This window comes from Bradyrhizobium iriomotense (assembly GCF_018130765.1).
Taxonomy (GTDB): Bacteria; Pseudomonadota; Alphaproteobacteria; order Rhizobiales; family Xanthobacteraceae; genus Bradyrhizobium; species Bradyrhizobium iriomotense_A.
Map to the genome: position 1 here is coordinate 170882 of NZ_JAFCJZ010000006.1, position 55455 is coordinate 226336.

The 55455-nt window shown below is 64.6% G+C and carries 55 protein-coding genes (1 of these 55 running past the window's edge); 34 read left to right on the forward strand and 21 right to left on the reverse strand.

What is annotated here, in order from left to right:
- Positions 1-29 precede the first annotated feature (29 nt).
- Together JQ635_RS13565 and JQ635_RS13570 are read left to right on the forward strand one after the other, a co-directional pair.
- Positions 30-218, forward strand: a complete 189-nt coding sequence (locus JQ635_RS13565; protein WP_211410368.1) for a hypothetical protein — start codon at positions 30-32, stop codon at positions 216-218.
- A 17-nt stretch (positions 219-235) separates the two neighbouring features.
- Positions 236-997 carry a hypothetical protein gene (locus JQ635_RS13570; RefSeq protein ID WP_211410369.1) on the forward strand — a complete coding sequence of 254 codons (762 nt, stop codon included), beginning with the start codon at positions 236-238 and terminating at the stop codon, positions 995-997.
- On the opposite strand, the gene JQ635_RS13575 is transcribed toward JQ635_RS13570, so the two are convergent.
- Positions 951-1853, reverse strand: a complete 903-nt coding sequence (locus tag JQ635_RS13575; protein WP_211410370.1) for a LysR family transcriptional regulator — start codon at positions 1851-1853, stop codon at positions 951-953. The genes JQ635_RS13570 and JQ635_RS13575 overlap by 47 nt on opposite strands.
- Positions 1854-1947: 94 nt before the next feature.
- On the opposite strand from JQ635_RS13575, the gene JQ635_RS13580 reads away from it, so the two are divergent.
- Positions 1948-2775: an MBL fold metallo-hydrolase gene (locus tag JQ635_RS13580; protein ID WP_211410371.1), complete on the forward strand. Its 828-nt coding sequence runs from the start codon at positions 1948-1950 to the stop codon at positions 2773-2775.
- Between the two features lie 13 nt (positions 2776-2788).
- On the opposite strand, the gene JQ635_RS13585 is transcribed toward JQ635_RS13580, so the two are convergent.
- The 3 genes from JQ635_RS13585 to JQ635_RS13595 all read right to left on the reverse strand — a co-directional run bounded on the left by JQ635_RS13585 (position 2789) and on the right by JQ635_RS13595 (position 5035).
- Positions 2789-3367, reverse strand: coding sequence for an amino acid synthesis family protein (locus JQ635_RS13585; protein WP_211410372.1), 579 nt, complete (start codon positions 3365-3367; stop codon positions 2789-2791).
- Positions 3368-3374: 7 nt separating this feature from the next.
- The gene (locus tag JQ635_RS13590) at positions 3375-4238 is read right to left on the reverse strand and encodes a fumarylacetoacetate hydrolase family protein (RefSeq protein ID WP_211410373.1); all 864 of its coding nucleotides are present in this window, start codon (positions 4236-4238) and stop codon (positions 3375-3377) included.
- 95 nt (positions 4239-4333) lie between these two features.
- The gene (locus tag JQ635_RS13595) at positions 4334-5035 is read right to left on the reverse strand and encodes an FCD domain-containing protein (RefSeq protein ID WP_211410374.1); all 702 of its coding nucleotides are present in this window, start codon (positions 5033-5035) and stop codon (positions 4334-4336) included.
- Between the two features lie 120 nt (positions 5036-5155).
- Between JQ635_RS13595 and JQ635_RS13600 the strand changes: the two genes are divergently transcribed.
- The 3 genes from JQ635_RS13600 (at position 5156) to JQ635_RS13610 (ending at position 8174) form a co-directional block, all read left to right on the forward strand.
- Complete coding sequence (locus tag JQ635_RS13600; RefSeq protein WP_211410375.1) at positions 5156-6148, forward strand: zinc-dependent alcohol dehydrogenase family protein; 993 nt, start codon at positions 5156-5158, stop codon at positions 6146-6148.
- A gap of 15 nt (positions 6149-6163) precedes the next feature.
- Entirely contained in the window at positions 6164-7066 is a 903-nt protein-coding gene (locus JQ635_RS13605) for a VOC family protein (RefSeq protein ID WP_211410376.1), read from the forward strand.
- A 130-nt stretch (positions 7067-7196) separates the two neighbouring features.
- Positions 7197-8174: a tripartite tricarboxylate transporter substrate binding protein gene (locus JQ635_RS13610; protein ID WP_211410377.1), complete on the forward strand. Its 978-nt coding sequence runs from the start codon at positions 7197-7199 to the stop codon at positions 8172-8174.
- A gap of 26 nt (positions 8175-8200) precedes the next feature.
- On the opposite strand, the gene JQ635_RS13615 is transcribed toward JQ635_RS13610, so the two are convergent.
- On the reverse strand, positions 8201-9280 hold the full coding sequence (locus JQ635_RS13615) for a Cj0069 family protein (RefSeq protein ID WP_211410378.1): 1080 nt from the start codon (positions 9278-9280) through the stop codon (positions 8201-8203).
- 414 nt (positions 9281-9694) lie between these two features.
- On the opposite strand from JQ635_RS13615, the gene JQ635_RS13620 reads away from it, so the two are divergent.
- On the forward strand, positions 9695-9928 hold the full coding sequence (locus tag JQ635_RS13620) for a hypothetical protein (RefSeq protein WP_211410379.1): 234 nt from the start codon (positions 9695-9697) through the stop codon (positions 9926-9928).
- A 42-nt stretch (positions 9929-9970) separates the two neighbouring features.
- On the forward strand, positions 9971-10858 hold the full coding sequence (locus tag JQ635_RS13625) for a DUF1259 domain-containing protein (protein WP_211410380.1): 888 nt from the start codon (positions 9971-9973) through the stop codon (positions 10856-10858).
- 36 nt (positions 10859-10894) lie between these two features.
- On the opposite strand, the gene JQ635_RS13630 is transcribed toward JQ635_RS13625, so the two are convergent.
- Complete coding sequence (locus JQ635_RS13630) at positions 10895-11686, reverse strand: IclR family transcriptional regulator (RefSeq protein ID WP_211410381.1); 792 nt, start codon at positions 11684-11686, stop codon at positions 10895-10897.
- A gap of 174 nt (positions 11687-11860) precedes the next feature.
- On the opposite strand from JQ635_RS13630, the gene JQ635_RS13635 reads away from it, so the two are divergent.
- From JQ635_RS13635 to JQ635_RS13655, 5 genes are read left to right on the forward strand one after another with little or no spacing between them, the layout of a single operon-like run.
- Complete coding sequence (locus JQ635_RS13635) at positions 11861-13021, forward strand: aminotransferase class V-fold PLP-dependent enzyme (protein ID WP_211410382.1); 1161 nt, start codon at positions 11861-11863, stop codon at positions 13019-13021.
- Positions 13022-13038: 17 nt separating this feature from the next.
- Positions 13039-13947: an amino acid ABC transporter substrate-binding protein gene (locus tag JQ635_RS13640; RefSeq protein WP_211410383.1), complete on the forward strand. Its 909-nt coding sequence runs from the start codon at positions 13039-13041 to the stop codon at positions 13945-13947.
- Positions 13948-13996: 49 nt separating this feature from the next.
- Positions 13997-14791, forward strand: coding sequence for an amino acid ABC transporter permease (locus JQ635_RS13645; RefSeq protein ID WP_211410384.1), 795 nt, complete (start codon positions 13997-13999; stop codon positions 14789-14791).
- A complete protein-coding gene (locus JQ635_RS13650; RefSeq protein ID WP_211410385.1) occupies positions 14788-15477 on the forward strand; it encodes an amino acid ABC transporter permease in 690 nt (229 codons plus the stop codon). Before JQ635_RS13645 ends, JQ635_RS13650 begins: the two co-directional genes overlap by 4 nt.
- A gap of 28 nt (positions 15478-15505) precedes the next feature.
- The gene (locus tag JQ635_RS13655; protein WP_246583514.1) at positions 15506-16264 is read left to right on the forward strand and encodes an amino acid ABC transporter ATP-binding protein; all 759 of its coding nucleotides are present in this window, start codon (positions 15506-15508) and stop codon (positions 16262-16264) included.
- Positions 16265-16312: 48 nt separating this feature from the next.
- Here JQ635_RS13655 and arsC read toward each other — a convergent pair whose 3' ends face one another.
- Genes arsC through JQ635_RS13675 form a run of 4 tightly spaced genes read right to left on the reverse strand, consistent with a single transcriptional unit; the run spans position 16313 to position 18703 of the window.
- Entirely contained in the window at positions 16313-16714 is a 402-nt protein-coding gene (gene arsC, locus JQ635_RS13660; RefSeq protein WP_211410386.1) for an arsenate reductase (glutaredoxin), read from the reverse strand.
- Positions 16715-16761: 47 nt separating this feature from the next.
- Complete coding sequence (arsB, locus tag JQ635_RS13665) at positions 16762-17817, reverse strand: ACR3 family arsenite efflux transporter (RefSeq protein ID WP_211410387.1); 1056 nt, start codon at positions 17815-17817, stop codon at positions 16762-16764.
- Between the two features lie 3 nt (positions 17818-17820).
- Positions 17821-18348 (reverse strand): arsenate reductase ArsC, encoded by a 528-nt coding sequence (locus tag JQ635_RS13670; protein WP_211410388.1) that lies wholly within the window; start codon positions 18346-18348, stop codon positions 17821-17823.
- Positions 18341-18703, reverse strand: coding sequence for an ArsR/SmtB family transcription factor (locus JQ635_RS13675; protein ID WP_211410389.1), 363 nt, complete (start codon positions 18701-18703; stop codon positions 18341-18343). The genes JQ635_RS13670 and JQ635_RS13675 overlap by 8 nt, the downstream gene beginning before the upstream one ends.
- Before the next feature lie 245 nt (positions 18704-18948).
- Here JQ635_RS13675 and JQ635_RS38965 point away from each other — a divergent pair, with 245 nt between their 5' ends.
- The 10 genes from JQ635_RS38965 (at position 18949) to JQ635_RS13720 (ending at position 27709) form a co-directional block, all read left to right on the forward strand.
- Complete coding sequence (locus JQ635_RS38965) at positions 18949-19149, forward strand: GDCCVxC domain-containing (seleno)protein (RefSeq protein WP_246583515.1); 201 nt, start codon at positions 18949-18951, stop codon at positions 19147-19149.
- 89 nt (positions 19150-19238) lie between these two features.
- Positions 19239-19556, forward strand: coding sequence for an ArsR/SmtB family transcription factor (locus JQ635_RS13680; protein WP_211410390.1), 318 nt, complete (start codon positions 19239-19241; stop codon positions 19554-19556).
- A 49-nt stretch (positions 19557-19605) separates the two neighbouring features.
- Positions 19606-20970 (forward strand): NAD(P)-binding domain-containing protein, encoded by a 1365-nt coding sequence (locus JQ635_RS13685; RefSeq protein WP_211410494.1) that lies wholly within the window; start codon positions 19606-19608, stop codon positions 20968-20970.
- On the forward strand, positions 20967-22187 hold the full coding sequence (locus JQ635_RS13690; protein ID WP_211410391.1) for an MFS transporter: 1221 nt from the start codon (positions 20967-20969) through the stop codon (positions 22185-22187). Before JQ635_RS13685 ends, JQ635_RS13690 begins: the two co-directional genes overlap by 4 nt.
- Before the next feature lie 28 nt (positions 22188-22215).
- Positions 22216-23388: an MFS transporter gene (locus JQ635_RS13695; RefSeq protein ID WP_211410392.1), complete on the forward strand. Its 1173-nt coding sequence runs from the start codon at positions 22216-22218 to the stop codon at positions 23386-23388.
- A gap of 18 nt (positions 23389-23406) precedes the next feature.
- On the forward strand, positions 23407-24027 hold the full coding sequence (locus JQ635_RS13700) for a DUF2147 domain-containing protein (RefSeq protein ID WP_246583516.1): 621 nt from the start codon (positions 23407-23409) through the stop codon (positions 24025-24027).
- A 186-nt stretch (positions 24028-24213) separates the two neighbouring features.
- Positions 24214-25044, forward strand: a complete 831-nt coding sequence (locus JQ635_RS13705) for an oxidoreductase (protein WP_211410393.1) — start codon at positions 24214-24216, stop codon at positions 25042-25044.
- A 9-nt stretch (positions 25045-25053) separates the two neighbouring features.
- Positions 25054-26070, forward strand: a complete 1017-nt coding sequence (locus JQ635_RS13710) for an AraC family transcriptional regulator (RefSeq protein WP_211410394.1) — start codon at positions 25054-25056, stop codon at positions 26068-26070.
- 122 nt (positions 26071-26192) lie between these two features.
- Positions 26193-27041 carry an SDR family NAD(P)-dependent oxidoreductase gene (locus JQ635_RS13715; RefSeq protein WP_211410395.1) on the forward strand — a complete coding sequence of 283 codons (849 nt, stop codon included), beginning with the start codon at positions 26193-26195 and terminating at the stop codon, positions 27039-27041.
- Positions 27042-27103: 62 nt separating this feature from the next.
- On the forward strand, positions 27104-27709 hold the full coding sequence (locus JQ635_RS13720; RefSeq protein ID WP_211410396.1) for a class I SAM-dependent methyltransferase: 606 nt from the start codon (positions 27104-27106) through the stop codon (positions 27707-27709).
- 83 nt (positions 27710-27792) lie between these two features.
- On the opposite strand, the gene JQ635_RS13725 is transcribed toward JQ635_RS13720, so the two are convergent.
- The 3 genes from JQ635_RS13725 to JQ635_RS13735 are packed head-to-tail and all read right to left on the reverse strand — an operon-like array spanning position 27793 to position 32509.
- A complete protein-coding gene (locus JQ635_RS13725) occupies positions 27793-31041 on the reverse strand; it encodes an efflux RND transporter permease subunit (RefSeq protein WP_211410397.1) in 3249 nt (1082 codons plus the stop codon).
- A gap of 3 nt (positions 31042-31044) precedes the next feature.
- Positions 31045-32217 carry an efflux RND transporter periplasmic adaptor subunit gene (locus JQ635_RS13730; protein ID WP_211410398.1) on the reverse strand — a complete coding sequence of 391 codons (1173 nt, stop codon included), beginning with the start codon at positions 32215-32217 and terminating at the stop codon, positions 31045-31047.
- Between the two features lie 13 nt (positions 32218-32230).
- Positions 32231-32509, reverse strand: a complete 279-nt coding sequence (locus JQ635_RS13735; RefSeq protein ID WP_211410399.1) for a metal-sensing transcriptional repressor — start codon at positions 32507-32509, stop codon at positions 32231-32233.
- 581 nt (positions 32510-33090) lie between these two features.
- Here JQ635_RS13735 and JQ635_RS13740 point away from each other — a divergent pair.
- The 4 genes from JQ635_RS13740 to JQ635_RS13755 all read left to right on the forward strand — a co-directional run bounded on the left by JQ635_RS13740 (position 33091) and on the right by JQ635_RS13755 (position 37462).
- Positions 33091-33471 (forward strand): hypothetical protein, encoded by a 381-nt coding sequence (locus JQ635_RS13740; RefSeq protein ID WP_211410400.1) that lies wholly within the window; start codon positions 33091-33093, stop codon positions 33469-33471.
- A 222-nt stretch (positions 33472-33693) separates the two neighbouring features.
- On the forward strand, positions 33694-34287 hold the full coding sequence (locus JQ635_RS13745; RefSeq protein WP_246583517.1) for a hypothetical protein: 594 nt from the start codon (positions 33694-33696) through the stop codon (positions 34285-34287).
- Between the two features lie 29 nt (positions 34288-34316).
- The gene (locus JQ635_RS13750) at positions 34317-34817 is read left to right on the forward strand and encodes a GlcG/HbpS family heme-binding protein (protein ID WP_211410402.1); all 501 of its coding nucleotides are present in this window, start codon (positions 34317-34319) and stop codon (positions 34815-34817) included.
- Between the two features lie 236 nt (positions 34818-35053).
- Positions 35054-37462 carry a family 16 glycoside hydrolase gene (locus JQ635_RS13755; RefSeq protein ID WP_211410403.1) on the forward strand — a complete coding sequence of 803 codons (2409 nt, stop codon included), beginning with the start codon at positions 35054-35056 and terminating at the stop codon, positions 37460-37462.
- A 293-nt stretch (positions 37463-37755) separates the two neighbouring features.
- Here JQ635_RS13755 and JQ635_RS13760 read toward each other — a convergent pair whose 3' ends face one another.
- From JQ635_RS13760 to JQ635_RS13770, 3 genes are read right to left on the reverse strand one after another with little or no spacing between them, the layout of a single operon-like run.
- A complete protein-coding gene (locus tag JQ635_RS13760; RefSeq protein WP_211410404.1) occupies positions 37756-38340 on the reverse strand; it encodes a DUF1254 domain-containing protein in 585 nt (194 codons plus the stop codon).
- The gene (locus tag JQ635_RS13765; protein ID WP_211410405.1) at positions 38337-38915 is read right to left on the reverse strand and encodes a DUF1214 domain-containing protein; all 579 of its coding nucleotides are present in this window, start codon (positions 38913-38915) and stop codon (positions 38337-38339) included. Before JQ635_RS13765 ends, JQ635_RS13760 begins: the two co-directional genes overlap by 4 nt.
- Before the next feature lie 9 nt (positions 38916-38924).
- Positions 38925-41216 carry a transglycosylase domain-containing protein gene (locus JQ635_RS13770; protein ID WP_211410406.1) on the reverse strand — a complete coding sequence of 764 codons (2292 nt, stop codon included), beginning with the start codon at positions 41214-41216 and terminating at the stop codon, positions 38925-38927.
- Between the two features lie 295 nt (positions 41217-41511).
- Here JQ635_RS13770 and JQ635_RS13775 point away from each other — a divergent pair, with 295 nt between their 5' ends.
- Complete coding sequence (locus JQ635_RS13775) at positions 41512-42027, forward strand: YcgN family cysteine cluster protein (protein WP_211410407.1); 516 nt, start codon at positions 41512-41514, stop codon at positions 42025-42027.
- A 154-nt stretch (positions 42028-42181) separates the two neighbouring features.
- Positions 42182-43768, forward strand: a complete 1587-nt coding sequence (locus JQ635_RS13780) for an MDR family MFS transporter (protein WP_211410496.1) — start codon at positions 42182-42184, stop codon at positions 43766-43768.
- A gap of 3 nt (positions 43769-43771) precedes the next feature.
- On the opposite strand, the gene JQ635_RS13785 is transcribed toward JQ635_RS13780, so the two are convergent.
- From JQ635_RS13785 to JQ635_RS13795, 3 genes are all read right to left on the reverse strand, one after another.
- Positions 43772-45472 carry an alpha/beta hydrolase gene (locus JQ635_RS13785; RefSeq protein WP_211410408.1) on the reverse strand — a complete coding sequence of 567 codons (1701 nt, stop codon included), beginning with the start codon at positions 45470-45472 and terminating at the stop codon, positions 43772-43774.
- 21 nt (positions 45473-45493) lie between these two features.
- Positions 45494-48037, reverse strand: coding sequence for a GAF domain-containing sensor histidine kinase (locus JQ635_RS13790; protein WP_211410409.1), 2544 nt, complete (start codon positions 48035-48037; stop codon positions 45494-45496).
- A 104-nt stretch (positions 48038-48141) separates the two neighbouring features.
- Positions 48142-49797 carry a thiamine pyrophosphate-requiring protein gene (locus JQ635_RS13795; protein ID WP_283826809.1) on the reverse strand — a complete coding sequence of 552 codons (1656 nt, stop codon included), beginning with the start codon at positions 49795-49797 and terminating at the stop codon, positions 48142-48144.
- Between the two features lie 353 nt (positions 49798-50150).
- On the opposite strand from JQ635_RS13795, the gene JQ635_RS13800 reads away from it, so the two are divergent.
- From JQ635_RS13800 to JQ635_RS13820, 5 genes are all read left to right on the forward strand, one after another.
- On the forward strand, positions 50151-50615 hold the full coding sequence (locus tag JQ635_RS13800) for a (2Fe-2S)-binding protein (RefSeq protein WP_211410411.1): 465 nt from the start codon (positions 50151-50153) through the stop codon (positions 50613-50615).
- Between the two features lies 1 nt (position 50616).
- Positions 50617-52872 carry a xanthine dehydrogenase family protein molybdopterin-binding subunit gene (locus JQ635_RS13805; RefSeq protein WP_211410412.1) on the forward strand — a complete coding sequence of 752 codons (2256 nt, stop codon included), beginning with the start codon at positions 50617-50619 and terminating at the stop codon, positions 52870-52872.
- Positions 52873-52878: 6 nt separating this feature from the next.
- Positions 52879-53514, forward strand: a complete 636-nt coding sequence (locus tag JQ635_RS13810) for a hypothetical protein (protein ID WP_246583519.1) — start codon at positions 52879-52881, stop codon at positions 53512-53514.
- A 58-nt stretch (positions 53515-53572) separates the two neighbouring features.
- Positions 53573-54244 carry a type 1 glutamine amidotransferase domain-containing protein gene (locus tag JQ635_RS13815; protein ID WP_211410413.1) on the forward strand — a complete coding sequence of 224 codons (672 nt, stop codon included), beginning with the start codon at positions 53573-53575 and terminating at the stop codon, positions 54242-54244.
- 92 nt (positions 54245-54336) lie between these two features.
- Complete coding sequence (locus JQ635_RS13820; protein ID WP_211410414.1) at positions 54337-54642, forward strand: putative quinol monooxygenase; 306 nt, start codon at positions 54337-54339, stop codon at positions 54640-54642.
- 126 nt (positions 54643-54768) lie between these two features.
- Here JQ635_RS13820 and JQ635_RS38970 read toward each other — a convergent pair whose 3' ends face one another.
- Together JQ635_RS38970 and JQ635_RS13825 are read right to left on the reverse strand one after the other, a co-directional pair.
- Positions 54769-55185, reverse strand: a complete 417-nt coding sequence (locus tag JQ635_RS38970) for a hypothetical protein (protein ID WP_246583520.1) — start codon at positions 55183-55185, stop codon at positions 54769-54771.
- 195 nt (positions 55186-55380) lie between these two features.
- Positions 55381-55455, reverse strand: partial view of a beta strand repeat-containing protein gene (locus tag JQ635_RS13825; RefSeq protein ID WP_211410415.1) — the final stretch only. Its footprint extends 2679 nt past the window's final position; the window shows 75 of its 2754 coding nt (coding positions 2680-2754); the start codon falls outside the window, past its right edge; its stop codon occupies positions 55381-55383.

A 55455-nucleotide genomic window follows, 5' to 3' on the forward strand; every position in this document is an offset into this window, starting at 1 on the left:
TTGATCGCGCGGCAATTGAGAGAGCTGACATGGGGACCATCATCGAATTTCCGGCCGGTCGCCGGGTAGGCTCGTCGGGGGACGTCACACCGCAGGCGGACATGGGGACGATTCTGATCCTCCCGGTGATCCGCATCGAGCGCGAGAGCGACGAAACCAGCGGCGATCGCGGGCCGGAGCAGGGCACAGCGCCGGGGCGCCGTCGTCGCCGTCGCTAGGTCCGGCCTTTTTTGCAATGCCGGACCTCATCCGCCATATCCGGCCTTTCGTATCGGCCGTCCTGCTCGCGCTGCTCGGCGCGACGTTGGGCGCCTGCAGCGGCGGCGATTTCGGCCGCACCCGCGCCGACATGCGCAGCGACGACATGCATCGCTGGCTGGGCGCCGAGGCTACCGGCAGCGTCGGCCTGAAGCCTTCGCAATTCCAGCTCACCGACGAGGAGCGCCAGCTTCGCGACCTCGCCTATCCCATGATCGAGCCGCCGCTGTCGCGCCCGGCCTGGAAGAGCGTGTTCGGCGACTACAAGGCATTGCCGTCACCCTGGCGGCAGAAGATCGTGTTCGACCGCACCATGTACGGCCGCACGCTGATCGACGAGCCGCACCGCTCGCACTCCTCGCGCTATGCGCAGCTGATCGAGGACGTCCGCAACGACATCACCCGTTTCGAGCCGTTCTTCGCCAGCGCGATCCGCGTCATCGATCTCGACAGGAAGCGCGATGCCAGCATGGCGCGCGTCTCCGCGCTCTCGCCGCGGGAGAGGGACGATGCGGTCGCGCGCATGCAGGAGAACTCGCTGATCGTGCAGTGGGTGCAGCAGTGCCTGGAGCAGCGCGTCTCCTCCTACCGCTGGGCGCTGGAGCGCCTGGTGATCCAGGCGCCCGACGGCATGGCCGCCGATGCCGACCGCCTGATCGGCGAGCTCGCCGCCCAGACCGCCAACCCGCCGGTCATAAGCCAGCCGCCTTACGGCCGCGCGGTCGTCTCGAAGGGCTGAGCGCTTTGCGCGCAACGCGCCGGCCTGAAGTCCGATCGACTTTTCGCTGCTTCTGAAGCTTCGTGACAAAATCCTTCAACGCATCGGTTAACGGCACTGATGCGCGATAGGCCAGCCCCACCTCGCGCTTGACCTTGACCTCGATCTCGCGCACCGCGACATCAGGGTTGCCGCGTGCCACGCCTTCCGGGACGATGGCGATGCCGACGCCTGCGGCCACGAGCGCCATCGCCCAGTCTTCCGATTGCGCGATCGCCGCAGTCTGGCGCCGCTGCGCATTGCGGCCGAAGAATGCGCTCTGTTCGCAATGGCAGCGGTCGATCAGGGGCACGTCGGCGAGATCGGCGGTGCGGAGCTTCTCCTTCAGCGTCAGCGGGTGTGACGGCGGCAGCGCCGCGACATAGCGCTCACTCCACAGCGCGACGAAATGTTCGTCATCGCGCAGCATGGTCTTGGCGATGATCCGCGCATCGGCGCGCTCGTCGCTGCCGACGAGGCGGAGCGCAACGTCGCTGCGCGCCGTCAGCGGCTTGAGCAGCGCGATCGTCCGCGGCACGTCGAGCGTGCGCATCAGGCCCAGCGTCACCGTAGTTTTTGTCGCCGGCTTCCTGAACAGGCTGCGCGCGGCATCGGCCTCGTCGATGATGCGGCGGGCGAGGGTGTGAAACTGCTCGGCCGAGGCCGTGGGCGCAACGCCCTTCTTGTGCCGGATGAACAGCGTGGTGCCGAGCTCGGCCTCCAGATTGGTGATCGCGGTCGAGATCGACGGCTGCGACACGAAGCAGGCGCGCGCCGCGGCAGTCAGATTGCGCTCGCGGTAGACGGCGGCGAAGTAGCGAAGCTCGCGGATGTCCATAGGATATACCTAGAGATAATATCAATATTCGATATTTTACCTATGGATTACGTGGTGGCAAGAACCCGCCTGTCACAACAGGCGAGGGTCATCCATGAAAATCCACCATCTCAACACCGGCACGATGTGCCCGGTCGGACGCCGCCTGGTGAACGGCACCGGCAGCCTGTTCCAGCGCGCCCGCATGGTCTGTCATTGCCTGCTGGTCGAGACCAATGACGGGCTCGCCTTGGTCGACACCGGCATCGGCCTCGGAGATATCGCAACGCCAGAGCGGCTGGGACGGCGATGGGTACGCCAGACCGCGCCAACGCTCGATCCTGCGGAGACGGCGGTGCAGCAGGTCGAGGCACTTGGTTATTCACCCAAGGACGTGCGTCACGTGCTGCTGACGCATCTCGATCGCGATCACGCCGGCGGCGTGCCCGACTTTCCCGACGCCACGATCCACGTCCACCGCGCCGAACACGACATGGCGGTGCTGCGCAAGCCGGCGCCACCCGAGGGGCGCTACGTCACCGGGCAGTGGAGCCACGGACCGCGCTGGCAATTCTACGGCGAATCCGGCGAGGACTGGTTCGGCTTCAAGGGCGTGCGCGCGCTCGGCGACAAGGAAGCGGATGTGCTGATGATCCCGCTAGCCGGCCACACGCTCGGCCATTGCGGCATCGCGGTGCGCTCGGGCGATACATGGCTGCTGCACGCCGGCGACAGCTATTTCCACCACGCCCAGCTCGACGCGTCGCCGCGCGTGCCTCTGGTGCTCGGCTATTTCCAGCGCCGCGGCGACATGGATCGCAAGATGCGGATCGCGAACCAGGCGCGGCTGCGCGCGTTGAAGCTGAACCATGGCGACCGCGTGAGGATCGTCAACAGCCACGATCCCGCCGATTACGAGCGCTGCCGCTGCGGCGCGCATTGAGCGCGCCGGCGCGTCACCGCTGCCCGTCGTGCACGGAGATCTCCGACGCCTTGAGGCCGCCGATGCGCGCATGCGGCCTACCGCCGGTCGCCATCACGAGGCCGAAGGCGATCTCGTCACGCCGTGGCGCATCCCACAGCGTCATCTCCGCGGTGCCGAAATGGCTGCGGACGTAGGACGCGTGGATGTGACCGAGCGGCACCATCAGGCGCGTGCCGGGCCCGCCGATGGTCTTCGCGGCAGGCACGATCGCCTTAGGTTGACCAAGCACCTCGCGCATGCCGTGGCCGCCGGCCTCGTGCCAGACGGCGCCGTGCTCGAGCTCGCCGTCCTCGCCGACGATGATGCCCTTGCCATAGGCTTCGATCCGCGATGCGCCGCCGAGCTGCGCGATCAGCCCGGTTGCAAGCTCGCGTCCGAGCTCACGCAAGGAGGCCTGGAACGGCATCAGATCTGGCTCATAGCGGCCGGCGAAGGGATTGCGGATCACTGCGACCGCGGTCCCCACCAGAAGCGGCTGCTCCAGCCGCGGGCCGCGCTCGTGCCAGACGGTCTCGACGCTGAGCGCGGTCTTGCGAATGTCGTAGGACATGCGGGTCTTACGCCTCGTCCACGACGGGATTGCGGAGCACGCCGATATTCTCGATCTCGACCTCGACCACGTCGCCGGCTTTAAGGAAGATCGGCGGCTTGCGGGTGAAGCCGACGCCGGCCGGCGTGCCGGTGGCGATGACGTCGCCGGGCACGAGGTCGAAGATGGTCGAGCAATATTCGATCAGCCGCGGGATCGAGAAGATCAGCATCGAGGTGTCGGAGGACTGCACGGTCGCGCCGTTGACACGCGTCTCCAGCTTCAGCCTGGTGGGATCGCCGATCTCGTCAGGCGTGACCAGCCACGGTCCGAACGGGCCGGTGCCGACGAAGTTCTTGCCGGAGGCGATCTGCTGCGCATGCCGCTGCCAGTCGCGCACGCTGACGTCGTTGTAGATCGAGTAGCCCGCGACGTGATTCCAGGCGTCGGCCTGGCTGATGTGGCGGCCGCCCTTGCCGATGACGACGGCGAGCTCGCCCTCCCAGTCGAAATTGTCGGAGACCTTTGGCCGGATCACCGGCGCGTTGTGCGCGACTTGCGAACGCCAGACCCGCAGGAAGATCGGCGGAAACTCCGTGATCTCGCGCTTCATGCCGAACGCCACCGCCTCGTTGTGGTGGTCGAGATAGTTGCGCACCGCGCAGACGATCTTCTCCGGGCGCGGGATCACCGGCAGATATTTGACGTCGCTCAGCGCCAGCGTGGGCTTGTGCGCGGCGACGATGGCCGCACGGCGCGCAAAATCGTCGCTGCCGAGAAAGTCCGCCAGCGTCGGATACTGGGGCAGGGCGCGGCCGAGATCCACCACGCCGTTTTCGACAACGGCGCCCCAGCTTTCCCGATTTCCGTCCAAGAACGACAGCAGCTTCATGGTTTCGCCCCAAGGGTTTCAATTTTCGATCTTCTGTATTATTTTCGAAAATGAGGCAGCGCGCAAGTCCGCCGTGCGTGAAATTGCCGGCGTGCCTATTCGGCGTCGAGCAGATGGCCGGCGTATGTCGCGACGTTGTCGGAGGTCGAGCGGATGTGCGCCTCGATCAGTTGCACGGCGAGATCGGCATTGCGCGAGATCGCGGCCTGCATGATCGCCTGGTGCTCGCCGGCCTTGTCGCGCGGACGCGGCCGGAAATTGGCGGAGAGGTGCCGGTAGCGCTCGGCGCGGTCGAACAGCTCGGCGCGAATGGCGAGCAGCGTTGCCGAGCCGCAGGCGGACACCAGCGCCTGGTGGAATTGGCGATGGGCAATCTTCCATTCGGGATCGCGCAGGGGATGCTCGGGATGGCGCTGCTCGATCCGCTTCAGGCGGTGCAGCGTCGAGATCACGGCGATTTCCCAGTCATCGTCGCCCCGCTCGATCGAGCGGCGGATCAATTCCACCTCGATCAGCACCCGGGCGTCGGTGACCTCCACCAGATCCTGGCGGCTGACCGGCGCCACGCGAAATCCGCGCTGCTCCTGGGCGTCGACGAGACCTTCGGCGGCAAGCGCGGTCAGCGCCTCGCGCAGCGTCGTAAAGCTCGCGCCAAAGCGTTCGCGCAGCACGTCGAAGCGCAGCGGCTCGCCGGGCGCAAGGCTGCAGGCGATGATCTCCTCGCGCAGCCGATGGGTGATGTCGGCGGCGATGGTCTTGCCGAATTCCTTGCGGGGACGAATGGCGCTTTCGGACATGGCTCAGCCAATGAATCGATGCCTCAACATGCCGCGGCAACGACCATCTTGCAATAATTTTCGTAAACGGTATGATTTTCGAAAATATGGTCTCTGAAGGCGTCTGGGGAGCATGAACAGATGAGGGCAGTGCTGGTGCGTCAGCCGGGCGGGCCGGAGGCACTTGAGGTGGTCGAGCTTCCGGTGCCCGTACCGGGTGCTGGGCAGGTGCAGATCCGGGCCGAGGCGTTCGGGGTCGGGCAGCCTGACGCGCTGATCCGGCGCGGCGTTTACAAATGGATGCCGCCGCTGCCGGCCAATCCCGGCAACGACGTCGCCGGCCGCATCTCCGCCATCGGGCCCGGTGTCGAGGGTTTTGCCGTCGGCCAGAAGGTGCTGCTGAGCGCGCGCGATCTGTCCCAGCGCGGCGGCTGCTACGCCGACTATGTGGTCGCACCTGCCGATGCCGTTCACGCGCTGCCCGACCATGTCGATCTGCAAGCGGCCGTGTGCCTGTCGAACTACCAGGTGGCCCAGGCGCTGCTGCAGGAGTGCGGCCATCCGCGCGCGCCCAGGAGCGTTCTGGTGATCGGCGCTGCCGGCGGCGTCGGCACCGCGCTGGTGCAGCTGGCCAAGCTCGCCGGGATGACCGTGATCGGCACGGTCTCGACCGAGGAGAAAGCCGCGTTCGCGAAGGCCAACGGTGCCGATCACATCATCTTCTACCGAAGCGAGGATGTCGTGGCACGGACGCGCGAGCTGACCAAGGGCGAAGGCGTCGGCCTCGTGCTCGATCATGTCTGCGGGCCGGAGTTCACCGCCTATCTCGGCGCGCTCGGCAAATGGGGCACGCTGCTGTCGTACAACGCCTTCGCCGGATTGCCGGAAGAGAATCTGATGGCGGCGATGCGCAATCATCTCGACATCTGTCCGGCCGTGCGCTGCTTCTCCTTCCACATCTACGACCACGATCGGGACGGCCGCCGCGCCCTGATGCGCAGCGTGATCGAGGCGCTGAGCCGCAATGCGATCAAGCCGGCGATTTCGGCGGTCTTGAGGCTCGACGAGGTCAGGAAAGCGCATACGCTGCTGGAGCAGGGCTCCGCGCTCGGCAAGATCATCATGACGCCATGAGGGGGGGATCGCACGATGACACAAGCACCCATTGCACGCTTCACCCGGCTGCGGCACGCGACCTTCACCTCGCCCGATCCCGAGCGGCTGCTCGACTACTATCGCGGCGTGATCGGTCTTGGCCTCGTCGGCCGCGACGGAGACCGCCTGTTTCTCGCCAACGATTCCGAGCAGCTCTCGCTGGTGATCGAGCCCGGTGACGCCGCGCTGAAGAGCATTGCCTTCGAGATATCGCCCGATGTGCAGATCGAGGCGCTGGGCGCCGCGCTGAAGCAGGCTGACTTACGGCCCGAGCTTCACAGCGATTCCCTGCCGGGCGTGTCCCGGCTGCTGTCCTTCAGCGATCCTGAAGGCACGCGCTTCGAATTGATCCAGGGCTGGACGCCGACGCCCGCGCAGGAGCGGATCAGTGGGCTCGCGGTCGCCAAGCTCGGCCACGTCGCGCTGCGCACGCCCGATCCGAAAGCCGCTTCGGAGTTCTACGCGAACCTGATGGGCCTGCGGGTCTCCGACTGGATCGAGGACCGCTTCGTCTTCATGCGCAGCGGCTTCGAGCATCACACGCTCAACTTCGCCCGCGCGTCCGTCCGCAGTCTTCATCACTTTGCCTTCGAGCTGCGGGGCCCCGACCACATGCACCAAGCTTGCGATCATCTCGCACGGCACAAGCTGCCCGTGCTCTGGGGACCGGTTCGTCACGGCCCCGGCCACAACACCGCGATCTATCACCGCAATCCCGACGGCCATCTGGTCGAGCTGTTTTGCGATCTCGACCGCATGACCGACGAGGCGCTCGGCTATTTCGAGCCGCGGCCATGGCACCGCGATCGTCCGCAGCGGCCAAAGGTCTGGGTCGGCCTGCCGCGCGACGTCTGGGGCATGCCGCCATCGCCTGAATGCACGGAGTTCGCGCGTTAGAGCATGATCCGGAAAAGTGTGAAGCGGTTTTCCGAATAGATCATGCTCACACTTTAACGGCTTCGATCGCGACTTGAAGACGCCGCACGCGCTGCGGCCAACGATAGAACAATCAAAGGGAGAAGCATCCATGCTCTGGATGAAGCGGCTTGCTGCGGCCATTTTTCTGCTGGGCAATTGTCTCGCGACGACGCCGGTATCGGCGGACACTTATCCATCGCGCCCGATCCGGCTGCTGCACGGATTTGCCGCGGGCGGTGCGGCCGACACGCTGTCGCGCATCATCGCCGACGGGCTCTCGAAGAAGCTCGGGCAGCCGATCATCGTCGAGGCCAAGCCCGGCGCGGGCGGCAACATCGCGGCGGATGCCATCGCGAAAGCCGCGCCCGACGGCTACACGCTCGGTCTCGTCACCGGGGCGCATGCGATTTCGGCTGCGACCTACAAGAGCCTTGCCTACCAGCCGGCCGAGAGTTTCGACATGATCTCGACGCTGGTCTATTACGCGCTCGTCATTGCCGTGCGCAACGATCACCCCGCGAAGTCGCTTGGCGATCTCATCACGATCGCGAAGGAGAAGCCGGGCGCGCTCAGTTTCGGATCGGTCGGCTTCGGCAGCACGCATCATCTTGCCGGAGAGCTGCTGAACGCGGCGGCCGGCGTCGAGATCGTGCACGTGCCGTATCGCGGCGATGCGCAGTCCGTCACCGCGCTGCTCGGCGGCGAAGTCCCCATCATTGTCGGCACGCCCGTGCTGCTGGCTCCGCAGATCCAGGGCGGCGCGATCCGCGGCCTCGCGGTGACCTCGCCGACGCGCACGGCCTTGTTGCCTGATGTTCCGACCGTTCAGGAAGCCGGCATCAAGGGCTACGACGTGCGCACCTGGGCAGGGCTCCTGGCTCCGAAGGGCACGCCGCCCGCGATCATGGCGACGCTCAATGCTGCGACCCTCGAGGTGCTCAAGGACCCCGACATCAAGCAGCGCCTGGAGACCGCCGTTGGCGGCGAGGTCCGCGGCAGCTCGCCGGCGGAGATGAAGGCGCTGATCGAGACCGAGATCGTCAAATGGACCGGCGTGGTGGAGCGGGCGAAGCTCCCGAAGATCTGAGCTGGGGGAGCTCGCCCGCTGTCTCGTTATGCGCCGGAACGCACGCCCATTGTCCGGAGCATGCGTTGCCTCACCGTTCGCGCGATCGCCGCCGGTGCCTCATCGGGGATCGCAAAGCACGAGCTCGCGTTGATCTCGCACAGCACGTAGGTGTCGGCGCCGGCCGCATCGCGTGGCCCGTACAGAAAGTCCGCGTCCCAGATCACCGGCAATGACGGCTCATCGATGCCGAGCGTCGCCATCATCTGCGGCGTCCACTGCTCCTCCATCGCTCTGCGTAGCGCCTGGAATTGCGGTGCGTCAGGGCCGTGCATGTTGCGCGGACCGGGCTGAGCATCGGGGGAATCCGGCCCCTCCGGCGGCGGCGGGATCAGGGCCTTGATCCTCTGGTGTCCAAAGCCCGCCACCTTGGCGCCGCTCATATAGCAGCGGATCATGCCGTCGGGCAGGCGCGGTTGAAACGCCTGGTCGATGATGCAGCCGCCCCAGCCGAAATACGGCTCGCATCGCGCGAGCAGAGCGTCGATCGGCATGTCCTCGGGCATGCTGCCGCGCTGCGCATGCAGCACGCGCACCATGTCTTGAGCGTCGGGCAGTGCCTCCACCTTCCAGACGCCCTGGCCGCCATTGCCGCGGTTCTGCTTCAGCACGCGCGGGCCGTCGGTCCGAAGGCGTGCGGGAAATCCGGCGCGGAAGCTTGCGGCGGTGTCATAGCGATGCGTGTCGGCGCCCCAGCCGAGATGACGCGTCCGGTAGAGCACCTCCTTGACGCCCATCTTGAGGATGATTTCGGGATGCGCGCTCACCCATGGCCCTTGCGCCGCAACGTCGCGCAGCAGGGCGTCGAGCCCGGCGCGCGTCTTGCCCTGGTGGATCGGATCGACCCAGACCAGCACGCCGTCTGCTGCGAGCAATTGATCGCGGACGGCGCCGGCGAAACTCTCGTCGTAGATCACCGGCGAGGCTTCGATGCCGACGGCGGCGAGCGCTTCGAAGACGCGGACGAAGCGGCTGTTCTGCGCCGTGGCCTCGCGGCGCGCGGCAGCGTTGCCGCGTGAGAGGATTGCTACGGTCTGGCGGGGAGAGGAGTGACGTTCGGTGTCCATGCGCAAGCTCCACGTATTTGCGTGCTGCGCAGAGCTTGGACCGGGGTCTCAAGGGGAGTCTGCATTGTCCCCGTGAGGACCACCTTACGTGAGATGGTCTTCAGGTTTCAAGAGTGGTTGGCGGTTCCAAACGAAGCGTAAAATTCTTTGTGAGGACGTTCGGGGAAGGGTGAGTTGACAGCTCGGCCACCCGGTCTTCTACTCGGCGTGTCGGGGATGTGCGATCTCCCCGTGAGGCGACATGCCCAAGAATCGCGTCCTGATTTTCACCAGGGACGCAGCATGTCATCTGACACCCCGATATCATCCAACGCATCATTTCAGCTCATCGGTCCGGCGCGGAGCGCCGGCCTTGTCGATGCGTAACCTTGCGAAACGGACTTTCACCTGGGGCGGGGACACAGGAGAACGACCATGCGCACACGGACAATCCTTCACGCTTTCCTCATTCTGGCGCTGATTGGCGGCGCGTCTGCCGCACGCGCGCTGACCCAGGACGAGCTCGTCGCCAGGATCAAGGCGGCTGGCTACACCGAGGTCAGCGACATCAAATCGACTGCAGAGGGAACGACCGCCAGGGCGATCAAGAACGGCAAGCAGGTGCGGCTCGTTGTCGACAGCAGCGGCCAGATCAAGGAGCGGAACTGAGGCGGCTCCGGAAACCGAATGCAAGCTCAAGGGAGCAGTTCAATGCGCAAGACAATCTCGGCGCTGATGGTCATCGGCGCTTGCTTCATCGCGACCGCCCGCGCGCAGGATGTCGACTGGCAGAAGGTCGATGAAGCGCTGGGCCGCAAGCCCGCCGTGACCGGCGACGTGCATCGCTACGGCTTTCCGCGCACCGACCTCACGGTGACGCTTGATGGCGTGACCATCAAGCCGGCGCTCGCGCTCGGCGGCTGGGTCGCGTTCAAGCCGGCCCACGGCGGCGCCATGGCGATGGGCGATCTGGTGCTGCTCGAGTCCGAGATCAACCCGGTCATGCTGAAGATGATTGCGAACGGGATGGAGATCACGGCCGTGCACAATCATCTGCTCGGTGCGAGCCCGGCGACGTTCTACATGCACGTGGCCGGCCACGGTGATCCGCTCAAGATCGCGACGGCCCTCAAGGAGGCGCTCGCCGAGAGCAGGACGCCGCTGTCGGTGTCGGCTCCCGCGGCCCCGCCGCCTGCCGTCGATCTCGACACCGCGCAGCTCGACCAGATCATCGGCGTCAAGGGACAGGCCAATGGCGGCGTCTACCAGTTCAATGTTCCCCGCCGTGATCCGGTCACCGAGCAGGGAATGCAGCTGAGCCCCGTCGGGCCGCTCGGGGTTGCGACCGCCATCAACTTCCAGCCGACCGGCGCGGGCAAGGCGGCCATCACCGGCGACTTCGTGCTGACCGGCGATGAGGTCAATCCGGTGATCAAGGCGCTGCGATCGCATGGCATTGCCGTGACCGCTCTCCACAGCCACATGCTGGACGAGCAGCCGCGGCTGTTCTTCATGCACTTCTGGGCCAACGACGACGCGATCAAGCTCGCGACCGGCGTACGTGCCGCGCTCGACAAGACGGCCAGCACGAAGAGCTGATCGACAACGAAGCAAGGTTGGACCGGGCGAGACAGATCAGGATCCTTCGCCTGCGTCCTCCTCGTCATCCCCGAGGATCGTCTCCGACAGCAGCGCCGCGGCCTTCTGCAGCGGAGCGATGAACCGATCCAGCTCCTCGAAGCTCACGCGTGCCACGGGAACGGACACACCCAGGCACGCGATCAGTTCGCGATCCGGAGACAGGATCGGGACGGCGCAGCCGACCACGCCTCTCACATATTCTTCGTTGGTCTTGGCCCAGCCGCGCTTGCGGGTCTCGTCGAGGACCTGCATCAGGCTCTCGACATCCACGATCGTCGTTTCGGTATATCGCGTCAGCGCGAGCGCGCGGCACAGCTTCTCCCGCGCGCGCTCCGGCAGGCGGCTCATGTAGATCTTGCCGGTCGACGTGCAGTGGAGCGGGGCCGCTTCGCCCGGATTGAACTGGAGCCCCTGCGGTTGCGATACGCGGACGCTGTCGACGTAAGCAACGACATTGTCCCGCACGAGCCCGATCTCGCATTGCTCGCCGATTTCGGCGGCGACGGCGCGGAGCACGGCATGCCGGCGCGCGGTGCGGAAAGCTGCGCCGATGACGCGGGCTGACAGCGTGACCAGTTGATTGCCGACCACGTAGCGCTTCGTTCCCACGGCTTTCTGAAGCAGCCCGCGCTGCTCCAGATTTCCGATGAGCCGGTGCGCAGTCGGCAGTGGCAGGGACAGCGCAGCAGCGATGTCCGCGACCGAGGCTGCCCTCGTCTGGCTGGCGACATAGCCAATGATCGCAAAGGCCCGGTCCAGTGGCCCGTCGGTACTTGGCTGCTGCATTTTGTCAGTCTCCACCCTGCTTATTAGCAAATTATCATTTTTCGGAATTAAAACTACTAAAATATGAAAATTTATATAGGCAATTTTGCGCCTTTGCCCATATCGTTGGCGTTGCCGGGCGGTGAATAGGATTTGTGCAGTGCGAGCCGCCGCGGACGTGCTGAGGAGATCGGGATGTCAGGCCACTACGACGCTGAAGCCGTGCGGAAGGAGTTTCCGGCTGCCGAGCGGATCACCTATCTCGACTCCGGCTTCCAGACGCCGCTTGCGCGCCCGGTCAAAGCAGCGATCGACCGTTTCCTGAGCGAAGGTCTCGAGACCGCCGGCCCCAAGAGCGTCTGGCTCGATCGCGTCGAGCAGACTCGCGAGAAGCTGGCGCGGTTTCTCGGCGCATCGGCCGACGAGATCGCCTTCACCAAGAACACCTCGGAGAGCATGAACATCGCCGCGAACGCGCTGCCGCTGCGCGCCGGCGACAAGGTCCTGATGATCCAGGGCGATCATCCGAACAACGCCTACGCGTTCCTCAATCTGCGGCGCAAGGGCGTGACCGTCGAGTTCCTGTCGATGACGGAGGTCGTGAACGCCGAGAGCATTCGTCCCTATATCGATGCGAACACGAGGGCGATCTCGATGTCGCAGGTGACCTTCCATGCCGGCCACCGCTTCGATGTCGAAAGCATCGGTGCCCTCTGCGCGGAGAAGGGACTCTACTTCGTCGTCGACGTGATGCAGGCGATCGGCGTCGTGCCGATCGACGCCAAGGCGATGCGCGCGACCTTCATTGGTTCGGGCAGTCACAAGGGGCTGCTCGTGCCGCAAGGGCTGGGCCTGCTCTATTGGGACAAGTCCAGGACCGAGCTCGAGCCTGCTTATCTTGCGGCCGCGAGCCTTGCGGAAGTCCCGGCCGATCTCATCGCCAATCCCGATAAGCTCGAGCCTGCCCCGAGCGCCCGCCGCTTCGAGCTCGGCAATTTCAATCTTCCGGCGATCCATGCGCTCGGTGCCTCGCTCGACATGATCGGAGCGCTGGGCGTTGAGAACATCCAGAACCACTGCTTCGATCTCGGCGACCATCTCATCGCCCGGCTCGACGCGCTCAACGTTCGCCTCGTCGGCCCTCGCGCGCGGCAGCATCGCGCGCCGCACATCTATGTCATCGCGCTGCCCGCCGCCGAATGGCTCGGCTATTTCGAGGAGAACGGGGTCCGCGTGTCACCGGAACGGGACGGCATTCGCGTGTCGTTCGGAATGTTCAACACGATGGCCGATGTCGACCGCCTGATCGAGATCATCCGGCGGCGCGGCGTGAAGCCATCATCGAGGGCCGCATAGGCCGCTCATCAGGGGAGATGTACATGACGAAGTCTGCGCGTGTCTTGAGCATTCTGTCCGGCCTCGCGGTGCTCGGCGCCCTCAGTGGACCCTCGGCTGCCGCCGACAGTCCCACGCTCGCCAGGATCAAATCGAACGGCGCCATCACCATTGGCCACCGCGAAGCCTCGATCCCGTTCTCCTATCTCGGTCCTGACCAGAAGCCGATCGGCTTCTCGCTCGATCTGTGCGCCGCCATCGTCGAGCGCATCAAGGCGGAGACCGGCCTGCCCAGTCTTAGGGTCAATTACGTTCCGGTGAACTCGTCCAACCGCATCCCGCTGATCCAGAGCGGCACCGTCGATATCGAGTGCGGCGGCACCGCGAACGACAAGAAGCGGCAGGAGCAGGTCTCGTTCTCGGTCGCCACCTTCGTGAGCCAGCCGCGCTGGCTGGTCAAGGCGGACAGCGGCCTGAAGACGGCCGGCGATCTCAAGGGCAAGACCATCGTCGTCACCCAGGGCTCCAATGCCGTCGGCTTTGCGCAAGGCGTGAATGCGAAGGAGCAGCTCGGCTTCAACATCGTCCAGGCCAAGGATCACGCTGAATCCTTCCTGATGCTGAACACCGGTCGCGCGGCCGCCTTCATGGAAGACGATATTCTCCTCGCCGGCCTCAAGGCCGCAGCTCCGAATCCGGACGCGCTGATATTTCTCCCCGAGGGCTACGCCAAGATCTATTATGGGCTGATGTTCACGAAGGGCGATACCGGCTTCAAGGCGCTCGTCGATGACGTGCTGTCGAAGCAGATGGCCTCGGGCCAGTTCGAGAAGACTTACGCAAAATGGTTCACGAGGCCGATTCCGCCCAAGAATGAGAACCTGGCGTTCCCGCTGACGGTCGAGCTCACGGAACGGATCGCCCATCCCAGCGACGCGGTCGATTAATTGCGACGTCGGCGGAGAGTGTCCCGCAAACCGAGCCCTGAGGTTCGCCATGTTTGCAGTGCTTCTTGAACAGACCGCGGATGGCCAGCGCTATATCGACTGGCTCGTGTCGGGCCTCGGCTGGACCTTGGCACTGGCGTTCTTCGGCTGGTGGATTGCCTTCGCGGTCGGGGTGGTCGTCGGTATCGGCCGTACCGTGCAGAACCAGGCCGTCGCGACGCTTACGCGTCTCTATGTGGAGATCTTCCGCAACATCCCCGTGCTCGTGCAGATGTTTCTCTGGTATTTCGTCCTGCCGGAGATTCTTCCCGTCGCGCTCGGAAACGCCATCAAGCAAATTCCCCCGCCCTGGGGATCGTTCTTTCCGGCGCTGGTGTGCCTCGGTCTATACACCGCGGCCCGGATCGCCGAACAGGTTCGCGCCGGGATCGAGGCCCTGCCGAAAGGACAGGTCGAAGCGGCAAGCGCACTCGGGCTCGGCGGATATCTGACCTATCGCTATGTCATCGTTCCGCAGGCGCTGCGCCTGATCATCCCGAGCCTGACCAGCGAGGTGATGGGCATCTACAAGAACACTTCGGTCGCGCTCACCATCGGGCTGATGGAGCTGACGGCGCAGGCCCGCCAGATCGGCGAAGCGACGTTCCAGACTTTCACGGCTTTCGGCGCCGCGACGCTTGTCTACCTCGCGCTGGCACTCATCGCCTATCAGGGGATGGCGCTGATCGACAGGGCTGTGCGCATTCCGGGCACCGGGCGTGCGGAGAATGCGGTCGAACCGACCGCGACGCGCGTCGCACAACAGGTCGGTTCCTTGCCCGACGCGATGGAGGTCGTGAAATGAACAGCCTCGATTTCTCCGTTGTCCTTCAGGCGTGGCCCTATCTCTGGTCTGGCCTGCTGTTCTCGCTGGCGCTGACGGCCGTGGCTTTCGTGGTCGGCTTGATCCTCGGGACCTGCTTGGCGCTGGTGCAGCACTTCGAAGTGCCTGTGCTCGGCAAGCTCGTGCGTGGCTATGTCGCCCTGATGCGCTCGATCCCGCTGATCCTGGTTCTGTTCTGGTTCTTCTTTCTGGTGCCGATCGTGCTTGGCCATCTCAGCGGAAGCGGGCGGCCGGTTCCGATCGGCGCGACCTGGACGGCGTTCATCACCTTCGGCCTGTTCGAGGCCGCCTACTATTCGGAAATCATCCGGGTCGGATTGCGGGCGGTGAACAGGGGGCAGTTCGAGGCCTGTCAGGCGCTCGCATTGTCCACATTCGATACCTATCGCTCCGTGATCCTGCCGCAGGTGCTTCGCGTCGCCAGCCCGATCATCCTGAGCCAGACCATCATCCTGTTCCAGGACACCTCGCTGGTCTATGTGCTCTCGCTCACCGATCTGCTTGGCGCAGCCTCGAAGCTCGCGCAGCTCAACGGCCGTCTGGTCGAGATGTATCTGGTCATTGCGGTGGTCTACCTCGCGATCAGCTCGGCGGCATCGCAATGCGTGGCGTCGCTCCGCAAGCGGTATGCGATTGTGGGCCGCTAGCGCATCATCCTGTTCTTGGGAGAGAAAAATGCTTCAGCTCGCTGCGGAGAATCAGGCGTCCATCGTCACCGTCGAAAATCTGGTGAAACGGTTCGGCCATTTCACGGCGCTGAACGACGTCAACCTCTCGGTCGCGGCCGGCGAGAAGATCGTGCTGTGCGGTCCCTCGGGCTCCGGCAAGTCGACGCTGATCCGCTGCATCAACCACATCGAGAAGCACGATGCGGGGCGGATCGTCGTCGATGGTGTCGAGCTGACGAACCGGATGGACGACATCAACGGCGTTCGCCGCGAGGTCGGCATGGTGTTCCAGAGCTTCAACCTGTTTCCGCATCTCTCGGTCGTCGAGAACTGCATGCTGGCGCCGATGAAGGTGCGGGGCCTGTCCCGCGCCGAGGCGCACGAGCGCGCGATCGCTTTGTTGCGCAAGGTGCGCATCCACGACCAGGCGAACAAATATCCGGGGCAGCTCTCCGGCGGCCAGCAGCAGCGCGTCGCCATCGCGCGGGCGCTGTGCATGCAGCCGAAGATCATGCTGTTCGACGAGCCGACCTCCGCGCTCGACCCGGAGATGGTCAAGGAAGTGCTCGACACCATGGTGGAGCTCGCGCGGGACGGCATGACCATGGTCTGCGTCACGCACGAGATGGGCTTTGCCCGCGAGATCGCGGACCGTGTGGTGTTCATGGATCGTGGCGCGATCGTCGAGGAAGCCGACCCCGAGACCTTCTTCCGTGCGCCGAAGACGGAGCGGGCGAGGGATTTCCTCGGCCAGATCATCCATTAGAGATGGCTTGGAGCGCACATGACGCTCCGGGGCAGGGGCGAGGTGAGCCTACCTGGCCTCGACCACCTCGCCATCCTCTTTCACGAACCGGCCGACGGGATTGTCCAGGAGATCGACGACGGCCTCCGAGGGCCGGCACAGTCGCGTGCCCTTCGCCGTCACCACGATCGGACGGTTGATGAGAATGGGATGCGTCATCATGAAATCGAGCAGCTCGTCGTCCGTCCATTTGGGGTCGGCGAGGCCGAGCTCCTTGTAGGGCGTTCCCTTCTCGCGCAGCAGCGCGCGAACGGGAATTCCCATGGCCGAGATCAGCTCCTTGAGCCGGTCGCGCGATGGCGGCGTCTTCAGATATTCGATGACGTCAGGCTCGACGCCGCTCTGCCGGATCATCGCGAGCGTGTTGCGCGAGGTTCCGCAATCGGGGTTGTGATAGATCGTGATGCTCATCGAGATGTCTCCGCGATTGGGACCGTCATATGCTGCTGCGCCCGGCTTTACCGCGGGGCCTCCGCCGGCATCGAGACTTTGTCGGCGCCGGCTTCGTACCAGCCTCTGGTCGCCTTCACGATGCGGACGACGGACAGCATCACCGGCACCTCGACAAGAACGCCGACGACGGTCGCAAGCGCGGCGCCGGAATCGAGGCCGAACAGGCTGATTGCGGCAGCGACCGCCAGCTCGAAGAAGTTGCTCGCACCGATGAGGGCGGCCGGAGCGGCGACGCACCAGGCCACGCCAAGCCGCCGGCTGAGCCAGTACGCCAGGCCAGCATTGAAATAGACCTGTACGAGGATCGGTACGGCGAGGATCGCGATAACGCCCGGCTGTCTGACGATCTGCTCTCCCTGAAAGCCGAACAGCAGGACCAGCGTTGCCAGAAGCGCAACCAGCGAAAGAGGCTGCAGCATCCGCAAACTGCGGTCGAAGGCACCGCCGCCCTTTTGCAGCAGCATCTTGCGCCACGCTTGCGCGACGATCACCGGCACCACGATGTACAGCAGAACCGAAAGCAGCAGCGTGCCCCAGGGAACGCTGATGGAGGCGACCCCGAGCAGCAGCCCGACGAGCGGCGCAAACAGGAAAACCATGATCACGTCATTCAGCGCGACCTGGCTCAGAGTATAGTGAGGCTCTCCCTCGCACAGGTTGGACCACACGAACACCATCGCAGTGCAGGGCGCAGCGGCCAGCAGGATCAGGCCGGCGATGTAGGACGAAATCTGACCTGCCGGCAGCATCGGTGCGAAGAGATGGCCGATGAAGAACGAGCCCAGGAGCGCCATCGAGAACGGCTTGACTGCCCAGTTGATGAAAAGGGTGACGCCAACGCCGCGCCAATGCTCGCGGACCTGGCCCAGCGAGCCGAAGTCAATCTTCAGCAGCATCGGCACGATCATGAGCCAGATCAGCACCGCGACAGGCAGGTTGACCTTGGCGACCTCGGCGGCTGCGACCGCTCCAAAGAAGCCGGGCATGACATGCCCCAGCGCAACGCCCGCCACGATGCACAGCGCGACCCAGAGAGTGAGGTATCGTTCAAAGAATCCCATCGGTCAGCCTACGTCGTCCCGGGTAAGTGTGGAGCCGTTGGAGCGGCCGATCTCGCGCAGCCTGGTGCCTAAGGAGAGTTTGTCGATGCTCCGGAGCGGCAGGCTCACAAAGGTGTCGATCCGGTTCTTGAGATAGCGGAACGCGGTGACGAACGCGGCCTGCTTCTCCAGATCGGTGCCTTCGGCAGAGGCGGGATCCTCGATCCCCCAATGTGCGGTCATCGGCTGTCCCGGCCAGATCGGGCAGGCCTCGCCAGCGGCGTTGTCGCAAACGGTGAAGACGAAATCCATCACCGGCGCATCGGGAGCGGCGAATTCCAGCCAGCTCTTCGAGCGCATCCCCTCGGCGGGATAATCCATGCTTTCCAGCGTGCGCAGTGCCAGTGGATGCACCGCGCCCTTCGGCGTGCTGCCGGCGGAGAAGGACCGGAAGCGGCCGGCGCCGTCCTTGCGAAGGATCGATTCGGCGAGAATCGAGCGCGCCGAATTGCCTGTGCACAGGAACAGGATATTGTACATCTGGTCAGGCACGGCTTTTCTCCTTTCGCTTTGGCGAGCAGCAGGCCTGGAGGCTGGCGACGACCGGCTCGCAAACCTCCGGCCGTCCGCCGCAGCAATCGCGCAGCAGGAAAACCGCAACGTCCCGGAATTCGCTGAGGTTGGCGCGGTAGACGATCGAGCGGCTGTGCCGCTCGGAGGAGACGAGGCGCGCCCGGCTCAGGATCGACAAATGCGCAGAGAGCGTATTTTGAGGCACTTCCAGCAGCCGGGCGAGGTCGCCGGCCGCAAGGCCGTCGGGCTCGTGCCGGACCAGCGCCCGGAAGGCCTCCAGGCGGGTGGATTGCGACAGCGCCGCGAGCGCGAGGACAGCTTCTTCTGTTTCCATATATCCAGACTTATGGAATTATTGGGGCGGCGTCAATCTGAAATGCATCGGGCGTGTTAGGAGCCGGCGCCACGCATGGAATCTAACTGCCGGAGCGATCCAAGGAATTTTAATTCGCCCGGGCCAGCGGCGCTCGTTTGACGGCAATGCCTCCGGCGCTGCAACATGCAAAGCACGCTTCCCCATTGGCTTCGGTTGTTCTGACCAATTAATGTGCCGTGTCCTGCGATCGCGGAAAATCTGTCATGCAAACGCAATCGATTATCACCTGTCCGGTCTGCCAGCATGCGTCGGTCGAAACCATGCCGACTGATGCCTGCCAGTTCTTCTACGATTGCAAGCGGTGCGGGACCCGGCTGAAGCCCAAGAGCGGCGATTGCTGCGTCTTTTGTTCTTACGGCTCCGTTCCTTGTCCACCGGTCCAGCAGCACGGAAAGTGCTGTTGAAACCGGCCCATGCTCGGAGACACGTTCGATATTTCCAATATTCTAGAAATATCGTTGACAGGGAGAGGCGAACGGCGCATGGTGTCGTCATGAAGATCGACGACGCAGCAGCACGCCTGGAGGCCTTGGGCAACCGGACGCGACTTCAGATCTACCGCGCCTTGGTTCGGGCGGGGCACTCGGGCATGCCCGTGGGGCGCCTGCAGGACAAGCTGAAGATTCCGGCGTCAACGCTGTCGCATCACATCAAGACCCTGGTCTCGGTCGGGCTGGTCAGTCAGGTCAGGGAATCCACGACCTTGGTCTGCCACGCGAACTTCGATGCAATGCGGGGGCTGGTCGATTTTCTGGCGGCGGAGTGCTGCGCGGACGAAGTCGGATGCAAGGGTGCGCAGACGGCGGCGTGATCGTTTTGCCCAATTATTCGATGATTCTAGAAATATGGGAGAAGTCGGAATGAATGCTAGGACGGTCGCCATCATCGGGGCAGGGCCGGTCGGCCTCGCAGCCGCCGCGCATGTGCTCGAACGCGGCATGTCGCCCATCGTGCTCGAGGCCGGCTCCGAGGCGGGGCACGCGATCCGGCAGTGGCAGCATGTCCAGCTGTTCTCGCCGTGGGAGTACAACGTCGACAAGGCCGCCACGCGCATGCTGGCGCCGACGGGATGGAATTCGCCGGATCCTCAGTCCTATCCGACCGGCGGCGAGCTGCTTGACCGATATTTGATGCCGCTCGCGACGCGAACGCCGCTGCGCGAGGTGATCCGGGCCTCCAGCCGCGTCTCGGCCATCAGCCGCGTCGGCTTCGACAAGGCGAAGACAAAGGGCAGAGAGCAGGCGCCTTTCGAAATCCGCTACCAGAACGGCAAGGGACCCGAGGTTCTGCGTGCAGATGCCGTGATTGATACCTCAGGCACATGGTTCTCCCCTAATCCGGCCGGCCGCGACGGCTTGCCCGCCATTGGCGAGCCCGAGTGCGTCAACCACATCGCCTACGGCATGCCGGATGTCCGGGGGGCCGGCCGTTCCAGATATGCCGGCAAGACCGTTGCTGTTTTGGGCGCCGGTCATTCCGCGATCGGTACGCTCATTGATCTCGCGCATCTCGCCGACGAAGTGCCGGGTACGCAACCCGTCTGGCTCCTGCGCGGTACCGATCCCGCCAAGGCTTTTGGCGGTGGCCGGAATGACAAGCTTGCTGCACGCGGCGAGCTTGGCGCCTCCTTCGCCGCGCTTGTGGCCTCCGGGAAGATCAAGGTTGAAACCGAATTTGGCGTCACGCATCTCTCGGACTCCGAAGGCCGCCTCAAGATCGCGGCAGGCTCCTCTTGCAGTGGGCGAAGCGTGATCGCTGACGAATTGATCGTATCGACCGGCTTCCGTCCTGACTTCTCGTTCCTGTCCGAATTGCGCCTGAGGCTTGATCCTGCCATCGAGGCGCCGGTCGCTCTCGCACCGCTGATCGATCCCAACGAGCATAGCTGCGGCACGGTCCGCCCGCACGGCGCGCGCGAACTCTCGCATGACGAGCCGGGTTTCTACGTGGCGGGCATGAAGTCCTATGGCCGTGCGCCGACCTTCCTCATGATGACGGGGTATGAGCAGGTCCGCTCGATTGCGGCTGATCTCGCTGGCGACAAGAAAGCCGCGGCAAGGGTGGAGCTTGTGCTGCCCGAGACCGGCGTCTGCACGCGCGGCGGCGTCGAGACCGGGGCCGCAGCGGGATGCTGCGGCGGACCTCCGAAGGAGGAGTCGTCAGCCTGCTGTGCCGCCGATGAATCGGCAAAGAAAGCCGGCGCTGCGGGGTGCGGTTGCTCATGACGCAAGTCCCTGCGGGCCAAGCTCGAGGTCCGCTCGCCATCGTGCTCGCGCTCGGCACCGCGCAAACGATTGCGTGGGCGTCGAGCTATTATCTTCCCGCCATCCTGGCTGCGCCGATCGCCCGCGATCTCGGTCTTGCGCCGACCTATGTGTTCGGCGCGCTCTCGGGCGCGCTCGTCATCTCCGGTCTGCTCGGCCCGCGCGTCGGGCATGCCATCGACACGTTCGGAGGGCGCGGTCTGCTCGCGATCTCGAACCTCGTGTTTGTGGCAGGGTTGTTCCTGCTGTCCGTAGCCCATGGCGCGGCAGTGTTGATCGCGGCCTGGGTGCTGCTCGGGATCGGCATGGGCATGGGCCTCTATGAAGCGGCCTTCGCGACGCTTGCGCGAATCGACGGTGCCAATGCGCGGCGAACCATCACCGGCATCACCCTGATCGCCGGTTTCGCCAGCACACTCGGCTGGCCGCTCACGACGTGGCTGGAGTCCGAGTATGGCTGGCGCGTGGCCTGCCAGGTGTGGGCGGCGATCCACATCGCGCTCGCGTTGCCGCTCAATCTCTCGCTGCCGCGCGCCGTTCCATTGGACCAGCAGCCTCGATCCGGCACGGCTGCGAGCCGGCAATCCGGACGCCAGAGCGAGACCTTCGCGATGGTGCTGCTGGCCTACATGTTTGCGGCGGCAAGCTTCGTCAGTTCGGGAATCTCAGCCATCCTGCCGACCATGCTGGTTGCGTTCGGTGCGACTCCGGCGCAGGCCTTGCTCGCGGGCGCGTTGGTTGGGCCTGCGCAAGTCGGCGCGCGGCTTCTGGAGGCAGGATGGCTTGCCCGGTTTCATCCGCTGCTCTCGGCGAGGCTGGCTATGCTGATGAATCCGGTCGGTGTCGTTGCGTTGGTCGCGGGTGGACCCTTGCTCGCGACGACGTTCACGGTGCTGTACGGCGCGGGCAACGGCATCATCACCATTGCCCGCGGGACGCTTCCCTTGGCGCTGTTCGGGCCAGCGGGATTCGGCAGGCGCGTCGGCATGATCTCGCTGCCGTCCAGGGTAACGGGTGCCGCCGCGCCGCTCGCGCTGGGACTGATGGTGGAGCAGATCGGCAGCAGCGCGCTGTGGATCAGCGCGCTTGTTTCGCTCTCGGCCTTCTTTGCGCTCTTGCTGTTACGTAACGAGCAGGCAACATCAACACCCCTCCAGGTGGGAGAGCAAAATTCCTAAGCTGAGCGGTCGGTCCCTGATTGCGGTGATGTGCATCGGCCAGGTCGGCAATCTGCTGCCGCATGTCACGCTGTCCGCAAACCTCGCGCAGCACCTGATGCCGGCGTGGGGTCTCTCCGCCGCCGAAGGCGGGTTGATGGCGAGCGGTTATGCGTTCGGCTACATGCTCGCCGTGCCCGTGCTGACGACCTTGACCGACCGCATCGATGCGCGACTCGTCCTGCTCTGGGGCTCGATCGTCAGCGGGCTTGCGACCGCAGCGTTCGGTCTCTTTGCGCAAGGGTTTTGGTCGGGGACCGCAATCTGGTCGCTCGCGGGACTTGGATTTGCCGGCGCCTACATGCCCGGCCTGAAGGCGCTGACCGATCGGCTTCCCGCTGGGGACACATCGCGGGCGGTCACGCTGTACACGTCGAGCTTCTCGGTCGGTGTCGGCCTCTCGTTCCTCGTGGCGCAACTGATCGCCGACCGATGGGGGTGGCGAACGGCTTTCGTCGTGACAGGCTTCGGTCCGATCGCAATGGTCGTCGCGTGTTTGCTGATCGACCAACGGCGGCCTGCGCCGAAGGCCGGGCGCCTGCTCAACTTCGCACCCGTCTTCGCCAATCGCGAGGCGCTCGGCTACATCCTCGGCTATGGCGCCCATTGCTTCGAGCTCTACGGCATCCGCACCTGGCTCGTGGGATTCTGGACGTTCGTTGTCGCGCATCAGGGCGCACCGTCGTGGCTGAGTCCCGTCCTGCTGAGCTTCTGCTTCGCGGTGATCTCGATGCCCGCCAGCATCCTCGGTAACGAGGCCGCGCTGAAGTTCGGCCGCCATCGTGCGATCACGTTTGTGATGATCGCGTCAGCCTGCGTGGCGCTGGTGATCGGGCTCAATGCGACGGCGCCGGCATGGCTGCTCGCACTGCTGCTGCTCCTCTATGGACTGACCGTGCCGGCGGATTCCGGCGCGTTGACCGCCGGCATGTCGGCCGCGGCGGCGTCCGAGCATCGCGGCGCGACCCTGGCCCTGCACTCGACGGTCGGCTTCGGCCTGTCGGCGCTTGGAGCATGGGGCACCGGCGCCGCACTCGACATCGCCGGCGGCCCGCAGAGCGCGACCGGCTGGCTGCTGGTGTTCATCGTCCTCGCGGCTGGCATTATGTTCGGGCCGTTCGCGTTGCTGTGGGCGCGGATGGTGCGCGGTATTGTTTCCTGACCGGTCGCGCCGTACTCGATGACGCTGGCCATCGTCATCGATTGGCGCGCCGCGCAATTCCGCTGGCGCTTTCTGCCGCTGCGAACGCTGTTCCCGAAATCTAGAGACATTTGCGAGACCGGCGAGCGCCTCGATCGCTCGTCCCATCCGCAAACCAAGGAACGCAGCATGCAAACATCACGTCTGTCCCGTCGATCCGCCATCTTCCTGCTGATGGCAACCGTGAACATCGGAATGATGCCGATGGCGCACGGCGAGGCGCCGGTCCCCGATGCGATCGTCGGAACATGGGAGGCGGACGACGCCACCGTGAAGCTCGACATGTTCAAGGCCGGCGCAGAATTTCAGGCGCGCATGCTCTATGGCAACGAGATCGTCGAGGCGGACAATGTGACCTTCAAGAAGGACGCCAAGAACCCTGACCCCACGCTGCGTTCGCGGTCGCTCAAGAACATCGTCTTCATCACGGGCTTGCGCTGGGAAAATGGCGAGTGGAGCGGCGGTTCGATCTATGACGCCTCCTCGGGGCGCACTTACAACTGCAAGGCCACCGTCAAGGACGGCAAGATGCATCTGAGAGGATATCTCGGCCTGCCGGCGATGGGACAGACCCGCACATTCCACCGCGTTCGCGGGTAGCGGTCTTCCGCCAATCCCGAACCGTTCTGCCGAAGCGCGGTCGCCCGGACCGCGCTTTTTCTTGCAAGAACAGCAGCTTGAGCGGTCGCCAGGATTGGCGCGTTGTGCAAGTCTATTGGCGCGCTTGGTCAGTCAATCCGTACCGGGGAGGCGGCAGGATAAGGCTCGGAACCAAGAGAGGTTGATATGTTCGACAGGTCGAAAAGAACCGCGCTCGTCACCGGAGCCTCCTCCGGCATGGGCAAGGAAATCGCAAGGCGTCTGATCAAGGACGGATTCCAGGTCTTCGTCGCCGCGCGGCACCTCGACAAGATGGATGACCTCGTCAAGCTCGGGGCGAGGTCCCTGAGAATGGACATCTCAAGCGAGTCCGACATCCGGGCGACGGTCGATGCCATCCTGCGCGAGGTGGACGGCGTCGATGTGCTCGTCAACAATGCCGGCTTCGGCCTCTACGGTCCCGTCGAAGACGTCGGCATCGACGAGGCGCGTTACCAGTTCGAGGTGAATCTGTTCGGCGCCGCCCGCCTGACGCAGCTCCTGCTGCCGAAGATGCGCGAGAAGCGCGCAGGCACGATCGTCAACATCACCTCGATGGGCGGCAAGATCTACACGCTCCTGGGCGCCTGGTACCACGCGACCAAGCATGCGCTGGAAGGCTGGTCCGATTGCCTTCGGCTCGAGCTTGCGCCGTTCGGCATCAAGGTCGTCATCGTCGAGCCTGGCATGATCGAGACCGGATTTGGCGATGTCGTCGCCAATGGCCTGCTCAAACGATCGGGTGAAGGTCCTTATGCCAAGCTGACGCAGGCCGTCGCAAAGTCGACCCGCGAGGCCTATGGACAGGGACGCGGCACCAATCCGAGCGTCATCGCCGACATCGTGTCCAGGGCCGTGAAGGAGCCGAAGCCGCGCACGCGCTACGTCGCGGGCAAATATGCCCTGCCGATGATCAAGATTCGCGAATGGTTCGGCGACCGCATGTTCGACCGCCTGATCATGAGCCAAATGCGCTAAGGACCAGTCATGAGCGGAACGGCGGCAGACAGGTGCAAGATTCCCCGGGCCTTTTGGCAGGCCGTCGAACACATCGGCGTGCCGCCGGCCGCGCTGTTGCGGCAGGCGAAATTGCCGGCGACCTTGCACCTGAACGATCAGGGGCAGGTCACCACAGTGCAATATTTTGCGCTCTGGAAGGCGCTCGAGGAGCTGAAGCCGGAGCCGGGGCTCGGCTTGATGCTGGTGCAGAGCGTCGAGACGGCGGTGCATCCGCCGGCGAGCCTCGCTGCGTTCTATGCGCGGGATTACCGTGACGGACTGCACCGCCTCGCGCGCTTCAAGCGGCTGTGCTCGCCCGAGCAGCTGCACGTCGACGAAGGCAAGGACGAGTGCGTCGTCACGACGGAGTGGCCGTACGCAACCGATCCGGAGCCCGCGATTTCGACCGACGTGACCTTCGCCTCGTTGGTCGAGCTCGGGCGTCGCGGCACGGGACAGCACCTGACGCCGAAGCGGGTGGAGCTGGTTCGTCCTCGTCCCAAGAGCGACGTCCACCACACCTATTTCGAATGCCAGATCCGCTATGGCGCGGCACGGAACCTGCTGGTCCTGAAATCCGCTGACCTCGATCGTCCGTTTCCCGGGCACAACAAGGAGCTGCTCGAAATCCTGACGCCGGCATTGGCGTCCGCCCTGGGCGAGCTGGAAGCGCGCAGCTCCGTCAGGGAGCAGGTGAAGGTCGTCCTCAAGCGCAGCCTTGCGAGCGGGCGGCCGGAATTGTCAGGCGTGGCGCGCGATCTCGGCTTGAGCGAGCGGACCCTGCAGCGCCGCATCACCGAGGAAGGTGCGAGCTTCCGTGAGCTCCTCGTCGAGGCGCGCCAGGAGCTCGGGCGGCAACTTCTGTCGGATCCAACGGCCGACATCGACGAGGTCGCGTGCCTCCTGGGCTATCAGGACGCAAGCTCCTTCTATCGCGCTTTCCGGTACTGGGAAGGCGTGACGCCGAGTCGCTGGCGCGAGCTGCACGGCAACAAGATTCATTGACGGGTGCTGCGTCGTTTTTGGCGCCTGCGGCAACTTCGTTGGCGCGCCTCGTCACTGCCGATCGAGGCCTGCGAGGATAGGACTTGCCGAGTAAGTCCAACTCAATCCATCGAGGATATCGCATGTCTGGCAAAGTCTGGTTCATCACCGGAGCATCCCGCGGCTTTGGCCGCATCTGGGCAGAGGCTGCCCTCAAGCGCGGCGACAAGGTGGCTGCCACCGCACGCATCCTGGCTGACGTGGCTGATCTTTCGAAAGCTTACGGCGACGCCGTGCTGCCGCTAGCCCTGGACGTGACCAATGCCCACGCAGTGCAGAATGCCGTGACCCGGGCTCACGCGCATTTCGGACGGCTGGATGTCGTGCTCAACAACGCAGGCTACGCGCTGGTCGGGGCGATCGAAGAGGCACACGAGGCCGACGTCCGTGCCGAGTTCGACACCAACTTCTTCGGCACCCTCCGCGTCATCCAGGCCGCGCTTCCCCTGCTGCGGCGACAGGGCAGCGGCCACATCATCGGCGTGTCCAGTGTTGCGGGCATCGTCGCCGGGCCCATCATCGGGTTTTACAACGCCTCGAAATTCGCGATCGAAGCTCTCCATGAGAGCCTGGCACAGGAGGTGAGGGGGCTCGGACTGAAGGTCACGCTGCTCGAGCCGGGTGCCTATGCGACGGGGTTTGGCAGCATGGCTTCGCTCAGGATCGCGCCCGTCATCAACGCCTACAGCAACACGCGGGCGGAGGTGTTTGCCGCCGGCGCCAAGCTTGAGTTTGGCGAGCCGGAGGCGACGGCCGATGCGATCCTGAAGATCGTCGATGCCGAGAATCCACCATTGCGGTTCTTCGTCGGCACCGAAGGCCTGCCGCGCGCCCGAGCCGCCTATGCCGATCGCCTCGCGACGTGGGAAGCGTGGGAGGCTCACTCCAACGCCGCTCAGGGCGAGGCCCGGCAACACAACATCGCATCGTAGCCGCACCAGCTTTCTTTGGGACGACCCGTCTGCTCCTCGCGAGCGGAAAACAGAGGATTGCAATGAACGCTACCGCAGTTGCAGATTTCTTCCAGTTCTTCCGCTCGTACCTGTCCAATCCCTGGCAGGTCTCCGCCATCGCGCCATCGGGCCAGTCACTGGCGCGCCTGATGACGCAGGAGATCGTGCCGGGGACCGGGCCGGTGATCGAGCTGGGACCGGGCACCGGCATCTTCACCAAGGCGTTGCTCCGGCGCGGCGTCGCGGAGCGCGACCTGCTGCTGATCGAATACGGTTCCGATTTCGTCCGCCTCTTGCAGGAGCGCTTCCCGAGAGCGCGCGTGCTCTGGATGGATGCACGCCAGCTCGCTCAGTACGAGCCGTTCGCAGCGCCGGCCTCGGCCGTCGTCAGCGGCCTTCCGCTCCTGTCGATGTCGCCGCGCAAGGTGATCGCGATCCTCACGGGCGCCTTCCGCCACATGCAGGAGGGCGGCACGCTCTACCAGTTCACCTACGGACCGCGCTGCCCGGTGCCCCGGCCGATCCTCGATCGTCTCGGGCTGAAGGCGAGCCTGGTCGGGCGAACCGCGCTCAATATTCCGCCAGCATCGGTTTATCGCATCCGGCGGCGCTCAAGGCTGCGAGTTGGCGGCAACGTCGAGGAGTGAACGCACGAGGTCGCGCCCGGGGGCGTCGCACGATCATCTGTGGTGGAGATCGTCGATGGCGAAGAGGACGGCCGGCATGACCGTTACTCCGCGGCGTGATCGTGAATGAGGGCCGGGGGTGCTTCGCTGCGCCTGGTCGGCGTGCGCGGAACGGCAAAGCGTGCGTAGAGCGCGGGCAGCACGACGAGCGTGAGCAGCGTTGCCGTCAGGAGACCGCCGATCACCACGGTTGCGAGCGGTTTTTGCACCTCGGCGCCTGTACCGGTCGCGAGCGCCATCGGTACGAAGCCGAGCGAGGCGACGAGCGCGGTCATTGCGACGGGACGGAAGCGCGTCAAGGCGCCTTCGCCGATGGCCCGCTTCGGCTCCATGCCTTCGGCGATCAGCTTGCGGATCTGTGTCAGCATCACGAGCCCGTTCAGGACCGCGACGCCCGAGAGCGCGATGAAGCCGACGGCCGCCGAGATCGAGAACGGCATGCCGCGCAGCCACAGCGCGGCGATCCCGCCGGTGAGCGCGAGCGGCACGGCACTGAAGACCAGCAATGCATCGCGCGCCGAGCCGAGCGCCCCGAGCAGCAGCAGATAGATCAGGGCGAAGACCGCGGGCACCACGAACACCAGCCGTTGTCGGGCGACGGCAAAATTCTCGAACTGGCCGCCCCAGGCCAGATAACTGCCGGGCTGCAGCTTCACCTGCTCGGCGACCTTTGCCTGGGCCTCGGAGGCCAGCGAGCCGATGTCGCGGCCGCGGACCTCGGCGGTGGCGACGACGCGCCGCTTGCCGTTCTCGCGGCTGATCTGGTTGTAGCCGGTGGTCTGCTCGAACGAGGCGATCGTCCGCAAGGGGATCGAGGCCGCCGGCGCGTCGGGATTGGTGCGCGGAAGCGGAACGGGCAGTTCCTCCAGCGTCGGAATGTCGTTCCGCTGCGCATCGGCGAGGCGCACTACGATCTTGAAGCGACGGTCGCCCTCGAAGACGAGGCCGGCATCGGTGCCGCCGATGGCCGTCTGCATCAGGTCCTGCACGGCTGCAAGGCTGAGGCCGCGCCGCGCGATCTCGGCCTTGTCGATCTTGATCTCCAGGAAGGGCAGGCCGGAGGTCTGCTCGACCTTCACGCTCTCGGCGCCGTCGATCTTGCGGACCACGTCGGCGATCTGATCTGCGGTCCGCTGCATCTGGACAAAATCGTCGCCGAACACCTTGACTGCCAGATCCTCGCGGACGCCAGCAATGAGCTCGTTGAACCGCATCTCGATCGGCTGCGAGAAACCCACCTTGTTGCCCGGCAGCTTTCCGGCCTCGGCCTCGATCTTCTTGATCAAATCATCCTTCGTCATGTCGGGCTCGGGCCATTCGTCCTGCGCCTTGACGATGATGTAGGTGTCGGAGGCGTTTGGCGGCATCGGATCGGCGGCGAGATCGGGCGTGCCGGTGCGCGAGAACACGAAGGCGACTTCGGGCAGCCCGCTGATCTGCCGCTCGATCAGCAACTGCATGGCCTGTGACTGCGCCAGCGCGGTGCTCGGCACGCGCTTCACTTCCATGACGATGTTCTTCTCGTCCAGCGTCGGCGTGAATTCCTGACCAAGCCGCATGAACAGGGACACCGCCCCGACGAACAGCACCGTTGCGAGGGCGATCACGGGCAGGGGTCTGGCGATGGCGCCCGAGAGCAGCGGCGCGTACCAGCGCTTCAGCGTCCGGACGAGGATGTTTTCGTGCTCGTTGACCTTTCCGGTGATCGCGATCGCCACGGTGGCCGGAACGAATGTCAGCGAGACAACGAAGGCCACCGCCAGCGCGATCATCACCGTCAGGGCCATGGGCTCGAAAGTCTTGCCTTCGACGCCGGTGAAGGTGAGCAACGGCGTATAGACCAGGATGATGATGATCTGGCCGTAGACCGATGGGCGGATCATCTCGGAGGTCGAAACCTTCACCGTATCGAGACGTTCTTCCAGCGACAGCACGCGGCCGAGCGCGCGCTGGCGTTCGGCGAGATGACGCAGGCTGTTCTCGGCGATGATGACGGCGCCGTCGACGATCAGGCCGAAGTCGAGCGCGCCGAGGCTCATCAGATTGGCGCTGATGCGTCCCTCGAGCATCCCCGTCGCGGCGATGAGCATGGTGATGGGGATGACGCAGGCGGTGACGAGCGCGGCGCGGAAGTTGCCGAGCAGCAGGAACAGCACTGCGATGACGAGCAGGGCCCCCTCGGCCAGATTCTGGGCGACGGTATGGATCGTGGCGTCGACAAGCTGGGTCCGGTTGAGGACGGTATGGGCATAGATGCCCGGCGGCAGGGTCTTGCTGACGTCCTTGATCTTGGCGTCGGCGGCCGCGGCGACGGTGCGGCTGTTGCCGCCGATCAGCATCAGGGCGGTGCCGAGCACCACCTCGCGGCCGTTAACGCTCGCACTGCCGGTGCGCAGCTCCTTTCCGATCGAGACGTCCGCGAGGTCCCTGATGCGAACGGGAATGCCGCCACGCGTCGTCACGACGATCTGCTCGATGTCCTCCAGATTTTCCACCCGCCCGGCGGCCCGCACGACAAGGCCTTCGCCGTTCTGCTCGATGTAGTTGGCGCCGCGCGTGGTGTTGTTCGCCTCGATGGCGTCCACGACCTGCTTGAAGGAGAGACCATAGGCGACCAGTCTTGCCGGGTCCGGCTGCACCTGGAACTGCTTGACGAAGCCGCCGATGGCATCGGCCCCGGCAACGCCGGGAACGGTTTTCATCTGCGGCCGAACGATCCAGTCCTGCACGGTGCGCAGGTAAACGGTGCGCTGGAAATCGTCCGTCAGCCGCTCGCCTTCGGGCGTGAGGTAGCTGCCGTCGCTCTGCCATCCCGGTTGTCCGTCGCGAACCGGCGCGGACGCGCCCGGCTTTTCGTACTCGACGGCCCACCAGTAGATTTCGCCGAGCCCTGTCGAGACCGGTCCCATCCGGACATCGACACCCGGTGGCAGGCTGCCCTTGGCTTCGTTCAGACGTTCCGTGACGAGCTGCCGCGCAAAATAGATGTTGGTGCGGTCGGCGAACACCGCTGTGATCTGCGCAAAGCCGTTGCGCGAGAAGGACCGCGTCGCCTCCAGGCCTGGCATGCCCGCGAGCGCCGTTTCGAGCGTGACGGTGACCTGCTTCTCGATCTCGACGGGCGTGAGAGCCGGCGCGGTCGCGTTGATCTGGACCTGGACGTTGGTGACATCAGGCACCGCGTCGATGGGAAGACGCGTCAGCGACCAGAATCCGGTCGCTGCCAGGACGAGAGTCGCCAGCAGAACCAGCCACCGTCGCCGGACGGAGAATTCGACGATCCGTTCGATCATCGCTCAGTCCTCATCGCCGGGCTTGGAAAGCTCGGCCTTGAGTGAAAACGTGTTCGAGCTGGCGACGGTCTCGCCGGCCGAGAGCCCCGAGACGATCTCGACGACAGCACCGTCGCGTCGCCCCAGCACGACGTCGCGCTTCTCGAATCCTTCCTTGGTCCGGACAAAGACAGCCTTGCGGCCATCCACTGTCTGGACGGCGGAGAACGGAACTGCGACGGCGACGTCACGGCGTTCGACCGCGATGCCCGCGGTGATGAACGAGCCCGGCCGCCAACGGTTGTCGGCATTTTCGAGCGAGGCGACCACGCGAGCTGCGCGCGTCTCCTTGTCGAGGAGGGGGCTGACGAAGACGATCTTGCCGGAACCGGCTTCCGTCATGCCGCGCAGTGCGATCTCGACCGACTGGCCTTCCTTCACCAGCGGCAAATCGGTCGAGGAAACCGCCAATTCGACCCAGACGCGGCTCAGATCGACGATGACGAACAGCTCGGTTTCAAGACTGTCCCGGCCCACCGCGGCGCCGGCTTCGACCTTGCGTTCGGCGATACGCCCGGAGATCGGCGCCCGGATGTTCTGACTGCGCAGCGTGCCGTCCGCTGCCTGCGGCAAGCCTGCGATCTCCGAGTCGGTCACGCCAAGTGCCATCAGCTTCTGGCGCGCGATGCCGAACCGCATCTCGGTTTGCGCCGCCGCATTGCGCGATTTGATGTATTGCTGCTCGGGGATTGCGCGCCCTTCCGACAGTGACTTGTCGCGCGCCGTCAATTCCTGCTGCAGCTCGTTGGAGAGTTTTGCCGAGAGGTATTCACTCTTGGCGTCGGCGACCTCGCGGCTCTCCAGAACGGCCAAAACCTCGTCCTTGACGACGTCGTCGCCGATGTTCTTGCGCAGTTCCGCAACCGTGCCCGACAGCTTCACCGAGACATGAGCGACCCGTCCAGCATCGGGCACGATGGTGCCCGGCACCATCAGCCGCCGCGCGATCGGGGTTGGACCAGCCTCGCGCAGTTCGATCTCGGCGAGCTTGATGCGCGCATCGTCCATGACGATCACGGACGGCTTCCCGCCGTCCGGCTTGACCGGCGCGGATTGTGCGAACGCCTGCGAGTTGGAGCCGGTGACAGCGAGCAGGACCGACAGAATCGCGGCGGCCGAATGGCTGGCCGAGAACATCGAAAACTCCGCGTTACAGATATCGCGAGATCGCCTTGAACTCGGCGAGCACGTTCTTGGACGATTTGCCGGAACCGCCATTGGCGGCGGCGTCGAGGCAGTGATCGACGTGATCGTGGATCAGGGCTTTCTTCGCCTCGGAGATCGCCTTTTCGACGGCGTGGAGCTGCTGCGCGAGATCCAGGCATGACCGGCCGTCGTCGAACATGCCGATGACCCTGCGCAGATGCCCCTCGGCGCGTTTGAGCCGCTTGACGATGTCCGGGTGACTTTCGTGGATGTGCTGTGCCATGGTTGATCCTATCCCCTGGGAGGGGATAGCCCATAACAGCCGCGCCGCCAAGCTTCGTGCAGGTCCGGATTGTCGCAGCGCAGGAAGACGTGTCGCTTTGCCGTCGGGAGTCAGGCCGCCGGAACGCACCCCTCGGTCCGCAGCGTCGTCGGGGCAGTGAACTCTTCGTGACGCCGGGCGTCGTCGTGCCTTGTCCCGAGCACGCATGGCTTGACAGTCTTCGCATCAAGGCTTCTATTCGTGGCGACGGGGGAAATGCGATCTCCCCGTGAGGCGACATGCCCAAGAATCGCGTCCTGATCACCAAGGGCGCAGCATGTCATCGTATCCGATCTCATCTGACGAATTGTCTCAGTTGTCGTGCGCGGCGGCCACGCCGGCGCGCGTTAATATCGGCATCCTGGCCGCCTCGTGCGTGTCCCTCAGTCCGGCGCTTGCGGCGGGCTGTCGACCGCGCGTGCTCTCACGCCGGAGGAACGCGTCGCCCGGATCCAGGCTGTCGGCTATTCGCAGGTTGAGACGCAAGACGATCTCGGCGCTGATCGGCGTCAGCGCCTGCTTGATCGCGAGGTGGTCGGAAAATGAAACATTCCGTTCGAGCTGTCATCGCATGCATCGTCCTCATGGTTGTGCTGATGCCCGGGTTGGCTGCACGTGCCAACGAGCAGTTCACACTGCTCGACGGCAAGCAGATCCGGGCGCGGATTGTCGGCAAGGACATTACCGACGGGCCGCACTGGTCGATGTACCTGCGCCCGGACGGCGCGCTTGTCAGCTCCGAAGCGGGAAGTTCCTGGACCAGCAGCTGGGCGATACGCAATGACAAGCTGTGTATTTCGAGTCCTGGAAGTACGTCGCTCGAATGCAACGAGGTCTGGGTGTCCGGCGCGAACGTCCGCATGCGTGCGAACAAGGATCAGAAGGCGCTGGAAGCGATCGTCGCGGTGCATCGCAGTAACTGAGAGCGCGGGTCTCGGAGGCGCGATCGATGGCATCTTGCAGCCGGCATATCGCGGCGACGGGAGGTAGGCTGGAAAATGCCCCGTAAGGTGTCTCCATCGATTGAATGTCTGACGTTGAGACAGCCGACGATGTGCGCCGCTTTGGCCTTTCCGTCGCGGCCGTCTGCACGGGCCAGGCTCATCCTGGCGCCTATGCTGGCTTTGTTAGTGGGAGGGAACGCCATGGCCGAGACTCTGAATTTTGACGACGCTCCTGCTGGAAGATCGCCCGCAGGGTGGACTTTGACGATGACCGGCAAGGGCGAGCCGAAATGGACCGTCGAGGCGGACCCCACGGCGCCGAGCAAGCCGAACGTCCTCAAGCAATCCGGACGGGCGACTTTTCCCGTCGCCATCAAAAGCGATACCAGCATCAAGGACGGCTTCGTTGAGGTAAAATTCAAGGCGGTCGCCGGATCGCAGGATCGCGCCGCAGGACTCATCTGGCGCGCGAAAGACGCCGGAAATTATTACGTCGTCCGGGCCAACGCCCTGGAGGACAATGTCGTGCTCTACAAGACGATCAACGGCATTCGCACGTCGCTGGACATCGTGGGGCGCAGAGGTGGCTATGGTGTCAGCACGCCGGTCCCATCCGGACGATGGCACGTGCTGCGTTGCGACTTCGCGGGAAGTCGGTTCAAGGTGACCTATAACGGGCAGCCGTTGTTTGAGGTGGAGGACACGACGATTGCGCAGGCGGGAATGATTGGCCTGTGGACCAAGGCAGACAGTGTGACCATGTTCGATGATCTGACATATGGTGAGACCAAATAGAAGTTTGTCCACCTCTGCCGGAGATGACCATGAGCTTTCGACGTCTGTCGGTCGCGGCGATCCTGCTGATTGCGTTTGTCGGCCCAATGCGGGCGGAAGAATCGCTCGTCGCCTACAAGTCGCTTAGTCCGGAACTGGCGCTTGATCTGGCGCGCGCAGCATTGGCTAGCTGTCGCAGCCCTGGGTACCAGGTCGCAGTTGCCGTGGTCGATCGCTTCGGCGTCACGCAAGTGATGCTGCGCGATCGCTTCGCAGGCTCCCACACACCGTCGACTGCATCCGGCAAGGCGTGGACGGCTGCGTCGTTCAAAGCCAGCACAACTGAGCTGAAAGCGATCAGCCAGCCGGGCATGATGCAGTCAGGCATTCGTAATCTTCCCGGAGCAGTCGTAATAGGGGGAGGACTGATCGTCGAAGCAGGCGGCTCTCTGGTCGGAGCGGTCGGCGTATCCGGAGCTCCGGGCGGTGACGCGGACGAAGCGTGCGCAAGAGCCGGGCTCGATGCCGTACGTGACAAACTGGAGTTCTGAGGGGCGGACGGCAGATCTGGGACCTGCGGTTGAAATCGCCGTCCGGTGTGAACCAGCTCATAGAACCCACCACAAGTTGCTCGTATCTTCTCGGTCACGCCACGCGGGGCGGATCATGGCACCGGGACTCCGTTGCTCCCTGAGGAGCGTCCTCTCGCGCGTACCGATCGAAAGGAACGCGGCCGGACCGAACGTCTCGCGCATTGCGGCGATAACGCCTCGAAAGGAACTCTCAGATGCTCTCCTTTCTGCGACAGGACCCCTCCATTCAGGTCGATATCCAGGACACCGAGTTTGCGCGGGATCTGCTCGGCAGATACGTGTGCAGCACCTTCGACGAAGCCGTGAGCAACGGCGGAAGGCCGTTTGACGTGGTTGTCATCGGCGCGGGAATGTTCGGCGCATATGCTGCTGCGAAGATTTATCGTGCCGGCGCCGACCAGAACCTGCGGGTACTCCTGCTCGATGCGGGGGGCTATCTCGCCCCGACGCACCTGCAGAATCTGCCGCATCTCGGCCTGAACGCACCGGATACCGCGTTGGTAACGCGTAATGACCAAGATCCACGTGCGCGCAACGGTGTCTGGGGCATTCCTTGGCACAGTAACGAGCCCTTCACTGGGCTGGCCTACTGCCCCGGAGGCCGGTCGTTATTTTGGGGAGGCTGGGCACCGCGGCTCATGCCGGCCGATCTGGCTGGGTGGCCCAAAGCTGCGCGCGATTTTCTCGGCGCGAATTACCCCGACGTCGAGTTTGAGATCGGCGTTCAGGACAAGGCGGACTATCTGTCGGGCCCGCTCAACACGGCAATCAATGCAGAGTTGCAGGCCGCAACGGCTGGCGCGAACCCGATCATTCCCGACGTGACGGTGGACATGGTCGAAGACGCTCCCATCGCGGTGCAGGCGAGCTCACCTGGTCCCGGGCTCTTTTCGTTCGACAAGTTCAGCAGCGGACCCATGCTGCTGGAAAGCATCCGCGACGACATCGCCAGGCGCTGGACGTTGAACGACAACTCGCGGCGACGCTTCTTCCTCGTTCCAAGGTGCCACGTGATAAGGCTACAGAACAGCGGGGGCAGGGTCACGGGCATCGATCTCACCTACAATGGGCAGTTTCGATCGCTTTCCGTTCCGACAAACCTCAGTCCCGATTGTCAGGTCGTCCTGGCGGCAGGCACGATCGAGTCGACGCGGCTGGCAATCGAGTCATTCCCGATCAATCGTGGCGCGTACAGCATGGGTGCCAATTTCATGGCTCATCTGCGCACGAACCTTACCGTGCGCATCAAACGCAGTGCGCTCGGGCTCGGCGCGCTCGCGACACTCGAGCAGGGCGGCGCGATCGTGCGTGGCGAGATCACGAACCCTGACGGGAGCAAGCGTCGCTATCATGTCCAGGTGCTCGCGTCGGCTGAGAAGGGACAGAATCCGGAAGCGACGATGTGGACGATGGTGCCCGACATCGACTTGCTGCGGAATCTGCTTTCAAACGAAGACCCGGACTGGGTGGCGATCGTCTTTCGCGGCCTCGGCGAGATGGACGGCGACAAGAGAGCCGGGCCCGGCGGCGCTACGAGCTTCGTGAACCTCACGAATGCGGCCGATCCTCTTCAAAACGACGGCATGAGCGCTCGTGCCTGGGTCAATTTCACGCCCACGTCGAACGACTACGCAGCCTGGACCAAACTCGCCGCCGCGGCAGTCAAGTTGGCCGAACGCCTCGGCAAGAAGGCCGGCGACGTCCAGTACCTGTACAATGGCGGCTGGCAAAGCGCGCCGCCGCCCGATCCGTTTGCTACCACCAAGGACCAGCTGGGCAACACGCACCACGAAGCCGGAACGCTGTGGATGGGGGACGATCCTGCTACGTCGATTACGGACTCAAGCGGGCGATTCCATCACATCGCGAACGCCTGTGTTGTTGGTCCTGCCTTGTTCCCCACTGTCGGCTCGGCGAATCCGTCTTTGACTGGCCTTACGCTCGCGCGTCGGACGAGTGCTGCCGTCGTTGGGGCACTGACGCCGGCGCCCTCGGCGCAGTTCAAATCGCTCTACACCGGGAGTCTCGCCGACTGGCAGATGTCGGGAGCCGGAGGCTTCCTGCAGGTATACGACATTCTCGAGTCCTTTGGGGGGCCCGGACTGCTCTGGTACACGCGTGAAGGTTTCTCGGACTTTGTGCTTGAGTTCGAATGGCAATACGCGAACCGCACGGACAATTCAGGGGTCTTCATTCGCGTGCCCAATCTGAACAGCGCGAATCCGAGCGACTGGATGGCCGCAATCGACCAGAGCTACGAGATCCAAATCGATCCGCGTGGATACAACTCCGAAAAGAATGTGGAGAACGATCCTTTGCGAAGCACCGGTGCGATCTACAACATCAATGCGCCGACCCGCACCGACGTTGCGAAAGGCCCATGGCAGTGGAACACATTTCTGATCGAGGCGGTTGGGAGCCGCATCAAGGTGACGCTTAACGGTGTGCTCGTGAACGACTTCACGGACCCCAAGCCTCGGTCTCTTCGGGGACACATCGCACTGCAAAACCATCACGATGGTTCGAAGGTGCAATTCCGCAATATTCGCATCAAGGCGGTGCTGCCGGGGGTCACCGAACTGCCTCTCCCACGGGTCGCGTAGCCAGATCATCCATCAAGTCGAAGCATGTCCGGTCTCGGCCTCCGGCTTAGTGGGCGCTTCGCAGACCGTGCTCCCCAAATAAAAACACCCGCGACGGACGGCTCCGCGCGGGTGTGCGACAAACTCTCGATGATGCCAGTATGCCGGTGTTTTGCCCGACGAGTCAAAGCTGCGCACGCGAAGCCGACGGCCTCAACATCACCGGTCCGAAGAGCGCAATGATTTCAATGCCCCCGCTACTGTGCATGGGGTTGTTTTCGCACTTTTTGTTGTGATCCTGCCGAAACGGCCGTTCAGCGCCGTCCGCGCGGCGCCTCGGCCTTGGCCGGCGGCTCGGTCTGCGGGCCGCATGTCGCAGCCTGAAGCGAGCCTTGCGCCTGCGGCATCAGGCCGGGCTCGGCGGCGAGCGCCTTCATCACGATCAGGCCGGTGGTGCTCGGGGAGTCGATGATCAGGCGGTCGGCCGCGGTGACCTCTTCGTCCTCCGGCAGCTCCTCGTGCTGCGCTTCCGTCATCAGGTCGAGCTCGATCACCTTCTTGCCGGCCGAGCGGTCGTTGATGGCGTAATAGGCGATCTCGTTGCGGGTGTAGAACGACACCGAGGTGTAGGCCTGGCTCACCGGCACGGTGAGCTTGATCGGGCCGCCCGAGAGGTCGTAGCGGCAGATCGCCAGCGCAAAGGCCGGATCCATGAACGGCATCGGTGAGGTCTGCGGATCGGCGAGGGGCAGCTGCGTCACGCCGTTGAGCTTGGTCATCGGCGTCAGCCGCGAATAGGCGTCCTGCGTCGCGATCCGCGGCAGCGCCAGCACGCTGACGAGATGGACCACGAGGCCCAGCACCACGCCGGCAACGATGGTGAAGGCGAGGCGGATCATGAGCAGCCCACCGTCGAGATCGTGGGCATCGGCGCATCGCGCTGGGTGCGTGTCGCGACGCCGACAGGGGTGTCGTAGAGGCGCAGCATCAGCGCGTAGCGCTCGATGCCGCCGGTCGGCAGCCAGTTGCCGGCGCGCGAGCGCGAGGCGATGCGGATCTCGAACGTGCCGTCGGACGACCGCACGATCTCCTGGCTGGTGAAGCCGTAGCGCTGCAGCGAATTGGCGACGAGATGGCCCTTGCGGTCGTACAGCGTCAGCGTCCAGAACCGCGCCGGCGGGGTCACGCCGGAAACGATCACGTCGCAGCGGCCGTCGAGCGCCTTCTTCTTGTCGTCGGCGGTCGCGGTGAAGGCGACGCCGTCGCCGGTGCCGATCGGCAGTTCGCCGTTGCGCACGATGGTGGCGCGCGAATAGGGATCGACGTCGGCGGTGCCGGTGCGCGGCCGCGCCGTCCAGGCGCCGATGGTCAGCGCGCCGATCTCGGTGCCGCGTGTCGTCGTCATCCAGGTGGCGCCGACGCCGACCACGGTCGCGAGGAGAAGGGCCGTCAATGTGATCAGGATCAGCCGCACGGTTTTCGATCAGTTCTTGCGCGGGGCGGATGCGTTCGCATTCTCTTCCGCATAGTTCTGCGGGAAGGCGAGCGCGCTCGTCGACGAGGACGGCTTGGCCGCCTTGGTGTCGTTGCTGGTTGATTTGGTCGCGGTCTTGGCCGCGTCATCGAGCAGCTTCTCGACGCGCACCAGGATGTCGGCGCCGCGCTTGGTCAGCACGGGCGGCGGACCGGGCTTGGTCTCCAGCACTTTTGGCGCCGCGCTTGCCTGCGCGTTCGCGTCCTTCGGCTGCGGCGGCAGCTTCTGGCCCATGCCGATGCCGGGGATCTCCCGCACCTCGACGCCCTGATGCGCAGCGACCATGATGTCGTGCCAGGTCTGCGCCGGCAGCGAGCCGCCGGTCATGCGGTTGGTCGGCGAATAGTCGTCATTGCCGTACCAGACCGCGCAGGTGAAATTGCCGGTGTAGCCGACGAACCAGGCGTCGCGATACGCATTGGTCGTGCCGGTCTTGCCCGCGGTCGGAATGCCGTCGAGCGCGGCGCGGCGCGCGGTGCCTTCGCTGACGACGTGGCTCATCATGCCCGCCATGTCGGCGGCGATGTTCGGCGGAATGGCCTGCTTCGGCTTCGGCCCGTCGCGATCCCAGCGCCAGACCAGGTCGCCGGCGCCGGTGCGCACCTCCAGCACCGAATGCGGCGTCACCGACTTGCCTCGGTTCGGGAACGTCGCGTAGGCGACGGCATGCTCGAGCACGGTGACTTCGTCCGAGCCGATCGGCAGCGACGGCGTGTCGGGCAGCGGCGCCTTGAGGCCGAAGCGGCGCGCGACCTCGACGATCTTGGCGCGGCCGATCTTGGCCGGGTTCGGCGCCTTCGGCTGTTCTTTCTGGCCGATCGCGATCGACAGCTTCACCGGCACGACGTTGATCGAGCGCGTGATCGCCTGCGTCAGCGTCACCGAGCCGGAATAGGAATGGCCGTAGTTCTGCGGACACCAATTGCCGATGCAGACCGGGCCGTCGACCACGATCGAGTTCGGCGTGAAGCCGTTCAGCAGTGCGGTGGTATAGACGTAAGGCTTGAACGACGAACCCGGCTGGCGATAGGCGTCGGTGGCGCGGTTGAACTGGCTGGCGCCATAGTCGCGGCCGCCGACCATGGCGCGGATGCCGCCGTCGAGATCGGAGACGACGGTCGCCGCCTGCGTCGCGTGATAATCGCGGCCGAACTGGCGCAGCTGGTTCTCGATGGCGTCTTCGGCGGCCTTCTGCACGTTGGCGTCGATGGCGAGGCGTACCACGAAGACGCGCTCGACGTAAGATTTCGGGAAGGTGTCGACCAGCTTGCGCATCTCGTCGAAGGCGTAGTCGAGATAGTAGTTGGGCGAAGCCTCGTCACGGCGATCGACCGCGAAGGCCGGGTTGCGGCGGGCGCCGAACACCTGGCCCTCGGTCATGAAGCCGGCATCGACGAGGTTGTCGAGCACGACGTTGGCGCGGGCGCGGGCGGCAGGCAGGTTGATGTGCGGAGCGTACTTCGTCGGAGCCTTGAACAGGCCGGCGAGCATCGCCGCTTCCGACAGGGTCACGTCGCGCGCGGACTTGTTGAAATAGAAGTGCGCCGCGCCGTCGACGCCGAAGGTGCCGCCGCCCATATAGGCGCGGTCGAGATAGAGCTTCAAAATCTCGTTCTTGGTCAGGCGCCATTCCAGCCAGATCGCGAGGAAGGCCTCGTTGACCTTGCGCTCGATGGTGCGCTCGTTACTCAGGAACAGGTTCTTGGCGAGCTGCTGGGTGATCGAGGAGCCGCCCTGGCGGACGCCGCCCGCTTGCGCGTTGGTGACGAGCGCGCGCGCGGTGCCGGCGATGTCGATGCCGAAATGCTCGTAGAAGCGGCGGTCTTCGGTCGCCAGCGTCGCCTTGATCAGGACGTCGGGGAAATCTTCCAGCGGGATGGAGTCGTTGTGCTTGATGCCGCGGCTGCCGATCGGGTTGCCGTAGCGGTCGAGGAAGCTCACCGCGAGATCGGACTTCTTCAGCCAGTCCTCGTCCGCGGTCTCGCGGAAGGCGGGGATGGCGAGCGTCAGCATCAGCACCAGGCCGCCGAGGCCGAGCGTTGCGGCCTCCGACAGCGGCTCGATGAACACCCAGCGCTTCCACCGCCCGACATAGAAGCGGTCCATGAAGGTCGAGTAGCGCTCGTAGAGCTCGCGGATGCCCTTGGCCGAGGAGAACAGGGAGGAGTCGATGCGCGCATCGAGGTCCAGGAAGAAATTCCGGACCTTCTGCATCCAATGCGGTGGTATGATCTGGCGCACCTAGAACCCTTGAGGCTTGGTTCGAAAGCGTTCAAGCACCCGGCCGGGGGCGGCATCGAGACGTCTTGAGGGAATGTTGCGGCAAACCCAAGGCGCCCGGTTCGCATCCTCTGGGGACTTGCTGTTCCTTCTAGCCGAGCAGGGCCTATAAACCAATGGTCAGGCTCACGATTTTGAACAACAGGCCTAATTGACCCCGGTTCATTACGGGCCTCAAAGGGGGTCTGCTTGCACCATCACGCCCGCCCGCCCTAGATGGCGTTGCCGTAGCTCTTTCGAACTATTGTTGAGGCGCATGACCGCAGCTCCCAAACGAACTTCAGACCAGGAAGGATTCTTCTGGAAAACCAAGACGTTGGAAGAGATGTCTGGGGAGGAGTGGGAAAGCCTGTGCGACGGCTGTGGCCGCTGCTGCCTGAACAAGCTGGAGGACGAGGACACCGGCCAGATCTATTTCACCCATATCGGCTGCAAGCTGCTCGATGGGACGACCTGCGCCTGCAAGGACTACCCGAATCGCTCCGACAAGGTTCCGGACTGCGTCCGCCTGACCCCGGCCAATGTCCGCACCCTGAACTGGTTGCCCCCGAGCTGCGGCTACAAGCTCGTCGCCGAGGGGCGCGACCTCTATTGGTGGCACCCGCTGGTGTCAGGCGATCCCAACACCGTTCATGAAGCCGGCGTCTCCGTACGCGGCCGGGTCGAGGGCAGCGAAGAGGAGGTCCCGGACGAGGAGCTCGAGGACCACATCGTGCAATGGCCGGCGATGCTGCCGAAGCGAGCCCGCCTGAAGCGACGCCCGAAGGATTGAGCCGCCGCGCGCCGCCGATCACGTGTTCGGGATGACCCGGGGGTGGGATGCACCCATGCGCCGCGGTGCCTGCCTGGGAAGAACTTTCCTCTCTACATTTGTTGCATAGAACGAATCCTTCGCGGCGTTGCGCCGCCCCATGCGCCCGATCGAGATGAACAAGTTCGACCGGCAGAGCAGTTCTGCCGACATCCAGGCATTGCCCGACGACATCGCCGAAGAGCTGTCCCGCCTTCCGAGCGAGGTCATCAGCGTCGATGACGCACCGTCCATCGCGCCGCCGGCACCGCTGAGCTCCGACGAGGTCCGCACCATCGTCATCAGCCTGATGCTGACGATGTTCCTGGCCGCCCTCGACCAGACCATCGTGGCGACCGCGCTGCCGACCATCGGACGCCAGTTCCAGGACGTCTCGAACCTGTCCTGGGTGATCACGGCCTACCTGCTTGCCTCGACCGCCGTTGCCCCCGTGTTCGGTACGCTGAGCGACATCTATGGCCGCAAGGCCATGATTATCACCTCGCTGAGCCTGTTCGTGATTGGCTCGATCCTGTGCGCGATCGCACCGAACATGCCGATGCTGATCCTCGCGCGCGGCCTTCAAGGCCTCGGCGGCGGCGGCATCATGCCTGTCGTGCAGACGGTGATCTCCGACGTCGTGAGCCCGCGCGAGCGCGGGCAGTACCAGGCCTATTTCTCCAGCGTCTGGATGGTCGGAGGTATCCTCGGCCCCGTCATCGGCGGTGTGTTCGCCGAGCATCTGCACTGGTCGATGATCTTCTGGATCAACCTTCCGCTCACCGCCGCCGCACTCGCGCTGCTGCTGCCGAAGATGAAGAAGATCCCGGTGTTCCACCGCAAGCGCAAGGTCGACTGGCTCGGCGGCGTGCTGCTGATGGCGTCCGCTGTCGTTTTCATGCTGGTGCTGACCTGGGGCGGCACGCGCTATCCCTGGCTGTCGCCGACCGTGCTCGCGCTGGTCGGAGGTGCCGTCGCGCTCGCCGTCACCTTTGTCTGGCATGCGCGTCGTGCGGACGAGCCGTTCCTGCCGCTGCCGCTGCTCGGTGGATCGGTAGTGCCATTCGGCCTGACCGCCGGCGGCTGTGCGCTCGGTGCGATCACGGGTCTCACCGTGCAGCTCCCGCTCTATTACGAGTCGGTCTACCACCTCAGTGCCAGCGAGGCAGGCCTTGCGTTGATTCCGCTGGCGGCAATCTCAACCTGCGGCGCAGCGATCGCCGGACGCACCATGGCGCGCGCCAAGCACTACAAGCGCGTCGCCATCGTCGGCACGTCCTGGGCCGCGCTGTGTGGCCTCGGCCTCACGGTCACCACCTTGCCCCTGTGGGGGCTGCTGCTGCTGATGGCTGCGTTTGCGCTGGGCCTCGGCACGACCTTCCCGGTCTGCGTGGTCTCGATCCAGAATTCGGTCTCGCGGCCGCAGGTCGGCACCATCACCGGCGCGCTGAATTTCTTCCGCTCGCTGATGTCCTCGTTCACGGTCGCGGCATTCGCCGCGATCCTGCTGATCGCGCTCGGCGCCGACATTCCGCTCGCCGGCGAGCATCACGCCGCGGGTGGCGTCCCCGCGATCCCCGTGGAAGACATGCGGCATGCGTTCCGCTACGTCTTCGGCGCCGCCACCGCGCTGATGACCGGCGCTGCGCTCTGCCTGATCATGATGGAGGAGCGGCCGCTGGCCGGTCCGACCGTCACGCAGCAGGTGGAGATGGCCGAGTAGGGGTTAGCCCCCGCGGTCGGGATCGTCGTCGGCATTGCCTGCGCCGATCTTCCGCGCTTTCGCCGCGAGCTGTTCCTTGAGCCGCGCCAGCGCTTCGGCAGACCAATCACGGACATCGGTGACCGCGACCCAGGCATCGACGTAATGCTCGGGCGCGTAGACATGGCCAAAACCCATCGGCGTGCCGTTTGCGACCGCCATGTCGAGGGCGAGCTGCAGCATCGTCACGATCGGATACCATCGCAGCTCCGGTGAGACATCCGGCCCGCGCGGAGCGCTCATCCATGCCGGGGCCTGAAAGGCATCGCGATAGGCGAAGAACGTGATCGCGTCGCTGGCATGTTGCAGGTAGACGACGCGCATCGGGCCCCAGGGCGTATCTGGCGGCACCGTCGGCCCGTTCTGGTTCATGAAGCGCACGAAGCGGCTGTCGCGGAATTCCGGCAGCCACGCCGGCGTGCCCGGATTGCGGTTCGCGGTGATCGAGCGCCAGAAGCGGCTCTCGAACGGTGGCCCGCTCCAGAGCGCGCCGGCAATGGGATCGCCGATCGTCTCGAACAGCTCCGCGGATTTTTCCGAGTTCATGGCGCCGAGGCTGAGCCCGTGGAGATACAGCTTCGGCCGCTTGTCCTTCGGCAAGCTCGTCCAGTAGCCGTAGATTTCCGCGAACAGCGCGCGCGACGCCTCGGCGCCGTATTCGGGCTGAAACAGCAGCGACAGCGGGCTGTTGAGATAGGAATATTGCATCGCCACGCTCGCGACGTCGCCGTGGTGGAGATATTCGATCGTATCCATCGCGGACGGATCGATCCAGCCGGTGCCGGTCGGCGTGATCACGATCAGGATCTTGCGTTCAAAACCGTGCTGGCGCTTGAGCTCCTCCAGCGCGAGCTTCGCGCGCGCCTGCGCCGTGCCTCCGCCGGCAAGGCCCACATAGACGCGCACCGGGTCGTGTGCGGCCCGGCCCGTGGCGGCGCTGATGTCCGCTGCGGTCGGACCCGAGGCAATGAACCGGCGGCCCGTGCGCCCGAGCTCCGTCCACTTCACCAGCGACGCCGGACTTCCCGTGCTATCCGGCGCGGTCGGCTGCGGCCGTTCGGGCTCGTGCAGGGCGTCGAGTTCACGGAAGGACGAATCGAGCGCGCGAAATGCCGTGCTGATCAGGACGTTGCTGGCAATCGACCAGAACAGCAGTCCTGCGACCACTACACCAATGACGTTAGCGACCTTGCGTGGAATGATGCGCTTCGCGTGCCAGGAGAGAAAGTGCGACACAAGCGCGAACAGCCGCCCCAGCAGCAGCAATGCGGCGAACGTGACGAGGGCGATGGCGCAGACCTTGAAGGGATGCGCGGTCTCGACCGGCGTCATCTTCATCGCGGCGCGGATCGAGTTCTGCCATTCGGCGGCGCGCCAGAGATAGATGACGACCACGATCAGGCAGCCGGCTGCGACCAGTGCATTGGCACGCGAGCGCAGGCGCGCCGAAGGCTCGGGCAATTCGAGATAGTGCCACAGCCAGCGCCAAAGGTTGCCGGCGAGGTAACCGATCGCAAAGCAGGCGCCGGCGAGGGCGCCCTGGGTGAGATAGCTCCGCGGCACCAGCGTCGGCGTCAGCGCGGCCGCGAAGAACAGCGCGCCCAGCATGAGGCCGACGCCGGACAGCGAGACCAATTGTCGCCGAATGAGCCGGGTCAGATTCATGCAAGCACCTTATGAATGAAGCTACCGTCCGTCCTTGTCCGGGAAACCGCTCTTCCGCGGCAGCAGAATCGTGAACTCAGTGAACTTGCCCGGTTCGGTCGCGACGTCGATCGTGCCGCCGTGCTGCTTGACTACGATATCATGACTCATCGACAGCCCGAGGCCGGTGCCTTCGCCGGCCGGCTTGGTGGTGAAGAAAGGATTGAACATCTTCTCCCTTACCTCGTCCGGAATGCCGATGCCGTTGTCGCGGATGCGGATCTCGACGTGCTCGCCGCGATCGCGCGTCATAGCGGTCACGATCGGCTCGTAGTCGCCGGTGCGGTCCTCCGCCTTGCGCCTGGTCACCGCATAAAAGCCATTCGCGATCAGGTTCAGCAGCACCCGCGTGATCTCCTGCGGAAACACTTCGGCTTGCCTGGCCGCGGGATCGAGCTCGCGGTTCAGCGTCACGTCGAACTGCGGCTTCTCGGCGTGCGCGCCGTGATAGGCGAGGTTGAGGCTCTCTTCGACCAGCGCATTGATGTCGCTTAAGCGATGCTCGCCGCCGCCCTCGCGCGAATGCAGCAGCATGTTCTTGACGATGGAATCGGCGCGCCTGCCGTGCTGCACGACCTTGTCCAGATTGTCCTTCAGAAGTCCGGTCAGCTCGTCGACCTCGCTGCGGACATCGCCCGCGAGCGGGACGGGCGCCAGCACCTCGTTCAGTTCCTCCGTCAGCTCCGCGGAGAGGGAGGCAAAATTGTTGACGAAGTTGAGCGGGTTTTTGATCTCGTGCGCGATGCCGGCGGTGAGCTGGCCGAGCGAGGCCAGCTTCTCGGTCTGGATCAACCGGTCCTGCGCGGCCCGGAGGTCTTCGAGCGAGCGCGCCAGCTCCCGCGTGCGAGCCTGCACCTCGTCGAACAGTCGCGCATTCTCGATAGCGATCACGGCCTGGTCGGCGAAGGTCGAGACCAATCCGATCTGCTTCCCACTGAAAGGAGAAACGGTCCTGCGGCCCAGGAACAGAACGCCGATTGGCTCGCCGTTGCGCAGCAGGGGAACTCCAAGCAGCGTACGGAAGCCGGCGGCTTTCTGAATGTCTCCATAGGTGTAGTCCGGGTCGGCAGGGACGTCTTCGATCTGGACTGCCTTGCGCTCTAGCAGCACCCGCCCGACCACGCTGCCTCTTCCGGGATGGAGACGGAGCGTTTCGGCGAGCTTGAGCCAGTCGATGGAGAAGTTGTAGTTGGTCGCGTGATAATAGCCGTCGGGGCCTTCGCGCGTGATCGCGGCCATGTCGGCGCCGCACAATTGCGCAGCTGATTCGGTGAGTGTATCCAGAACAGCTCGAAGATCGAACGCCGATCGGCTGATCACCTTGAGGACATCGGCGGTTGCGGTTTGCTGCTGCAGCGCCTCACTCAGGTCGTTGGTCCGCTGCTGCACCTCGTTGAACAGGCGCGCGTTCTCGATCGCGATCACGGCCTGGTCGGCAAAGGTCTTGAGCAGGCTGATCGCCTTGTCGGGGAAATGACCGGCTTCCGGCCGCGTCACGCCGATGGTGCCGATCGCCGCGCCATCGCGCAGCATCGGGATCACCAGGATGCTGCGATAGCCCCGCGTTCGCGCCAGCTCCCTCATGGCCTCCGTAAGATCAGGCTCGTTCTGCATGTCGCTGCGGAAGGCGTATTCTCCGCTCGTCGCCACCCGGCTGTGAATGCCGGGGGACGACAGTGGCGCTGGAAACGTGCTGAGCAGCTCCTCGTTGCCGGCCTGATTGTCAGTGGTGAAGGCGGCGAGATGCAGCATGCCGCCGATGACGCGTGTGACGGCGGAGGAATGGCCGCCGATCAGCGCCTTGGCACTGTCGGAGATCGCCTGGAATACCGGGGTGACATCGGCCGGCGAGGCCGCGATCACCTTCAGGATATCGGCGGTCGCGGTCTGACGCTCCAGCGCCTCCCTGGTCGTGTTGAACAGGCTGACATTGTTGAGCGCGATCACCGCCTGGTCGGCGAAGGTCTGGAGCAGGCGCACATGGTGGTCGCCGAATGTGCCGGTCGTCCGGCGGGTGGCGATGATGACGCCGATCGCTGCGCCCTCGCTCATCAAGGGGACGAACAGCATGCTGCGAAAGCCGCGGGCGCGCGCGATGTCGCGTGCGGCCGGCTCGAGCTCGGTGTCGGGCAATTGCGCCGCCGCACCATGCGCCACGAGCTGGTACGCCGGGAACTGCGCGAACGACACCGGGAACGAGGCCTGCAGCACGCGGTCGCCGGCCGGATCGGTCGGCGTGAACGCCGCAAGATGCGCGGCACCGTCGATGTAGCGCAGCACCGCGGTGGAGAACCCGCCGATCAGCCGGTTGGCATTGGCGGCGATGGTGTCGAACACCGGCTGCACGTCGGACGGCGAGGCCGCCATCACCTTCAGGATCTCGGCCGTCGCAGCCTGCCGCTCGAGCGCTTCCTGTCTTTCATCGGCAAGGCGCGCGTTCTCGGCCGCGCTCGATTTCAGCTGCTGCTCGAGCTCGTCGATCCTGCGCCTCAGCGCGGAGGCCATATCCTCGGTAAGCGCGGTCATTGATCGTCCGGTGCGGCCGGGAGCAAGTCCCTTAGCCTGCGCCTTTAGCGCCAAACGCCCGGCCGGCCAAGACTCAAGTCGACAAGACTCAAGTCGGCAAGACCTCACGTGCCCGGCCGCGACACCTCGGTCTCCTTGCTGGTGATGAACTCCAAGAGCACCGGGATGCCTTCCTGCGTCTTCTGGATGCCGCGCTTGATCGCGGGGACGATGTCCTCCGGCCTCTCCACGCGCTCGCCATAGCCGCCGAAGGCGCGCGCCATCGCGGCATAATCGCCGGAGATGTCGGTCGAGCGATATTTTTCGGTCGAGATCGGCATTACCTTCAACTCGATCGCCATCGAGAAATTGTTAAGCAGGATCGACATGATCGGAATGCGCTCGCGCACGGCGGTCTCGAAATCCATGCCGGTGAAGCCGATGGCGGCGTCGCCCCAGACGTTGATGCAGAGCTTGTCGGGCTTTGCCAGCTTTGCGCCCATCGCGAGCCCGAGGCCGTAGCCGAGCTGGGTCGTCTTGCCCCAGCCGAGATAAGTGAGGGGCTCCACCGCCTTCCAGAACGGCGAGAGCTGGTCGCGCGGGCTGCCGGCATCATGCGTGATGATGGTGTTCTTGACGTCGACGGTGTGCTGCAGGTCCCATAGCACGCGATAAGGACTTAACGGTGCGTCATTGCTGGTGAGCTTCGGCATCCACTTCGCCAGCCACTCCTTGTGCGAGGCCGCGATCTCGGCCGCGACCGCCGAGGCGTCGCGATCGGCGGTGACGGTCTTGCCGATCTCCTCCAGCAGCGCATCGAGCACGAGACCGGCGTCGCCGACGAGGCCGATCTTCGCCTCCACATCCTTGTTGAGATGGTTCGGATCGAGCGTGGAATGGATGATGGTCTTGCCCTTGGGCATCGCGATGCCGAAATTGGTCTCGGTGAAGGAGCAGCCGATACCCAAGATGACGTCGGCCTCGGCGAGGAATTTCGGGACGGCGCGCGGCACCGCGAGGCCGCCGGAGCCGAGCGAGAGCGGATGCGTCTCCGGAAACGCCGATTTGCCGCCGAGGCTGGTGGTGACGGGTATAGCGAGCCGCTCGGCGAGGCGCTTCAGTTGCGGCCACGCCTGCGCGTAGTGAACGCCCTGGCCGGCATAGATCACCGGCCGCTTCGCGTTGACGAGCAGGCTGGCGGCTTCCTTCACGTGCACGGGGTCCGCGCCGTAGCGGGTGCGCAGCACTGGCGTGTAATTCAGCGGCTCCGGCACCTCCTCGTTCCACATGTCGGAGGGGATCTCGACGATCACGGGCCCGCCGCGGCCGTTCTTCAGCTTGGTGAAGGCGCGGCGGAAGATATTGGCGACCTCCGCGGCCAGGATGATCGGCTCGGACGATTTCGCGAACGGCTTCATCGCCTCGCTGGAATTGAAGTTCGGCTCGATATGCGCCAGCCGGCGCTGATAGCCCATCGGCAGCACCAGCACGGGAACGGATTCGCCGAAGCACTGCGCGACGCCGCCCATCGCATTCTCGGCGCCGGGCCCGTGCTGCATGCAGAACGCGCCGACGCTGCGCCCCGACGTCACCCGCGAGATCGCATCCGCCATGTGGATGCCGACGCGCTCCTGCCGCACCATGACGGGACGGATCTCGGCTTTGGCCGCATGCTCGATCAGGTGGTTGACCGGATAGCCGCAGAGGATCTCGATCCCCTCGCGCCGCATGATTTCCGCAATCGCAGTGCCGAGCTTCATGACGTCTCTCTCCTCAGGCAGAGGCCGGTTGATCCGGCTGGTTGAAGAGAGAGGATCAGGAAATCCGGGAAGCGTAAAGCGTAGTTGATCGCGCCCGCAGGTAGGTCAGCCATGCAGGAGGCGCGATCGCTACTCTGTCGTCCACAGGGGCGTCGCAATATTGATCAAAGTGTCGCGCGACGAGTAGGCGCACTGCATGCGACGCGCTGCTGTCGCAATAGGCAACCTAGCGCATGCAGCTTGCCACCGACTGACAGCAGCGACCCTTTATCGTGCGAATTCGAAAGTGAGCGCCGGTGCTGCAGGGTTTGAGTTTGACAGTCTTGAAACTTCGAGAGCACGCTAGCCTCGACATTGCGAAGGGACACATCGGCATGATCGAACTCACTGTCAATGGGACCAAGCGCCAGGTCGACGTCGTTGCCGAGATGCCGCTGTTGTGGGTGCTGCGCGACGAACTCGGCATCACCAGTCCCAAATATGGCTGCGGGGTCGCGCAATGCGGCGCGTGCACGGTTCAGATCGACGGCATGGCCGTGCGGTCCTGCCAGGCGCATATCGGCGAGGTCGCGGGCAAGTCGGTCGTTACGCTCGAAGGCCTGGAGAAAAGGGATCAGAACCCGGTCATCCAGGCCTGGATCGAACATCAGGTGCCGCAATGCGGCTACTGTCAGACCGGCCAGATCATGCAGGCCATCTCGCTGCTCGATCTGATCTCCAATCCGACGGACGACGAGATCGACCAGGTGATGTCGGGCAATCTCTGCCGCTGCGGCACCTATCCGCGCATCCGCGCGGCGATCCATGCGGCGGCCGCGAAGAAGATGGCGGAGAAGTGAGATGGGCCACATGCAGAGCCTCTCCCGCCGCGCTTTTGTCTTTGGCTCCGCCGCAATCGCCGGCGGCATCGCCTTCGGCGCCTACGGCAGTGCTGAAGCGGCCACCGGCGCCGCCAGTGACAATCCGCTGACCGCCGGTCTCGGGCCGAACGCAGTGACCTTCAATCCCTGGGTCGAGATCAGCCCGGACAAGATCACGCTGATCGCGCAGCATGCCGACATCGGCCAGGGTGTCGGCTCGGTGCAGCCGATCATGATCGCCGAAGAGATGGACCTCGACCCCGGCCAGTTCGAAGTCCGCTTCGCCGGCCCGAGTCCTGCCTATTTCAACACCGGCTTCGCCGACGAGTTCGCGCCGTTCGTGGCCGCGGACCAAAGTCCAGCCGCCGAGGAAGCGCGCGCCAAGACGCTCGAATGGCTGCGACAATCTGGTCTGCAGATGACCGGTGGGTCGAGCACGCTGCCGGATACCTACGACAAGCTGCGTGTCGCCGGCGCGGTCGCGCGCGAGACGCTGAAGGCCGCCGCCGCCAAACGCTCGGGCGTCGCCGTGGCGGACCTGCGCACCCAGTCGGGCCATGTGATCCTGCCCAATGGCACCAAGATCGCCTATGTCGATCTGTCCGCGGACGCGGCGAGGATTCCGCCGGTGCTCGATGCCAAGCCGCGCGATCCCTCGACATGGCGCATGCTGGGCAAGCCGATGACGCGGCTCGACATCCGCGCGAAAGTGATGGGCGAGCTGAAGTTCGGCATCGACCTGAAAACGGACGGCATGCTGTACGCCTCCGTCAAGCTGAACCCCGCCAAGGGGCAGCCGCTGAAGTCATACGACGCCAGCAAGGCGCGCGCGATGCCGGGGGTCAAGAAGGTCCTCGAGATCAAGAACGGCGTCGCGGTGATCGCCACGAACAGCTGGTACGCCATGAAGGCGGTCGACGCCATCGCTTGCGAGTGGGCGCCCTCGGCCTATCCCGCCGAGCAGGCCGACCATTGGAAGGTTCTGGGATCCTCGTTCAAGCCTGAATTCCTCGGCAAGGAGTGGCGGAAGATCGGCGATATCGACGCCGGCCTGAAGATGGGCAAGCTCGTCGAAGCCGAGTATCGCGCTCCTTACGTGGCGCATCAGCCGCTCGAGCCGCTGAACGGGATCGGTCTCGTGACCGACAAGGGGATGGAGATCTGGGTCAGCCATCAGAGCCCGCGATTCGTGCAGTCGGTCGCGGCGACGGCGATCGGCCTCAAGCCGGAACAGGTCACCTTCCACAATCAGTGGGCCGGTGGAAGCTTTGGCCATCGTCTCGAATACGAGAACGTTCGCGTTCTCGCCGAGATCGCCAATCAGATGAAGGGCACGCCGATCAAGCTCGTGTTCTCGCGCGAGGAGGATTTCCTTCAGGACATTCCGCGGCAGATTGCGATCGCCAGGCACCGGGGCAGCGTCGACAAGAGCAAGATCGTCGCAGCCGATCTTGCTCTGGCCTCGACGACTCCGCTCAAGGGTCTGCTCGAACGTTCGGGCACGCCGTCGAAGGATCCCGACGGGCAATTGGCCGCTGGCCTGTGGAACGTCTATTACGACATCCCCAATTTCCGGGCCACCAGCTACGAGGCGCAGGGACTGTCGCCGAGCACCACGTGGCGCTCGGTCGGCGCCTCGACATCAGGCTTCTTCACCGAAAGCTTTATCGACGAACTGATCCATGCGGCGGGTCTCGATCCCATGAAGGCGCGCATCGCGATGTGCACCGTGCCGCACTATCGCAAGGTGCTGGAGACGGTCGCGGAGATGTCGGACTGGAAGGGACCGCTCGGCAACGGCCGGGGGCGCGGCGTCGCTTTCGTCGAGTCGTTCGGGACACCGACGGCCGAAGTCGTCGAAGTCTCGATTACGGACCGCGGCATCAGGATCGACAAGGTCTGGGTCGCGGTCGATGTCGGCAAGGTCGTCGACCCCGTCAATTTCGAGAACCAGGTACAGGGCGGCGTCGTCTGGGGGCTCGGCCACGCCATCAACTGCGAGCTCACCTACGCCAAGGGCGCGGTGCAGCAGACCAACTACAACCACCACGAAGCCATGCGGATTTATCAGTGCCCGGTCATCGAGGTTCGCGGGCTCGAGAACGATCCGAAGGTGAGGGGCGTCGGAGAGCCGCCGGTTCCGCCGGCAGCGCCCGCGCTTGCGAACGCGATCTTTGCGGCGACCGGAAAGCGCATCCGCGAAATGCCTTTCAACAAGTTCATCGACTTTGTGTGAGGGTGGATGATGAAGAGATCTCTGATCGCGGTCGCGCTCGCCGCGGCGTCAATCGCGGCCCTCACGGGAATTGTTGCGGCCAAGGACGAAGCCAAAAACGATGTCTTGCCGCCGGGCAGCGTCAGTCGCGCCGAGGGGCTGGAGGCCTGGAAGCGGATCGAAGCCGTGGTGACACATCCGCGTTGCGCTAACTGCCACGTCGACGCCAAGGCGATCCCGATCTGGACACCGGCAGGCGAGACCAAGCCCCGCGTGCACGGCATGAACATCCACGGCGGAGAGAGCCGCATCGGCGCCGAGAAGCTGGCCTGCTCGACCTGCCACATGACCTCGACCCAGGCCAACGAGCCGGCACCTTCGCCGCCGCGCGCCGGCATCGACTGGCAGCTCGCGCCGGTGGCCTTCATCTGGTTCGGCAAGAGCGGCGCCGAGATCTGCGCGCAGCTGAAGGACCCCAAGCGCAATGGCGGCCGCGACGCCGCCGGCCTGCTCGAGCATCTGCGCCACGACGCCTCGCTGAACGGCTTCATCCCGAGGGGTTGGGCCCCCGGAGCAGGCCGCTCCACGCCGCCGGGCACCTTCGAGGACCACGTCAAGGACATGGCGATGTGGGGAGCGGCCGGGCAACCCTGTCCGAACTGATGCGTTCGCCGCGTCGCGCCAACGCGATCCCATATGGCGTCATCCAATGGAGAAAACCATGACCCAACATGTCCTCTTCATCGTCACCAACGCAGCCGTGCTCGGTCCGCATAGTCGCAAGACCGGCTTCTTTTTCGCCGAGGTCGCCCATCCCTTCGAGGTGCTTGACAAGGCTGGGGTCGCGGTGGAGTTCGCGTCCCCAGCCGGGGGATGGACGCCTTACGATGCGTACGACGAGAAAGATCCCGCTCAGAAAGATTTTCTCGCGAGTAAAGCCTTTCGCCGCTTGAATCGCAGTCGCAAACTGTCGGAGGTGGACGCTGCCGACTACGACGCCATCCTGGTGCCCGGCGGTCTTGGGCCCATGGTGGACATCCAGCGCAATACAACGGTCCAGAATGCCATCGTGCGCGCCTGGAGCACAGGCAAGCTCGTCGCCGCTGTTTGTCACGGACCGTGCGCGCTGCTTGGCGTCAACCTTGGTGATGGCATCCCGTTCGTACGCGGCAAGAAGCTCACGTCCTTCTCGAAGAAGGAAGAGTACGACTACGCCCGGGACGATGTGCCTTACGAGCTTGAGGACGCATTAAGGGCAGAGGGTGCCGAGTACTCGTCGGCAGCCAACTGGCAACCTCACGTCGTCGTCGATGGCCGGCTCATCACGGGGCAGAACCCCGCTTCGGCCGGGCCGCTGGGAAGAGAGTTGCTGTCCGCCCTCAAGGACCGGTGACGCGAACATCTGAAATCTCGGAGTGGATGCAATTCGCGAGGGACGGGCTCGGTATCTGAAGCCGCGCTTGCCCTCGCGTTGGGAGCTATCGAATGACGCAATCGCCATCCAAGATCACCGCTATCCTGGTTGCTCGCCCGGGCAAGTCCGCTGAACTCAGAGCACTGCTTGTTGGCATGGCACCGCATTCCAGGGCCGAACCTGGCAACCTGCACTGGGATGTCTGGCGCGACACATCGAACGAAGATCGCTACGTTCTTGACGAGCTGTACCGGGACGTTGCTGCCGTCGAAGCTCACCGAACCACGCCGCATTACCAGGCCTACCTGGCCAAAATTCCCGAGCTGGCTGATCGGACGGCCGTGGTCCTGGAAGCGGTTGAGGTTGGGGGCAGGTGAACGGCGTCAGCAAACCTTCGAAGTAACTGCATCCGCGGGACCTGCTCCCCGGATTTCGCTGCGCTCCATCCGGGCTACGAGCTTGCCAGCCGCCACAGCCGCAGTCCGGAGCAGACTGACAACGTCCTATTTGCAGTTCTGGCAGATCATCAGCTTTCGCTTTAACGCTCCATCTTCCTGATCGAGGTCATTTGTATCCGGATTAGGCCTGCTGTCCTTTGCGGCGCGTGACCTCACAGGCGGCGTCACCTGGCTCGGGGTGTCATTGTCATCGACAGTGCCGACGCTGAAACCGTCGTAGTCGGCGGCCGGGTTCGGCTGAGGCATGCCAATCACGGCTGGCGAAGGCTCTCTGCCGGACGCCGCCGGCGGAGTTCTGTTTGTCGTCACCCGGGCGGGCTTGGTGGCACTCGGGCGTGGCGGCGATGCATCGGGCGGAGCAAGCGAAACGGGCGGGGAGACCGAAGTCTGGCCTCTCGCACTGTCGTGCGACCATGCGCCGACAAACATGAGGCCGAGAGCCAGGAGCGTCACGCTTCTCATCCGCTTCCTCTCGGCAGCTTGGTTCAACGATTGATGGCATGGCCCGCCGGACCACGACGGGGTGCAGAGTATCAGGACTCACATAGTCGTCAAAGCGCCGTAGCCCGGATAGCGCTCCGCGCCATCCGGGCAACGGGCCCTTGCGTCGCCCGGCAAGCAAAACGGGCCATTGCCGGGCGAAGCGCGACCGTCGGCTCAGACCAGCGTGCCGGCGTGGAAGCTCGCATTGGCGAGCAACGACTGGATCACGACGTTGTCGCCGGGACCTCC

Bases quoted from the DNA above. Each gene is read 5' to 3' on its own strand.
- JQ635_RS13565 (WP_211410368.1), top strand. From the start codon at position 30: ATGGGGACCATCATCGAATTTCCGGCCGGTCGCCGGGTAGGCTCGTCG.
- JQ635_RS13570 (WP_211410369.1), top strand. From the start codon at position 236: ATGCCGGACCTCATCCGCCATATCCGGCCTTTCGTATCGGCCGTCCTG.
- JQ635_RS13575 (WP_211410370.1), bottom strand. From the start codon at position 1,853: ATGGACATCCGCGAGCTTCGCTACTTCGCCGCCGTCTACCGCGAGCGC.
- JQ635_RS13580 (WP_211410371.1), top strand. From the start codon at position 1,948: ATGAAAATCCACCATCTCAACACCGGCACGATGTGCCCGGTCGGACGC.
- JQ635_RS13585 (WP_211410372.1), bottom strand. From the start codon at position 3,367: ATGTCCTACGACATTCGCAAGACCGCGCTCAGCGTCGAGACCGTCTGG.
- JQ635_RS13590 (WP_211410373.1), bottom strand. From the start codon at position 4,238: ATGAAGCTGCTGTCGTTCTTGGACGGAAATCGGGAAAGCTGGGGCGCC.
- JQ635_RS13595 (WP_211410374.1), bottom strand. From the start codon at position 5,035: ATGTCCGAAAGCGCCATTCGTCCCCGCAAGGAATTCGGCAAGACCATC.
- JQ635_RS13600 (WP_211410375.1), top strand. From the start codon at position 5,156: ATGAGGGCAGTGCTGGTGCGTCAGCCGGGCGGGCCGGAGGCACTTGAG.
- JQ635_RS13605 (WP_211410376.1), top strand. From the start codon at position 6,164: ATGACACAAGCACCCATTGCACGCTTCACCCGGCTGCGGCACGCGACC.
- JQ635_RS13610 (WP_211410377.1), top strand. From the start codon at position 7,197: ATGCTCTGGATGAAGCGGCTTGCTGCGGCCATTTTTCTGCTGGGCAAT.
- JQ635_RS13615 (WP_211410378.1), bottom strand. From the start codon at position 9,280: ATGGACACCGAACGTCACTCCTCTCCCCGCCAGACCGTAGCAATCCTC.
- JQ635_RS13620 (WP_211410379.1), top strand. From the start codon at position 9,695: ATGCGCACACGGACAATCCTTCACGCTTTCCTCATTCTGGCGCTGATT.
- JQ635_RS13625 (WP_211410380.1), top strand. From the start codon at position 9,971: ATGCGCAAGACAATCTCGGCGCTGATGGTCATCGGCGCTTGCTTCATC.
- JQ635_RS13630 (WP_211410381.1), bottom strand. From the start codon at position 11,686: ATGCAGCAGCCAAGTACCGACGGGCCACTGGACCGGGCCTTTGCGATC.
- JQ635_RS13635 (WP_211410382.1), top strand. From the start codon at position 11,861: ATGTCAGGCCACTACGACGCTGAAGCCGTGCGGAAGGAGTTTCCGGCT.
- JQ635_RS13640 (WP_211410383.1), top strand. From the start codon at position 13,039: ATGTACATGACGAAGTCTGCGCGTGTCTTGAGCATTCTGTCCGGCCTC.
- JQ635_RS13645 (WP_211410384.1), top strand. From the start codon at position 13,997: ATGTTTGCAGTGCTTCTTGAACAGACCGCGGATGGCCAGCGCTATATC.
- JQ635_RS13650 (WP_211410385.1), top strand. From the start codon at position 14,788: ATGAACAGCCTCGATTTCTCCGTTGTCCTTCAGGCGTGGCCCTATCTC.
- JQ635_RS13655 (WP_246583514.1), top strand. From the start codon at position 15,506: ATGCTTCAGCTCGCTGCGGAGAATCAGGCGTCCATCGTCACCGTCGAA.
- arsC (WP_211410386.1), bottom strand. From the start codon at position 16,714: ATGAGCATCACGATCTATCACAACCCCGATTGCGGAACCTCGCGCAAC.
- arsB (WP_211410387.1), bottom strand. From the start codon at position 17,817: ATGGGATTCTTTGAACGATACCTCACTCTCTGGGTCGCGCTGTGCATC.
- JQ635_RS13675 (WP_211410389.1), bottom strand. From the start codon at position 18,703: ATGGAAACAGAAGAAGCTGTCCTCGCGCTCGCGGCGCTGTCGCAATCC.
- JQ635_RS38965 (WP_246583515.1), top strand. From the start codon at position 18,949: ATGCAAACGCAATCGATTATCACCTGTCCGGTCTGCCAGCATGCGTCG.
- JQ635_RS13680 (WP_211410390.1), top strand. From the start codon at position 19,239: ATGAAGATCGACGACGCAGCAGCACGCCTGGAGGCCTTGGGCAACCGG.
- JQ635_RS13685 (WP_211410494.1), top strand. From the start codon at position 19,606: ATGAATGCTAGGACGGTCGCCATCATCGGGGCAGGGCCGGTCGGCCTC.
- JQ635_RS13690 (WP_211410391.1), top strand. From the start codon at position 20,967: ATGACGCAAGTCCCTGCGGGCCAAGCTCGAGGTCCGCTCGCCATCGTG.
- JQ635_RS13695 (WP_211410392.1), top strand. From the start codon at position 22,216: ATGTGCATCGGCCAGGTCGGCAATCTGCTGCCGCATGTCACGCTGTCC.
- JQ635_RS13700 (WP_246583516.1), top strand. From the start codon at position 23,407: ATGACGCTGGCCATCGTCATCGATTGGCGCGCCGCGCAATTCCGCTGG.
- JQ635_RS13705 (WP_211410393.1), top strand. From the start codon at position 24,214: ATGTTCGACAGGTCGAAAAGAACCGCGCTCGTCACCGGAGCCTCCTCC.
- JQ635_RS13710 (WP_211410394.1), top strand. From the start codon at position 25,054: ATGAGCGGAACGGCGGCAGACAGGTGCAAGATTCCCCGGGCCTTTTGG.
- JQ635_RS13715 (WP_211410395.1), top strand. From the start codon at position 26,193: ATGTCTGGCAAAGTCTGGTTCATCACCGGAGCATCCCGCGGCTTTGGC.
- JQ635_RS13720 (WP_211410396.1), top strand. From the start codon at position 27,104: ATGAACGCTACCGCAGTTGCAGATTTCTTCCAGTTCTTCCGCTCGTAC.
- JQ635_RS13725 (WP_211410397.1), bottom strand. From the start codon at position 31,041: ATGATCGAACGGATCGTCGAATTCTCCGTCCGGCGACGGTGGCTGGTT.
- JQ635_RS13730 (WP_211410398.1), bottom strand. From the start codon at position 32,217: ATGTTCTCGGCCAGCCATTCGGCCGCCGCGATTCTGTCGGTCCTGCTC.
- JQ635_RS13735 (WP_211410399.1), bottom strand. From the start codon at position 32,509: ATGGCACAGCACATCCACGAAAGTCACCCGGACATCGTCAAGCGGCTC.
- JQ635_RS13740 (WP_211410400.1), top strand. From the start codon at position 33,091: ATGAAACATTCCGTTCGAGCTGTCATCGCATGCATCGTCCTCATGGTT.
- JQ635_RS13745 (WP_246583517.1), top strand. From the start codon at position 33,694: ATGGCCGAGACTCTGAATTTTGACGACGCTCCTGCTGGAAGATCGCCC.
- JQ635_RS13750 (WP_211410402.1), top strand. From the start codon at position 34,317: ATGAGCTTTCGACGTCTGTCGGTCGCGGCGATCCTGCTGATTGCGTTT.
- JQ635_RS13755 (WP_211410403.1), top strand. From the start codon at position 35,054: ATGCTCTCCTTTCTGCGACAGGACCCCTCCATTCAGGTCGATATCCAG.
- JQ635_RS13760 (WP_211410404.1), bottom strand. From the start codon at position 38,340: ATGATCCGCCTCGCCTTCACCATCGTTGCCGGCGTGGTGCTGGGCCTC.
- JQ635_RS13775 (WP_211410407.1), top strand. From the start codon at position 41,512: ATGACCGCAGCTCCCAAACGAACTTCAGACCAGGAAGGATTCTTCTGG.
- JQ635_RS13780 (WP_211410496.1), top strand. From the start codon at position 42,182: ATGAACAAGTTCGACCGGCAGAGCAGTTCTGCCGACATCCAGGCATTG.
- JQ635_RS13785 (WP_211410408.1), bottom strand. From the start codon at position 45,472: ATGAATCTGACCCGGCTCATTCGGCGACAATTGGTCTCGCTGTCCGGC.
- JQ635_RS13790 (WP_211410409.1), bottom strand. From the start codon at position 48,037: ATGACCGCGCTTACCGAGGATATGGCCTCCGCGCTGAGGCGCAGGATC.
- JQ635_RS13800 (WP_211410411.1), top strand. From the start codon at position 50,151: ATGATCGAACTCACTGTCAATGGGACCAAGCGCCAGGTCGACGTCGTT.
- JQ635_RS13805 (WP_211410412.1), top strand. From the start codon at position 50,617: ATGGGCCACATGCAGAGCCTCTCCCGCCGCGCTTTTGTCTTTGGCTCC.
- JQ635_RS13810 (WP_246583519.1), top strand. From the start codon at position 52,879: ATGATGAAGAGATCTCTGATCGCGGTCGCGCTCGCCGCGGCGTCAATC.
- JQ635_RS13815 (WP_211410413.1), top strand. From the start codon at position 53,573: ATGACCCAACATGTCCTCTTCATCGTCACCAACGCAGCCGTGCTCGGT.
- JQ635_RS13820 (WP_211410414.1), top strand. From the start codon at position 54,337: ATGACGCAATCGCCATCCAAGATCACCGCTATCCTGGTTGCTCGCCCG.
- JQ635_RS38970 (WP_246583520.1), bottom strand. From the start codon at position 55,185: ATGAGAAGCGTGACGCTCCTGGCTCTCGGCCTCATGTTTGTCGGCGCA.